Here is a 56,714-nt window from a genome sequence, read left to right as displayed (position 1 = left end):
AGCGGGATCGGGATGTTTGTGGTGGGGTGGGCGATTCAGTTTGTCGGTCATCATTACGAAGGGCGCAAACCGGCGTTTGTCGATGATGTGACGGGGTTGATTGTCGGGCCGTTGTTTGTGGTGGTTGAGTTGGCGTTTTTGCTGGGGTTGCGGCGGGATCTTAAAGAGCAGATCGAGGCGCGGGTTGGAGGAGTGCGGATCAATCCGAATCGCGCTGCGGCATAAGACGCCTTCGCGGGCAAGTCGGATCGCCGCACCGCTCGCTCCTACAGGGGTCGATGTACGCCATAGATTCCCTGTAGGAGCGAAGCTTGCTCGCGAAGCTTTTGATCTTAGATGTTGGCGAGTTTCTGCCAGACCTTTGGTTTGAAGAACAATGTCTCGCCCTTCGCCAGGCCAATCAGGCTGTCGTGATCCTTCACCACTTCAGCTTCGATCAACTCGCTCTGGCCTTCGACCTTCAACGTCACCCGAGTCGTCGCGCCTAACGGACGGATATCCCGCACTTCCGCCGCGTGATGGTCTTCCAGCTCATGCCGCGACAGCGACACTTCGTGCGGGCGGAACAGCACGTGGTTGTCTTCACCCAAATGCAGACGGTTCGAATCACCGAGAAAGTGATAAACGAAATCGCTGGCCGGGTTTTCGTAGACATCACCCGGAGAACCGATCTGCTCGATCACACCCTTGTTCATCACCACAATACGGTCGGCAACTTCCATGGCCTCTTCCTGGTCGTGGGTCACGAATACCGAGGTCAGGTTGATGTCTTCGTGCAACCGCGCCAACCAGCGACGCAGCTCCTTGCGGACCTTGGCGTCGAGTGCACCGAAAGGTTCGTCGAGCAGCAGGACTTTCGGCTCAACCGCCAGGGCACGGGCCAACGCGATGCGCTGACGCTGGCCGCCGGAGAGTTGCTCCGGGTAGCGATCCGACAACCAATCCAGTTGCACCATGTTCAGCAGTTCATGAACCTTCACCGCGATCTGGCTTTCGCTAGGGCGCTGGTTTTTCGGTTTCATGCGCAGGCCGAACGCGACGTTGTCGAACACGGTCATGTGGCGGAACAGCGCGTAGTGCTGGAACACGAAACCGACGTTGCGATCACGCACGTCATGGCCGGAAACGTCCTCACCGTGGAACACGATATTGCCCTTGTCCGGGGTTTCCAGGCCGGCGATGATCCGCAGCAGCGTGGTTTTACCGCAACCCGACGGACCGAGCAGCGCCACGAGCTCGCCGCTTTGAATGTCCAGGCTGATGTTGTCCAGCGCCTTGAACGCATTGAAATTCTTGCTGACGTTACGCACTTCGATCGACATGAATTATTCCTCCGCGGCGCTGGCGCGCAGGCGGTTAATACGGTTTTCGCTCCACTGCTTAAGCAGCAGGATGAAGAGCGCCATGATCAGCAACAGGCTCGCTACCGCGAACGCGGCCACGTGGTTGTATTCGTTGTAGAGGATCTCGACGTGCAGCGGCAAGGTGTTGGTCACCCCGCGAATGTGCCCGGAAACCACCGACACCGCACCGAATTCACCCATCGCCCGCGCAGTACACAACACCACGCCGTAGATCAGGCCCCATTTGATATTGGGAACGGTGACGTGCCAGAACATCTGCCAGCCATTGGCCCCGAGCAAGCGCGCGGCCTCTTCTTCCTGGGTGCCTTGTTCCTGCATCAGCGGGATCAGTTCGCGCGCCACGAACGGCACGGTGACGAAGATCGTCGCCAGCACGATGCCCGGCAAGGCGAAGACGATCTGGATGTCGTGATCCTGCAACCACGGCCCGAACAGGCCCTGCGCGCCAAACATCAGCACGTAGACCAGACCGGCGATCACCGGCGATACCGAAAACGGCAGGTCGATCAGCGTCACCAAAATGCTTTTACCGCGGAACGAGTACTTGCTCACGCACCACGCGGCGCTGACGCCGAACACGAGGTTCAGCGGGACCGAAATCAACACGGCGATGACCGTGAGTTTCAGCGCCGACAACGCGTCGGGTTCAAGGATCGCGGTGAAGAACGAACCCAGGCCATTCTTCAAACCCTGGGACACCACGATCACTAGCGGCAGCAACAGGAAAAGGGCAAACACCAGCCAGCCAAGACCGATCAGGATTCGCCGTGAATTGGCACTGCCACGGCGGGCAGCGTTCGAGGAAGCAGCAGCAATAGATGATTGGGACATTTCTGCGCCTCCTTATGGGGTTTCAATACGGCGTTGCAGCAAGTTGATCAGCAGCAACAGGACGAAGGAAACCACCAGCATCAGTACGCCGATGGACGTGGCGCCGGTGTAATCGTACTGGTCAAGCTTGACCATGATCAGCAGCGGCAGAATCTCGGTTTTCATCGGCATGTTGCCGGCGATGAAAATCACCGAACCGTACTCGCCGACCCCGCGGGCAAAGGCCAGCGCGAAACCGGTCAACCATGCAGGCAGCAGCGCGGGCACCAGAATATGACGGAAAACCTGCAAGGGTTTGGCCCCCAGGCACGCCGCCGCTTCTTCGACTTCACGGGGGATATCGGCCAGTACTGGCTGTACCGTACGTACTACGAATGGAAGCGTTACGAACGTCAGCGCAAGCGTGATACCGAGGGGGGTATACGCGATCTTGAAACCCAGGTCCGCAGCAAACTGACCCACCCAACCATTCGGCGCGTACAGCGCAGTCAGCGCGATACCGGCCACGGCAGTAGGCAAAGCGAAGGGCAAATCGATCATTGCGTCGATGATCTTGCGACCAGGGAAGCTATAGCGCACCAGCACCCAGGCCAGCAGCGTGCCGATGATGCCGTTGATGATCGCGGCATAGAGCGCGGTGCCGAAGCTCAGCTTCAACGCCGCCAGCACCCGTGGCGCCGAGATAATCGCCCAGAACTGATCCCAGGTGAGTTGAGCGGCATGTACGAACATCGCCGCCAGTGGAATGAGCACAATCAGGCTGAGGTACACCAAGGTGTAGCCCAGCGTCAGCCCGAAGCCGGGTATGACGGGGGAGATACGACGCGACATAAAAGTCCTTGGTTGAGAACGCGCAAAGCCCCGAATGTAAATCCGGGGCTCGTTGATGGCTATTTAAAACTATTGCGCCTGGTAGATCTGGTCGAACACGCCTCCATCGTTGAAGAATTTCGGCTGCGCGGATTTCCAGCCGCCGAAGTCCTTGTCGATGGTCACCAGGTCCAGTGTCGGGAACTGTTTGGCGTACTTGGCGGCCACATCCTTGTCACGTGGACGATAGAAGTTTTTCGCCGCAATTTCCTGGCCCGCCGGGCTGTACAGGTGCTTGAGGTAAGCTTCGGCAATCTGCTCGTTGCCCTTCTTCTCGGCGTTTTTGTCGACCACAGCCACCGGTGGCTCTGCGAGAATCGACAGCGAAGGCACGACGATTTCGAACTTGTCAGCGCCGCCATCTTCTTTCAGCGCCAGGAAGGCTTCGTTTTCCCAGGCCAGCAACACGTCGCCCTGACCGTTGTTGACGAAGGTGATGGTCGAACCGCGAGCGCCGGTGTCCAGAACCGGAACGTGTTTGAACAGGGTCTGCACGTATTCCTTGGCCTTGGCTTCATCACCGCCGTTGGCTTTCAAGCCGTAGGCCCAGGCCGCGAGGAAGTTCCACCGCGCACCGCCGGAAGTTTTAGGGTTCGGCGTGATCACCGACACGTCATTCTTGACCAGATCGCCCCAGTCCTTGATGCCTTTAGGGTTGCCCTTGCGCACCAGGAACACGATGGTCGAGGTGTAAGGCGTGCTCGCCTCGGGAAGACGCTTCTGCCAGTCGGCTGGCAGGGACTTGCCGAGTTTGGCGATTTCGTCGATGTCACCGGCCAGGGCCAGGGTCACCACGTCGGCCCGCAGCCCGTCGATCACGGCCCGGCCTTGTTTGCCCGAACCACCGTGGGATTGCTGGATTTTCACGTTGTCGCCAGCGTGGTCTTTTTTCCAGAAGTTAACGAACTCGGCGTTGTAATCCTGATACAGCTCGCGAGTCGGGTCATACGACACGTTGAGCAGCTCGTAATCCTTGGCAACCGCGGAACCCGCAAAAAGGGCACTGGCCAGGGCGGCCAAAGCGAAATGACGAATCGACGACATGGTGAAAGCTCCTGGAATTCTTGGTGTGTTGGCTTTTTTTATGGAGTGCTGGAATCGGGTTGCCGGTTTTTTAGCTCGGTTTGTTGCTCGGGTTCTGCAAACGGAATTTCTCTTTGCGTTCGATCTGGACCACTTGGGCGTTGTGCACGGTGATTTCCACGGCGCCGAATCGCAGGTCGCGCAATGCGCTCTGGATCTCACGCAAAATGGTTGCTTCGTCTTGACCGTCCACGCTACGTAGGGATGCGCTCATAGTGCTGCTCCTTCAACTGAGAGGTTGCCTGGCAGTGGCGGCACTGCTTGCGGCGTGAGAGCAATAGTAGAGACGTGCGGATATTCTTAAAAAGACTATTTAAGAATGTTTATATAACCAAAATAAATTATCTGTCGGGACATAGGTTTGCGCCGGATTTACGTTTTTGAAAGTGGCCCACAACCCTGTGGCGAGGGAGCTTGCTCCCGTTAGAGGGCTAAGCACTCGCTGTTGGGACTGCTGCGCAATCCAGCGGGAGCAAGCTCCCTCGCCACAAAAACCTGAGGCTGGCTTAGCGGATTTCCGGCGTGTACGCCCACCCCAGCAGCTCGGCCGGAACCGGTCGCCCAAACCAGTAGCCCTGCCCCAGATCGCAGTCCTGTTCGAGCAGGAAACGCGCCTGCTCGACCTGCTCGATCCCTTCGGCATGCACTTGCATCCCCATGCTTTGCGCCAGCGCGATAATCACTCGCACGATCGCCGCGTCATCTTCGTCCCACGGTAAACCGGCGACAAAACCCTGATCGATCTTGAGCTTCTGCACCGGCAGACGCTTGAGTCGCAGCAGCGACGAATAACCGGTGCCGAAATCATCGATGGCCAGCCGAACACCCAACTCGCGCAGGTGATGCATCTGCTCCAGCGCCACTTCAGGGTCTTCCATCACCGCGCTTTCGGTGACTTCCAGCTCCAGATACGCTGGATCCAGCCCGGTTTCGTGCAGCACCTGAGCCACCTGTTGATACAGCTCACGACGGGCAAACAACCGCGAGGAGACATTCACCGCGACAAATGACAACGCCACACCGGCGGCTTGCCATTGACACATCTGCTGGCAGGCCTGACGCATGACCCAGGCATCGATCTCGGCAATCAGCCCGGTGCGTTCGGCAATGGGGATGAACTCTGCCGGCGACACCAACCCGCGCTGCGGATGCTGCCAACGCACCAGCGCCTCGACGCCGATCAGGCGGCTGGTCTTGATGTCATGCACGGGTTGGTAATGAACCCGCAACTCCTGCTTTTCCAGCGCGCGGCGCAGCTCGAAACCGATCTCTACCCGTTGCTGGGCATGTGCAGTCAATTCTTCGGTGTACAGGGCGTAGCTGTCGCGGCCGGCGCTCTTCGCCTTGAACAGTGCCGAATCGGCGTTGCGCAACAATTGCTCGGCGCTCAAGGCATCGCTGGGAAACAGGCTGATGCCGATACTGGCGTTGATAAAAAGCCGATGCCCTTCGATATGCAGAGGCTCGCGCAGGCCATCGATGATCCGCTGAGCCAGCGCTCCGGCGTGCACCAGCTGCGGACAGCTTTCGGCGAGTACCGCAAATTCGTCACCGCCCAGACGGGCCAACGTGATGCCCGGGCCGAACATGGCTTTCAAACGCTCGGCCACCGCTTTGAGCAATTGATCACCGATCGTGTGCCCGAGGCTGTCGTTGATTATCTTGAAGTGATCCAGATCGATCAGCAGCAACGCACAGCCGCGCTTGTGGAGTTGCGCCGACGCCAGGGCCTGCTCGGCGCGGTCGGTGAATAGCAGCCGGTTTGGCAACGTGGTCAGCGGATCGTGGTGGGCCAGGTGCTTGAGTTGATGCTCCGAGTTCTTGATCGCACTGATGTCGGAAAACACTGCAACGTATTGGCTGACCTGCCTCTGATCGTCGCGAATGATCCGGATGGTCTGCCACTGCGGGTAGATCTCGCCGCTTTTGCGCCGGTTCCAGATTTCCCCACTCCACTCACCGGTACTGTCCAGCGTGGCGAACATCGCCTGATAGAACGCCGGTGGATGATGGCCGGACTTGAACAGGCTCGGCCGCTGCCCCAGCACTTCCTCGCACTGGTAGCCGGTAATTTCCATGAACGCCCGGTTTACATGGACGATCAGCCCTTCACTGTCAGTGACCAGCACGCCTTCACGGGTGCAATCGAACACCGCGGCCGCCTGGCGCAAACGCTCCCGGTCTTCGCTACGCTCGCGCAGCTTGGCGCCGATCCCCAGACACCGGAACAATCGCGCTCGGGCAACGAAGATCAGCCCGGCACTAAACGCGACCCACACGTAACCGTTGATCAGTTGCCACCGCAGTAACTCAGTGGAGTCATCGAAGAAACTGTTCAATAAGTAGCCGCTAAACTGGAGCCACACTGCGGAAAGCACCAGGTAGAGCAGCGCTGCACGCAAGGCATCGCGAGAGGTGGCAGACATTCGGCCGTCCATGTCCCTACAAAATGGTTGGGATTATAAGTTAAAGAAACATCCGGGCACTCTTATCTGAAAGGGCGACTGGTTTTATCTGTGGGCTTAGTGATAATGCAACGGCTGTTTTTTTCTTTATCGAGGGCCCTATAGCCTATGTGGTACGAAGGTTTTCTCGGCTTGTCGCCCTGGTCACTGGTGGCAGTCACCCTGCTGATGACCCACGTGACGATCGTCGGCGTCACGGTCTATCTGCACCGTTATTCAGCCCATCGCTCGCTTGAGCTCAATGCTGGCCTGAAACATTTCTTCCGCTTCTGGCTGTGGCTGACCACGGCGCAGAACACCCGCGAGTGGACCGCTATCCACCGCAAGCATCACGCCAAATGCGAAACCGTCGATGACCCGCACAGTCCGGTCATCAAGGGCCTGTCCACCGTTCTGCGCAAAGGTGCCGAGTTGTACCGCGCCGAAGCGGAAAACCCGGAAACCCTGCGCATCTACGGCAAGAACTGCCCCGAAGACTGGATCGAACGCAACCTCTACAGCCGCTACCCGCTGCTGGGCGTGGCGATCATGGCGGTCATCGACCTGCTGCTGTTCGGCACCATCGGCATCACCATCTGGGCCATCCAGATGATGTGGATCCCGGTATGGGCCGCCGGCGTGGTCAATGGCCTGGGCCATGCCATCGGTTACCGCAACTTCGAATGCCGCGACGCGGCGACCAATCTGGTGCCTTGGGGCATCCTGATCGGCGGCGAAGAACTGCACAACAACCATCACACCTACCCTAACTCGGCAAAATTGTCGGTGAAGAAGTGGGAGTTCGACCTCGGTTGGGCCTGGATCCAGGTCTTCAGTTTCTTCCGACTGGCCAAGGTCCAGCGAGTTGCGCCGATCGCCCACCGCGTCGAAGGCAAAGGCAGCCTGGACATGGACACCGCCATGGCAATCCTCAACAACCGCTTCCAGATCATGGCCCAGTACCGCAAATTGGTAATCGCGCCGCTGGTCAAGCAAGAGCTGGAAAAGGTCGATCACTCGGTCCGTCACCAGTTTCACCGGGCCAAGCGACTGCTTTCGCGGGAAACCAGCCTGCTGGACGAAAAACACCACCTGCGCATCCAGACCATGCTCGAGCACAGCCAGGCGCTGAAGGTAATTTACGAGAAACGCCTGGCCTTGCAGCAGATCTGGGTCAAGACCAGCTCAAATGGTCACGACATGCTGGCCGCCATCAAGGATTGGGTTCACGAAGCCGAAGCCAGCGGAATTCAATCCCTGCGCGACTTCGCCGACCAGCTGAAAACCTACTCCCTGCGCCCTGCCGCTGTCTGACCTGTAGTCACAGACTTGCCTCTGGAAAGGGGCTTGCCTGTGGCGAGGGAGCTTGCTCCCGCTCGGTTGCGAAGCAACCGCAATACCGGCGACGCGTTTTAACTGAAAAAACGCGTCGCCGATACCGCCCGGCGGGAGCAAGCTCCCACTCCCCCAAGGCCGGGAACCAATCTCCAAATCCTCTATCTCAAAGACACTTCGCCACCCGGCGGGCTTTGCTGTAGCCGCTTTCGAATCTCGAGCGGCGCACGCCCTTTGAGATTTGTCCCGATGGTCCCCAAAAACCCACAAGACTCATCCCTTCCTCAGTGGCCGGACGCCGCTCAAACCCTGATGGCGCTCATGCATGCCCAGGGCGAAGTGGCGCGCCTGAGCGAACGCGAGCAGCTGTTCAGCTCCCTGCTGGTGAGCGTGAACGCGGTGCTTTGGGCATTCAATTGGGAAACCCGTCAGGTGCTCTACGTCAGCCCGGCCTATGAGCGGATTTTTGGCCGTTCCGCAGGCCTGTTGCTGTCCGACTACAACGAATGGCGCGACAGCATTTACCCCGATGACCTGGATTACGCCGAGCGCAGCCTGGCCGAAGTACTGGTCAAAGGCGCCGTTGAAGACCGCGAGTACCGCATCATCGCCGCCGACGGCCAGGTGCGCTGGCTCAGCGACAAATGCTTCATCAACCGTCAGGCCGAGCCGGGCCAACCGGTGATCATCGTCGGCATTGCCGAAGACATCACCGAAAAGAAACGGATGGAAGCCGAGCTGCAGCGCCTGGCGACCACCGACGTGCTGACGCAAAGCAGCAATCGCCGACACTTCTTCGAATGCGCCCAGCGCGAGTTTGTACAAGCGCGAAAACAAGGCGCGCCGATGGCGTTCCTGTTGCTGGACATCGATGACTTCAAAGTAGTCAACGACACCTACGGTCATCAAGCCGGCGACAACGTACTGCAACGAATCGCCGAGAGCGGTCGTGCCGCCTTACGCCGGGGGGATTTTTTCGGACGGATCGGTGGCGAGGAATTCGCAGCGGTGTTCCCGGGCTGCGCACCCGACATGGCCATGCAAGTCGCCGAACGCCTGCAGCGGCAGATTCAGCAATTGAGCTTCAACCATGACGACCAGACATTCGGCATCACCGTCAGCCAGGGCTTGACCAGCCTGACCGCGGAGGACGATTCCCTCGACAGCGTGTTCGCCCGCGCGGATGCCGCCATGTATGAAGCCAAGCGCCAGGGCAAAAACCGTATTATTTCCGGCTGACCGAAATGCCAAATTCCACACAAAACCCCTGTGGGAGTGAGCCTGCTCGCGATAGCGGTGCATCAGTCACCTCTACGCTGGCTGACACACCGCTATCGCGAGCAGGCTCACTCCCACATGTTTTGTGTAGTGCTTACCTTTTGCGCAAACGCATCAATTCCGGCAAGTCGATCTGGAGCAGCCGCGCAGTCCGGCACTTGGCCAATGCCTCAATGCCCTCATGCTCGGTCAGGCGTGCCAATTGCGCGGCCATGTTCATCACCAGCGCTTCCCGGGAGTAAACCCCACCACCGAGCTGATAGACCGCTGCAATCAGCTCTCGCAACTCCAGCGGCAGGCGCCAACGCGCGCGCAGCGCAGAACCGTAGGCCGCGCCAAAGTCGGCCAAGGCCTCTCCCACCTCCGCCCATTCATCCAGCTCGCCACCGGCCTCTTTCCATTCCTGCAAACACCGCAACAAGGCGAGGTCGCCGAGGCAATGCAGCATGCCCGCGCAATAACAGCGCTCCTGATCCAGGTCCAGCAAGCGCGCCAGTGTGCGGGCGTATTCAGCGGTGTGCAGCGACAACTCCCAGAAACGCTCGGCGTAGTCCGCCAGGAACGGATCACTGAGCCGGGCACTGCGCTTGAGCGCCAGTCCCAGAATCAGGTTCATGCTTTGTCCGGTGCCCAAGCGATGCAACGCCTGGGACAGGGTTTGTACGGCGTCACCCAGGTGATGAGCCGCACTGTTGGCGGCGGCGATCAGCACGGCGGTGACCTGCGGATCGGTGCGGATTTCATCTCCCAGCCGGGTCAGATCAAGGCCACTGGGATTGAGGCTGCGTTTGATCGCCACCTGCACGTCGGTCATCAACGGCGCACCTTCCGCCAGTTCACGGCGACGTTCCAGGTACACCGACAAGGTCATGCCGGGCGCCAGCGTTGGCACCTCACAGACAACCTCCTCTCCGGCATTCACCAGCAATTCCTGCAGGCGATGGGTCAGGCCTTCCATGTTCAGGGGTTTGGTCAAGTACTCCGCGGGCGCCAGGGGCAAGGCTTCGCGCACGCTGGCGCTGTCGTTGCGGCTGCTCAAAAGAATGAAGGGCAGCGGCGGATTGCGCTTGCGTTGACGCACATTGCGCAAAACATTCAGGCCATCGACGCCGGGCAGCTCCCAGTCGACGATCACCAGGTCGTAAGGATTTGCCGCCAGCAACTCCAGCGCCTGCTGGCCATCAGCACACAAATCCAGTCGTGCGTCACAGCGCACATTCAACAACACCTGCTTGAGCAGGTCGCGAGACCAGGGGTCGGCCTCGGCAATCAAGACTCTCGGTACAGCGGGTAAATCAACGGCAGTCATGCAGCACGCTCCCTCGCAATGCTTGAACCTTAGTCAACGCTTGCCATTCGATACAGCGCAAATGCCCTCAATGTGTTTCAAGAGGCGAAAAAAAACCCGCCGAAGCGGGTTTTTTGTCGATCAGATCACACTTGGCAATCAGAGCTCCGAGAAGCACTCTTCGATGATTGCCAGACCTTGGTCCAGTTGCTCGTCCGGCGAAGTCAGCGGTACCAGGACGCGCAGAACGTTGCCGTAAGTGCCGCAAGACAGCAGGATCAGGCCCTTGTCTCGAGCCTTGGCCACAACGGCGGCTACCGCTGGAGCGTTCGGCTTGTGGCTGTCGCCATCAACGAACAGCTCGACCGCGATCATCGCGCCCAGGGCACGGACTTCGCCGATCACCGGGTACTTGGCCTGGATGGCTTTGAGGCCAGTGACCAGACGCTCGCCGACAGCCTTGCAGCGATCCAGCAGGTGCTCTTCTTCGAACACTTCCATCACAGCCAGGGCCGCGGCGCAAGCGATCGGGCTACCGGCGTAGGTGCCGCCGAGGCCGCCTGGAGCGATGGCGTCCATGTATTCGGCCTTGCCGCACACACCGGCTAACGGGAAGCCGCCGGCGATGGATTTGGCGAAAGTGGTCAGGTCGGCAGCAACGCCCATCTGTTCCATGGCGAAGAAAGTACCGGTACGGCCAGCGCCAGTCTGCACTTCGTCAGCGATCAACAGAATGCCGTGCTGGTCGCACAGGGCGCGCAGACGCTTCATGAACTCTTTAGGCGCGACGTAGAAACCACCTTCGCCCTGAACCGGCTCGATGATGATGGCAGCGATGTCACGTGGCTCGGCGTCGTTCTTGAAGATGCGTTCGATGCTGGCGATCGAGTCGTCGACGCTTACACCGTGCAGTTCGTTCGGGTACAGCGCGCGGAACACGCCGCCTGGCATCAGACCCATACCGGCCGAGTAAGGCACGACTTTACCGGTCAGGCCCAGGGTCATCATGGTGCGACCGTGGTAAGCGCCGGTGAACGCGATCACGCCAGCACGGCCAGTGGCAGCACGGGCGATCTTCACGGCGTTTTCTACAGCTTCGGAACCGGTAGTGACCAGCAGGGTTTTCTTCTCGAAATCACCTGGCACCTTGGCGTTGATTTTTTCGCACACTTCAACGTACGGCTCGTAAGCCAGTACCTGGAAGCAGGTGTGGGTCAGCTTGTTCAACTGCTCGGTCACGGCGGCGATGATTTTCGGGTGCACGTGACCGGTGTTCAGCACAGCGATACCGCCGGCGAAGTCGATGAACTCGCGACCTTCAACGTCGGTCACGGTGGCGTTCTTCGCGGACTCGGCGAAGATCGGGTGAATCTGGCCAACACCGCGTGGTACAGCGGCTTCGCGGCGTTTCATCAGGGATGCGTTAGTCTTGCTCATAAAGTCCTCATTCACCGCTCATCGGGCGGCGTGGTTCAAGGAAAATGCGGCGGGGAGGCAACTACGGCAGCATGCGATGATCGACTGCCACAGCGTTCCCGGCCACAGAGAAAATTCCGTTTGTTGCACGCAAAGGGTCAGCGCTCTCGTGCCCTTTGCGTTTGAAGCAATGCCCAGCCGACTTAGATGCCCAGGCAGAGGTATTTGATTTCCAGGTAATCTTCGATGCCGTACTTGGAGCCTTCACGGCCCAGGCCCGACGCCTTGATGCCGCCGAACGGCGCGACTTCGTTGGAGATCAACCCGGTGTTGACGCCGACCATGCCGTATTCCAGGGCTTCTGCCACACGGAACACACGACCCAGGTCGCGAGCATAGAAGTACGACGCCAGACCGAACTCGGTGTCGTTGGACATCGCGATCACTTCGGCTTCGTCTTTGAAGCGGAACAGCGGCGCCAATGGACCAAAGGTTTCTTCCTTGGCCACGGCAGCGTTTTTCGGCACGTTGGTCAGAATGGTCGGTTCGAAGAAGTTACCTTCCATGACCTTGCCACCCGCCAGAACGGTTGCGCCTTTGCTGATCGCGTCAGCAATGTGCTCTTGAACCTTGGCCACGGCTTTTTCGTCGATCAGCGGGCCAGTGGTAGTGCCTTCTTCCAGACCGTTGCCGATCTTGAGTTTGGCCACAGCCACTTTCAGCTTCTCGGCGAACGCGTCGTAGACCGAATCCTGAATGTACAAACGGTTGGCGCAGACGCAGGTCTGGCCGTTGTTGCGGTACTTGGAAATGATCGCGCCTTCGACGGCCTTATCCAGATCCGCGTCGTCGAACACGATGAACGGCGCGTTGCCGCCCAGTTCCAGGGACACTTTCTTGATGTCCTTGGCGCATTCAGCCATCAGCTGACGACCGATTTCGGTCGAGCCAGTGAAGGACAATTTACGCACGATCGGGTTGCTGGTCAGCTCGCTGCCGATGTCGCCGGCGCTGCCGGTCACAACGCTGAACACACCGGCAGGAATGCCGGCACGCTGGGCCAGTTCAGCCAAAGCGAATGCCGAGAATGGGGTTTGCGAAGCAGGCTTGAGCACCATGGTGCAACCGGCGGCCAGGGCCGGGCCGGCTTTACGGGTGATCATCGCGGCCGGGAAGTTCCACGGGGTGATTGCAGCAGTCACGCCGATCGGCTGCTTGATCACGATCAGGCGCTTGTCTGGCTGGTGGCCAGGAATCACGTCACCGTAGATGCGCTTGGCTTCTTCGGCGAACCACTCGATAAAGGAAGCGGCGTAAACGATTTCGCCCTTGGCTTCGGCCAATGGCTTGCCCTGTTCCATTGTCATCAGGCGAGCCAGGTCGTCCTGGTTTTCGATAATCAGTTCGAACCAGCGACGCAGCTTGTTCGCGCGGTCCTTGGCGGTCAGTGCACGCCAGGCCGGCAGCGCTTTGTCAGCGGCTTCGATTGCACGACGGGTTTCGGCAGCGCCCATTTTCGGCACAGTGCCCAGAATTTCGCCCGTTGCCGGGTTGTTGACCTTGATCGTCAGACCATTGTCCGCATCAACCCAAGCGCCATCGATAAAGGCTTGCTGGCGGAACAACTGGGTGTCTTTAAGCTGCATGTCGGCTTTCCTTAACAGCACCGCGACCAGCGCGGAGCGAATTATGATTATAGAAAGGCGCCTTATAGGCTGCCGTCAGGGAAATCATTCACCGGGCTGAAGCACATAAATAGCGCACTGATTGAAACTCGTGCGGTTCAGCACCCAGACAAGAGCGTTTGAAATCTCAAACGAATCCTAGGATCAAAGGGGGTAAAGGACAATAGGCTGTTCGAAAAAAAGAACGAAAACGCCGCATTTGCCTAATTTTTCTGATCAACGTAGCAAACGGTTGTTACGCTTGCGAAAACCGCAGTCGATTCAGCAGCATGGACGCCCGCAGTGCATATGAGTATCATGGCGCCCGCTTGCACCAGTAGCTCAGCTGGATAGAGTACTGCCCTCCGAAGGCAGGGGTCGTGGGTTCGAATCCCGCCTGGTGCACCATATAGCAATCTAGACCTGTCTCAGACAGTCTACGAAACACCCCAAGAAGCCCGCCCTGTGCGGGCTTTCTTGTTTCTGGCTATCCATCCCTGTCTACCCCTATAACTTCACGCCGTGTATGCCCACGTGTATGCTTTGAGATTCATTGAACTGGAGGCATACACGCAGTGAAGCGTACTGAAATCAAACGCCGCCCACTGGCCGACACTACTCTTGCAGGCTTGGAGCCAGAGAGTGCGACGTACCGGGAGCAAGACGGCAACGGCTTGTACTTTCGGGTCAAGGCAAATGGGCAGAAGTCGTGGGAGTTGCGCTACAAAAAACCAGACGGGAAATGGTCCTGGCTGGGCTTAGGTGGTTACCCCGAAATCAGTGGTTCGCTAGCCAGGCAGAAGGCGGCGCAACTGCGGGATGACGCATCGACTGGTAAAAATCCTTTAGTCAGTAAGCAGGCTCGTAAGATTGCTGACCGGGTGGCCGCCAACAACACTTTCGAAGCATTAGGCCGCGAATGGTTTGAGGCTAGGCGCTCAAGCTGGGAAGCAGGCACGTCCCGTCGAGTCCTTGGAGCCCTGGAGCTTCACGTATTCCCCGTTTTCGGCAAACGCATCTACACAGAAATACTGCCCCTTGAATGGATGGAGTTTCTGCGCGGCATGGAACAGAAAGGGATCATTGAGCAAATGGGCAGAGTTCGGGCCTTCTGCAAAGAGATCTACGATTTGGCACGCGTGACGGGCCGAGCGATCCACAACCCCCTTGAAGGCCTCAATAAATTTCTACAGACACGCAGTGCTGAAAATTATGCACACGTATCAATAGAAGAGTTGCCTGCATTACTTCGTGCTATCAACTCTTACCCTCACGCGAAGGATGTCCGTCTAGGTCTCCGTTTGCTCGCCTTATTAGCGGCACGCCCGAGTGAAATTCGAGAGGCACGTTGGTCAGAGATCGACCTCAACAAAAAGCTATGGACGATTCCAGCAGAGCGAATGAAGCGTCGTCGCGAGCATGTAGTGCCCCTATCTCGGCAAGCCATTGAAGCGATAACGGAGCTGCGCACGCTGACAGGGGCATACCCCCTTCTATTCCCTGGAAGAAAAGATCGAACCATCCCCCGCAGCAATACCGTCTTTCTGATGGCGCTGCGCAGACTGGGATACGCGGGCCGGCAAACTGGCCATGGTTTCCGCCATATCGCGAGCACGATCCTTAATGAACAGGGCTTTGACGAGAACCACATTGAGGCCCAGCTTTCTCATGTAAAAGATGGGATTGCAGGGGTGTACAACAAGGCGGTGTACCTGCCTCAGCGCAAAGTCATGATGCAGTGGTATGCAGATCACCTCGATGAGCTAGCCACTGGCAACGTGGTGCAAGGTCAATTTGGAAAGGTGATATGAGGGTTCTTATCCATCCCTCCTCCAAAAGCGGTGTAACGCGTGTTACTCGTGTAACACAACTTACCAACCGACTGAATTCGTTGGCTTTTTTTCCTGTAACACGTTCGTGCGACATTCAATACTCTCCGTGTAACGCCGCCTTACTGTGTAACGCCAGAACAAGCCCTCACCTGCTGCAGGCCGACGTTCGGCGCTCGCGGCTAAAGCGCGACTCTCGCTGGTTACGCCTGCAAAACACAGGGCGTGGGATCGAGCATTACACGATGCTAGAGGTACTTAGCGATGACTGACCACCAAATCGCTTCCCGTACGGCGCTGACGTCTGGCTTGATCGCGTATCTCTCCGCTCAACCGCTCTACGAGCTCTGCCGTGAACAGCTCACTGACGTGTGTTACTTGATCGATCAGTGTTGTCTGCGCATCCAGAATGGCGGCATAAATAGCGATCTCAGCAGCATGTGCATCAAGACCACCGTGCATGAGGAGACCATTTACCAGTATGCGTCCACCGACCACAGAGCGCGCCTCGCGCATTGGGTTCGTCAGTACAGCAACTGCTACTCGGCTTCGGATCGCGAGGCGCATGCTGCCTACATCATGGCCTGCGCAGTCAAAGCATTGGGAGTTCTTAACGAGTGGATGCACGCCGCCGATAAAGCAGTCTGGTTGCATATCGCGGTGCCTCCGACCGATTGGCCATGGGAACTTTACTGCCAATTCGTGGAGTCGCAGGTCGATACGGATGAGCGTACCCAGGCACTCGATGAGTATGTCTTTCATCTGGAGCCGATCACCGCCCTACCCTGCTTAATTGATGATGAACTGACGCCCGTCGCTGATCTGGCGATGAGGCGCGCCATCCGCAGCAAAGGCGGCATCATCAGTGCGATGGAGCGTAGCAAGGACACCAGTGCCCGAGACGCCGCAATCGTTAAGCAAGGGGAGCACTATTTGGCAAAAGGCATGTCGGAACGAAATGTCAAAACGGCGGTGCACGCTTGGCTGAAACGTGAGGTCGCTAAACCTCCCAAACAGCGCCCCGAGTGGGTCGCCCTCGAAACCGAAAAGGCACTGACGCGTAAAAGCGTAGAGGCGATTCTCAATCGCAACTTCGTGGTGTAAACCTGAAATTTCAATTGGAAGTTAACTGCTCACCGCCGCTCAATCTCTAGACCATTGCTCTCGTCAGACCAAACCAATCGAGAGCAATGCCAATGACCAAGAACTTCGCCCACCTGTCCGCTCCAACCTTCTCCAATCTTGCCAGCCCCTTCGACTCCACTTCCGCCGTACCTGACTTAGCCACTCCTTTTGATCCCGCCACCACCCTCATTCGCATGCCGCGTCTTGAGATCGCTACGGGACTCAAGCGCTCGACGATCTACAAGCTAATGCAGTGCCCTGAAAGCGGTTTCCCACTGCCCGTCAAACTGAGCAACAGCACCGCACGTGGCGCACCGGTTGCCTGGGTTTTTTCTGAAGTGCAGAGCTGGGTCAAAAGCCGTATTGAAGCCCGTGACCAGGTGGCGGCATGAAGCGCAATTACTGCCCATTCAAGGGGCCGTTTCTCGACTCCTACAGCATCGGATTCCGTCTCTATCAACCCGGCGCGATCAACTGGCGTCATCGCACCATCGCGGGCGTGAGCTGGAACGGCGAAGACCAGGAAGCGTTCTTTTTCAACCCTGACGGTCTCGTTCTCCCACTCAAAGCCAATCCGTGGGAACTGCCCGAACTGATCCGCAAAAACGCGGTGCGCAGAGAATTTTCGAGCGTGCATGGCGCCGGCCATTTCGCCATGAGCGAAAGTCGCCTCGCCTCACTGAAAACGCGCGGCATGAATGGCTGGGTCACCTACTGGCTGGTGGATCAATCGGCGGGGTACGCGAACGATCCGGCGGTCTGGCAACGCATCACGGATGAGGATCTCGCCGTAGAAAAGACCGCTACCGAGAACCTTCACCAAAGCATGCGATTGACTTCGGATCTGACCGAGTATGTGGATGAATGCCTTGCACAGAGCCGCGATTTGCTGGCTGTCGAACACCGCCGACGCTGCGCCGAGGACAGCAAGATTCTGGCTTGGCTCAAAGGCGAAACACCGCCGCCGCTGCTTGCCTTCGCACAGGAGGCAGCATGAGTCGAAAGATCGCCGACTACGCTGTGATGCGGCCATTTTCAGTGCTGCGTCGTATTGGCTTTTCGCCCCGCCTCATGCAGCGCCTTGAGCGCTATCGCAGCCAGCAGGACAAACAGGGCCGTGTCGTTAGCGTACTCAACTGGGCCGACGGCACCTGGTGCGCCCTCTCCCTCCACTGCGAAAAGACCGGAACCGTGATCGTCGACGAAGGCCAGCAAACGCAAGCCTACGAAGACGCACGATCCATGCTCAACGGTGGCTTCCTGCCCCTCCTGTCCCTGCGCTGGGAAGCCCATGCCTGAAACGAAAACGCCTCCGGGAGCGATCCGGAGGCGTTGAGGTAAATCTACATGCACGAACAATTTATGCCGCACCTGAAAAATCCGCAAGTCATCAACGCAGTTGCACTTTCGAAAAACGGGCGTTACTCTCTGGCCATCGCTGCAAATTCAGCGAACGGGTTTGGTCGCCCGAGAAGCAAAAGGCGCAACAGCGCCCCCATTCAGATTGCAGGCGCTTTTTTTGCGTCCGCATTTCCGTTTTATGGCGGCTGTGCGTGGGAGGCCTTCGGGCCTGCTGGGTTCCTTTTGCCCCGGTCGACCAACCCGCGCACAGCTGCCACCCAAATTCGCTTGGTCGCGGACGGTGGTAGCTCCTCAGCAAAAGGAGCTTCATCAATGCACGCCCTCAATCCGTTCAAAAATCGCGCCGCGGCACATCGTGCAATGGCTCTCGCCGCTTTACACGCCAACTCCAGTCTCGCCACTCGTCTTGCCCGCTTCAACAACCACATGGCCAAAGCCCGCGCACTCGAAACCGCAGGCGGTGCCCAATGAACAACGCCCTGAGCTGTGCCCTGCCTGAAGACCTGCTCTGCGTTAATCCGAAAGCGGAAGCCGGTGTACCTATCGACGCCATCACCTGCGCCATTGATCGTGCAGACTCGGTGCTGACGCTGCTGGAGGATCACTTCGAAAGCGAATCCTCGCGCCTTGCCAATCACATCATTGCCGCCGTTCTTTGGGACGTACGCGGCACCCTCGGCCTGATCAAAACCCTCGCCTTGCACGGTGACACCACCTCCATTCCGACTGCGCAGAAAGGCGGTGCGCTATGACCACCTCCACCACCCGTGGTCACGCCACATTTACTCGCGTGAACGCCACCGATTTGAAGTTGTTCCGGGTCAATGCCGGAATACCGGTCGAGGATGCACTGGAGATGGTTTCCCTGCTGCAGCATCACGCCAACCAGCTCAACTTCGACGCCGCCATGAGCGATAACGGCGAGCGTTTCAGTTGGCCTGCTCTGTACCTTGGCGAGATGGCCAAAGCATTGATTGATGACATCAACGACGCGCTGTTTTTGGCGAGGGCTGACGCATGAGCCAACGCCCGAGCAACTCAGCGAAACGTCCCAGCTTCGCCGACGTGAAAACCGCCGCACTGAAAGACATTGATCGTGTCCTGTCGCACTGGCTGCCCAGCGGCAAGCGAATCGACGGCGGCAAGGAATACACCGCACCGAATCCGACCCGCAGCGACAAGCGCGCCGGTTCGCTCAAAATCAGTTTGAGCAAGGGCACGTGGGCCGACTTCGCCACCGGTGACAAGGGCGGTGACCTGATCGATCTGGTGCGCTATCTGGACGGCGGCACCGACGTCGAGGCCTGTAACAAACTGGCAGATCTGCTCAACGTATCGCCCGGCGCCGCCCAGGCCAAGCCAGCGCCCGCCAAGACAAAAGCACCTGAGTGGATTGCCATTCAGCCGATCCCGGCCGAGGCCATGAACAAGTGCCCGGCCAAGCATCGGCAACACGGCGCGCCGTCCAAGGTGTGGATCTACCGCGACGCGCAGGGCCAGCCGCTTATGGCGCTTTACCGCTTCGACCTCGCGCCGGATGAAGACGGCAAACCGAAGAAAGTCTTTGCTCCCCTGACATGGTGTCAGCGCGCCGATGGCCAGACCACGCAATGGCGCTGGCAGGGTCTGCCCGATCCGCGTCCACTGCTGCGCCTTGACGAACTGACCCAGCGCGCTGACGCACCGGTTATTCTCTGCGAAGGCGAGAAAGCTGCCGACGCCGCCGCCGAACTGTTGCCCGGCTACGTGGCCACCTGCTGGCCGAACGGCTCCAACTCCTGGCACAAAGCCGACCTGACACCGCTCAAGGGTCGCGACGTGCTGTTGTGGCCGGACAACGATGTCAGCGGCGAAGCCTGCATGGAAGCCGTTGCCGATAAGCTGCGTGAAATCGGCGCCGCGTCGGTTCGGGTCATCGCGCTGGAGGTGTTCAAACGCAAGCCCACGCTGAAGAACGACCGCGCCGCCTTCGCCAAAGGTGGTCAATGGGATGACGGCGACGATGCGGCCGATGCGCTCGCCAAAGGCTGGATAGCCGCCCATATTGCCGAGCTGGAAAGCAGCGGTGAACTGTTCGGGTTGGCTGTCGTAAAGCCGGTACCCGATCACACCGAGACCAAGCCGGAACCGAAGGCAAAAGCAACAGCCAAGCGTCCCGTAAAATCGAAAAATGACCTGATGCCCGGAGGCTTTCGCTTCACCTCCGAAGGCGTGTTTTATGCCAGCGACGACGGCGAGGCGCGCCCCGTGTGTTCGCCTCTGGAAATACTGGCCCGCACTCGCGACGACAAAGGCCAGAACTGGGGCCTGCTGGTGGAGTTCGACGATCCCGACGGCGCCAAGAAACGTTGGAACATCCCGGCGCGCACCATGACCGGCGACTTCGGCAAAGACGTGCTTGGCCCGTTGGTGGACATGGGTCTGCGTCTCGCCGGTAGTCGCTCCGGACGCAATGCACGCAATGACCTACAAAGTTACCTCGGCGGCTTCGACAGCGCGAAACGGGCACGACTGGTCACCCGCTTGGGCTGGCACGACAGCGCCTTTCTGCTGCCCGAGCAACAGGTCGGCGCACACAGCGAACACCTGCACTTTTACGAGGCGGGTTCTCAGCTTCCGCCGATCAGCGAAGCAGGCTCGCTTGAGCAGTGGCAGGAGCAGATCGGCGCACTGTGCGTCGGCAATCATCGATTGGCGTTCGTCGTCGGCGTGGCCTTTGCTGGCCCGCTGCTGCACATGCTCGGCCATGAGTCGGGCGGCTTCCACTTGTACGGCGACAGTTCAGGCGGCAAGACCACGCACCTGCAAGTTGCTGCCTCGATCTACGGCGGGCCGCGTCTGGTGCGTTCGTGGCGCTCCACCGACAACGCGCTGGAATCCATCGCCGCCGCGCATTCCGATGGGCTTCTGGTGCTGGATGAAATCGGCATGTGCGATCCGCGCATCATCGGCGAGACGGTGTACATGCTCGGCAACGGCACTGGCAAGGCACGCGCCAATGATCGAGGGCAAGCAGGCCGACAGGTACAGGAGTGGCGTCTGCTGTTTCTCTCCACCGGAGAGAAGACGCTGGCTCAGCACATGGCCGAAGCCAACAAGGAACTGAAAGCGGGCATGGAGGTTCGCATGCTCGCCGTTCCGGCCGATGCGAGCAAAGGCCTCGGCATGTTCGATGCGTTGAACGGCTTTGAGGATGCGGCGTCACTCGCCGACGCGCTCAAGGCGCGGGTAGCGAAGTATTACGGCACTCCACTCACCGCTTTCCTCACTGCGCTGTGCGAACCGGGCAAACGTCACGGTTGGTCCGCCATCCTGCGTCGCACGCTGGAAGGGTTTATCGCTCAGTCGCTACCGACCTCGGCCAGCGGACAGGCACACCGGGCAGCCGCTCGTTTCGGCCTCGCGGCCGCAGCGGGTGAGCTGGCCACCGCGATGGGTATCACCGGCTGGCCGGATGGAACCGCCACCACCGCCGCTCGCGTATGCCTCAACGCCTGGATGAACGAGCGTGGCGGCGCCGGGAACTTCGAAGGTGATGCGATCTTGGCGCGTCTGCGCCAGGTCATCGAGCGCTTCGGTGAAAGCCGTTTCACCCGCTGGGAATCGGCGGCGGCAAAGATCGACGAACACGGCCCGCGCACCATCGACCGCCTCGGCTTTCGCAAGACGCTGGAGCACGGCTTGGGCGATTCCCTGCACACCACCAACACCTATTACGTGCTGCCCGAAGCATGGCGCTCGGAGATCTTCCGGGGCATGAACATCAACGCAGTGAACAAGGAGCTGCTACAGCGCGGCGTGTTGGAGCCGGGAGGTGATGGCAAGGCATCGAGTTCGATCCGGTTGCCCGGCCTAGGCACGCAACGCTGCTACGTCGTGAAGACGATTCCGGGAATGGATGAGAGCGAGGCTCGGGCTGCCTGAGGGCATCTCTGCTGATCGAGGTAGCGCCGGCTTATTCCCGGCCTCGCCAGCCACTCAACCCACCCCAATCGAATTGAACAGAGACAAAACACATGAACGAGATTCAAGACCTGAAAGACCGTCGCGACCAACTGCTGAGCGAGGCAGAACGACTGCACGCCGAACTGCTGCCCCTTGAGGCCGTGCTGGAAAGTGAAGAACCCATCGAACCTGATCGGAAACGCGAACTACGGGACAAGTACAACGAGCTGAAAAGGAATTTCGATTCGCGCAACAACAATGCCGACCTTCTAAATCGGAAGATCAGTCGCCGTGAGAACCTCGCAAATTGCGATTCCCTGATGGCGGGTTACATCGAGGCGATGGATAACTGGACCGCTGATGAGCAGGAGCTAAACGAAAAGCGCCAGAGCCTCAGCACCCGCCTGGCACAGATCCAACAACAGGCGGTTGAGGACATGGCCAAAGCCCGTCAGGCCGAAACGGACGCCGCCACTGCGTACGCGCAGGCCGTCGCTTGGGGCGACACCGAAGGCGAGGAGACCGCCAACGCCGACGCCCAAAAGGCCGCGAAGAACCTTACAGCGGCCGCCGAACATAACCGTCGGCAAACACTGATGATGACTGCTCTGGAACAGGAGCTGGTCACCATAGATAAATACATCGCCGAAGCACAAGAAAAGCATAAAGGGATAGAACGCACCGCCCTCTGGCTCTCGCAGACGGTGCTGGAGGAGCAATGGAACGAGGCCGCTAAAGCGTTGTTCGAGGTGGGCGGAAAGCTGTGGGCCAATTACAACCTGCTGGGGCTTGATCAGGTAAACCTTATGAAACTGGCCGTTCCAGAGGAAGGCGAAAACTTCGGGAAGTGGACGTGGCACGAACTTTCCGACCGCTCGCGCCAATACACCGCGCGGGACTTAGTCCAGCTCAACAGTCTGCCAATACCGCAACAGCCCGAAGATCTGAGCAATCCAGAACAACACAAGGATGAACGCAATGAACAAGCCACTACAGAACAGCGCGAGCTGGTCTGACACGCTCAGAACTCGGAAAGCCCATCTGAATGCCTTGCTGAAAACCATCGACGCGCGTCCGGGTAAAACCAGTCAGATACAAACGCTGACCATCAACGCGATTAAAGCGGAAATGGTGCATGTTGAGAGCCAACTGAATCGCCGGATATAGTGCTGAACTTGTAACCAGCATTACTATCTTAATAATCATGCAAGCCCCCACAGAACAAGGGAATCAAAAATGTCCAAACTCGTTGAATACCGTCAGCTGGAAAAACATCTCGCCGAGCAACTCCAAGCATTGGAAGCAATGAAAGGTGATGACGGGCTGAAGAAAGAAATCGAGTTCGAAACCAAGTTGCGCAAGCTGCTCGAGCATTTCGGTTTCAGCCTAAAGCACATCATCAATCTGCTGGAGCCGCAAACCACTGCCCGACACCAATCTGCGTCACCGGTCGCCAGCACACGCAAACCACGCGAACTCAAGGTGTACAAAAACCCGAATACCGGTGAAGTCATCGAAACCAAGGGCGGGAATCACAAAGCTTTGAAAGAGTGGAAAGCAAAGCATGGCGCCGACGTCGTCGAGGGATGGCTTAAGAAGTAAAAACTGCTTCACCTGAAAAAGGGCCCAGAAGGGCCCTTTTTAGTGGCAGCGCTTGACTCAAAGTAAATAATTTCGTCGTCAGCCACAGCCGCGTGGCGCATCTCCCCATATTCGTAGCTTCCTACAGTATGAATGGAAGCCTACATTCGGCCAAAAAACGGTCAGTCAGCCTCGGCATAGCAGGCGTTCCTAGGCGTCGTGAATCAGACCTTTTTCAAAATTCGGATTATCCTTCTGGAAGTGTTTGACCAAATGGTATTTTCCGATGTTTTCAGGGTTCGATAAAATATCAGGGAAGTCGTTGTCAACGACAATGATCTGGCACGCAATATTTTTCTCTTCTGCAAGTTCTACCACGCTCAATAGCTGGGAATATATTTTCTCGTAGATGGCAGGATCTGACACGGAGTCATTGTCATCCGAACTCCTTTTTCGACCAATGTTCTGTCCTGGGGTATCGATCATCAAAAACGGAGGAATATTGCAGCTAGCCTCAAGGGCATAGCTCAGTCGCGTAATATACATGCCAATTGACATGACGGTTCTGACTCCGCCAGAAAGATGGTCGTAGTAAGACATATTTCTAAAGTTAGGCACAAATTGATTACTATAAGAAATTCCTTGCACATTCTGGACGCCACTGTTTTCCATATATCTGGAAAAAGTGCTTCTCAGTTTCGCGATAATTTCCTGTACACCAGTTAGTCCTGCCTCTATATCTTTGATTAACAAATCAAGGTTTGATATGACAGATTGCTTACTGTTAATTTTCTCTTGCGTTTCGCCGTACTTCCTATAGATGGACAGGTTTTTTTTCAATGAAGCCAAATCAACATGGGCCTGAACCTTGGCTTTTTCTGCCGTCTCAATCATCGATATCAGCGGAGATAAGCTTGATAGGTTGTTGGTATCAAAAAGCTGAGTGTGCTGCTGAATCTGAATTTCCAGCGCCGATGCCTCACTCTGCAGTACCCCTGCCCTTTCCAGTGCGTTCTTTATAGTATCGTCAAGACCGGAAAGTTTATTGTTAACGGATCGCTCAACCGCATCGATTTCTTCCTCGGGTATAGCTTGAGTCGCGATGGGCAAGTCTGTACTGCACATAGGACAGGCGATAGTCTTTTCGAGAGGGGTACTGGAGAGAAATGGCCGCGCTAATTTTGAAAGCTGTATGTTATCCAGCTCAATACGATAGGTGCTTTTCAGCTTGGAGAAATCTGTTATGCGCTTTTTAATCGAACTGATATTTCTGTTTTTCTCATCCAACTCGCTTCGCAGCTGCCCGATGGTTTTTCGGAGCTCTATAGAGGCCTTAGAATTGAAGGTAAAATCTATTTTTACTTTTTGTACGGCCTCATCCAGATCTTGAATAAGTTGTTTTGCATCGTCGATTTTATCTCCAAAAGCAAACTCATCAAGAGGCACGCCAACTTCTTTCAGAAATTTAGACAGAGTCTCCTGCGTGCTCTTCAGCTGCCTAAGAATATCGTTCTCCAATTTTCTCTGAGTCTGTAAAGACGCCATCCGTTCGTCATGAATATTATAAACGAACTTTTGGACCGCCACATTCTTGATAAACACCACCTGGTTTTTATAATCAAGAAGCGCATCAGACCCTACTTCCGTTTGTTTTAGAAACATCAACTTCATGAGATCTCTAAAGCTGAGTCTATCTTCATCGGCATTAACCCTAACCAAAGACTCCTTGATTTTGACGCGAGCTATACCGAGCTGTTCAAGTATGAAGTCTGATAGCCATCCATCGGGCATATCTCCAGTAGAGTCAGCGGCCATGAACTGAGGAAAAACGTCGGCTCGATCTTCGTAACCACAAGAGAAGACTTTTACTGCAGTTCTATGCTCGCGAAGAGAGCGTTCAATCGTAAAAATCTTTCCATTGAATGAGACCTCAAGAAAAAGCGTTCTTACCTTCGCCTTTACTTCCTCGTAAAGTATTTTTTTATTCGAACCGCCCAAGCAGTAGTTTATCATGTGAAGGATAGTAGACTTACCAGAGTCCATTGAGCCTCGAATGATATTCAATCCCGCTTTAAAGTGCGATTCGTATGTGCCATTGATACCCATCAGTATCAAGCGATGCACGATTAAAGAGGGTTTGCTATCCATTATTCACCCAGTATGATTTTGTTAACAACTAATTCAGTTTTTTGCGCCAAGCCTTTGACCGCGACTATCTGACTCTCAAGGTGTATTTGTGCTGATATCTCTGGTGCAGGGGGAGAGATTAAACATCTAACAAAAAAAGTCCCATTTTCCTTAACAAGCTCAATGATTCCTTTACCACACAGCTGCATTACCTTAGCGAGAAAGTTTTGCTTGTCGAACGTTTGAGACTTGCTAATTTCAGAGTTATAGAGTGCTTCAGAAATATTTATTGCAGATTGCGGCCCACTCAGAAACTGACAAGCCCTTCTAAATAATTGAGGATTTTTTACTATATAATCAATTTGCTGCGCTTTGTATATGGATAACTGAAGCTTTCCATTTCGATTTGCTGAAAGTATGTGAGCGATAAGCCAAGCACGATAGAGAGCGGAGTAGTGTTCCTCTCGAAGGTCAAAAAATGTGTAATCTATGCTCATTTAAGCATAGCCTTGATGTCATCCATGGTTGTGCCATTCGACCATGTTACAGTGGTGCAAGGCTTGTTAGCCTCTTGGTGCAACAAGCCTTTTTTATGGAGAAAGTTAATATAATTCGCGCCAACCTCAAGCGCATGCCTATCTTCGCTCAGCAGTTTTTGGTGCACCTCTGCAAAAATCATGTTGGGAGTTGAACCAACACTTTCATGATAATTGAATGTTTGCCTATAGAGCGAGATAACTTTGACTCTCAATGCTAGTAGCATTTTTTTGTCCTCCTCGTCGGCTGCCTTGGTTATGATCTCTGCATTGAAAAATGATTCCTTCGCATCCTCCATACCTTTTTCTCCTATATCGCAGAGAATCATTTTTATTACAAATATCTCTTTATCATAATCAGGCGATGCCTCTTCATAAGTTAGCAATGAAAGCTTTTGCATTTTAGTATTTTTGGCGATTTTTTTTAGGAACTTTTGAACCGCCTTGTAAGCACTATCTGCCTTAGAAACTGGCTTGCAGATCGTATTGTGATCATGGGGAATATTCAGAAATTTGCTGATAAAAGGAAGACCGCTTGACTCCGGGACATACTGGTCATGTTGCCCGATAATATAGACAGATTCTGGAAGCGTGCTTTTTTTGTCGACCCATCGATTATTCAGATCGCTATTGTAATAATTTAACGGAACCAACTCCTTGCTGTTGATATTGAGCAAGGCGAACAACATTGAATCCAACGAGCCTTTATGAGGAACAGCAATAGATCCATATCCTATTATATCCGGCCCATCACCGCGCACATGACTCAGTATAACCTCCTTGCAAATCAATCCACCCATACTGTGACCGATGAGCACAACGCCCTCATAGTCATCCAAATTCAGCTGTATGAAGCTTCTGAGCTCATCGGCCAAATTCTTAAGCGGTCGGTTGTATCTGACCTTAGGACGAAACCCGAATAGCGATATGGCCTTCTGTATTAAATCCGCATGAAATATATCTGTAATTTTCGAAAAATATTCGAACTCAACCATATCAAAGACTTCTGATAGATCGTCTTCCGTCAACAATAAGTCTTTGAATTTTTCGCCGCCGACATTTTTCCACGTGCTACTACCGCCCGTGAAACCATGCACAAAAACTACCGCCACGGGTTTCTTCGTTTCGCTCATACCAGCCTCAAATCCCTAGGAAGCTAAACACAACTTCTTGACGTTAAATTATTGAAATGTAGCACCTGTGACGGCAATGAGCCATCTGACGTGTTTTGTAGCAGACCTTGAGGTGTATGCATACGTCATCGTGGCGGACACCAAGAAAGGATTTTTTCCTACGCCAATGCGGCTGGATGGACCATGCTGGGGATACAAATGGCGTTCATACGCTAATTCACTCAGAGGGACTCATGGAATCAGCGCACGTCTCAGCCATCATTTCAGCTGCCGCCGGTATCAGCGGGGTCCTACTCGGTAACATTTTCGTCCTAATCAAAGAATGGTGGACTAAGCGGAAAACGGCCAAGCAGGACACCACTTACCTTGGGATTATTGTCGTCTCTCATTTGGATCGGTTTGCCACTGGCTGCCTTGATGTTGCAGTAGACGACGGGACCCAATACGGCAAGCCCGCTGGTGAGCGCGGTGAATACGTGCCTGTTATTACCCCACCTGATTTTCGGCCTCTAGACCTTGACGTTGAATGGAAGCTGTTACCGATGGATCTGATGTATTCGATTCTTCGACTGCCAGATCAACAAGATCAATTGCAAGGAAACCTTACTGGAATCCATCAGTTCAATTACGACCCGCCGGACCATGTCGAATATTTTCAAGCAAGGCGCCGGGGGTATGCTGTGCTAGGGCTGCAGGCATCTGATCTAGCCAAAAAACTTCGCTCATATGTTGGGCTTCCTGCTGAGGAGCTTGATCTCGGTGAGTGGAGCCGGGATAACAGCATGAAAGACGTAATATCGGATATCGACGCAAGGCTCAGCGAACGTCTCTTGCGAAATGCGGCTCGGCAGCAGCAATAAACGCTGACCAATAACAAACAGAAAGCAGCCACATGTCCGTAGCGTGGTGATTACAGTCAGCTATCACTCAAGGAGCAAGACCGATGGCCATTGAAGACATCAAGCAACTGCGTACCGTGAACGGCGTGACCCAAGCCCAGGGCTTGTTGGATCAGGGGTGGGTGATTTTGGCGGTGTGCGTGATTCAGGACGGCACCAGCCAATACGCCGAATACCATTTGGGCAAGCCGGCCGAGCAGCCGGAGCAAGTCGGCATACTGCTAAAAGGTGGCGGTTTTCAGCAAACGGTGAAGTGAGCCTGCCGCGTTACGAATAACGCTGCTTGTGTAAAAAAGCCCCCACGTCTGAGACACCGTGCAGGGGGCTTTTTTGTGGACGCTGTTTTCCACCCACTGGACGCCCCCTGTAGTCTGTTTTTACGCAAGGGGGCCGCTCACTTGCACAGGACTACGCCGGACATGCACATCAATGACCATCCGGAATTAACCAGGCTGCTCGGTACCGGGTTGGTCCCCGCAATCGTGCTGGATGAAATGATGCAGCGTTGGAATGGGCGCTGGCTAATGCACGGTGACGCCTCACGCTGTCGTCAGTGCCAGGTTCCCCAATGGCCGAGCAGCGCCGAGTAGCCCGTTGAACATCGAGCCCACTGCCCCACGAACCCGTATCAGTACCCTTGGCGCGACCAGGCCGAACTGCTGCGCGAATTGCCCATGGGGCCGTTGTGATCTGGCAGCTAACGTGTGCGGATTTGCGGCTTTAACGATGACCACTAGCACCTTAGCCATGCGAACGCCGATTGACGTAAATCGTTACACCGTTCCACGTTGTTACACAGCACACCCCATACGCTTTCAGCCGGTGTAACAACTATTTTATTGTTTAAAATCAATTCGTTATGCCACTTTGTTACACCTGCAACACGAGTTACACGCCATTTAACAGGTATTTGCCCCACCCCCCCTTATGCAATGCGTACCCTCAGCGAGGAAACTCCGGCAGGAGCCAGGGGCCCCTGAGACAATGAGACAGACACGGGGTCGGAAACCCGCGGGACTGTGTTAGCGAAAAGGTACCCATCTTAGTGAACAGGTGAACCGGGTGAACTCACAGTTCACCAGTGCAATTGGGTAATTGCACAGACTTACCCACCCATTTGCATTCGACCTGACCAGTCATTTGCATCGGATTTGACCAGTACGAGCCGTCGACATGACCGGCAGAGAACGACCCACAGCGGACGGTCACGGCGTTAGGGCATAATCGTGGTCTGACCAAATCTAGACCTCACGTGTTAAATCAATTAAGAATGGTCGCTTAGCGACCTTTCTCATATTTCAAAGAGCGCTTTAACTATTGCTCCCGATATTGATCAGATAGAATTTTGTACATCGCAGCACTATTTGTTGCTGTTGGCTTGCCTGATATAGCTTCGCTTGCAGCTTTGCTTCCAAGTTGCTGTAATTTTTCAGCCTTACTAGCCATCGCCAGAACCAAGTTTGAACAGGCTTTTTCTAGTGTCTCGGTTGAGATAGTTGATCCAGGTGTTGTACGCGCTGTTTGCAAGTGCTGCATACATGTCATTAAATTATCTTCGTTCGCGCCTTCCTTGGTAATGCTTAGGGCAAGCTCTTTCACGGCATTCACGACAGCAGTAACGCTTGCCGGGTCGAGAGCCGGGTTATTCTGCTGTTGAATTGATTTCTCTGTTCCAGACGCCTTAGCTGCTGATCCGCGTGCGTTCTTTAGCTGCTCTTCCAGCGTGGCAATGTTTTTTTCGGTGTTCTTTCCTTCTTCTGAAGCCTTATCCATGGCCTTGTATTTTTCTTTAAGCGCTTCGATTTCATCAGATTGCCTGGTAAGCGATGCTGCATCAGCCGTTGCGGTCGTGGTTATATTAACCTCTGGGGTCTTAAGAACCCCAGTTAGCTGTTCTATTGTCATGAGAATGACTGTGTTTCGCTGATTGCGCGCAAGCAATGACTGATATGAAAATGCGGATAGTCCTCTGTTGGCATAGCCTTGGCAGATTGCATATAGCTGATCGCGAAGTATTTGAATGGTATGTGTGCGGAGTCCAATGTTTGAGCCGTTCTCAGAGTATGCAGCGGCAAGATTCACGCCCGCTTCCGTTTCCCCACTAATGCTTCCTGCAATTAGCGTGAGAGCGTCTGGGCTAGCTTCGGGGCAGACTACTTCGAACTCTTTCCACTCTTGTCCAAGCTGTTCTTGCTTAGTTGTGAAGGAAACGATCCGCTTGTCAGCTTCGAGCACCTTCACAGAGCAGCCGCCCAACATGAGCGCTACGGTCATCACTGCCGGTCCTGCAAATGCATATTTGTTCATAGAGGCTCCGCAAGCTAACGGACGGAGGCTCCAGACCAATCGTGGCCTTCTCTCGTCCTTGAGTTATGTGGTGGAAATTGGATCTCTATCAGCAAAGATCAGGCGTGGAGAAAAAGCAAATCGCTTGTTGGGTCTGCTTGCGTGCTCCTGTCCGTTGTCGATTGAGGGTGGCGCGAGAGTCTAGAAGCACAAGCAAGTGCGCTAGGAATGGATTGAAGTCATCCATGAAGCACTAGATGAGCAGTATCGCGAAAGCCCGCGCATGGAATTGTCCAAGACCACAATTCAGCTATCAGAACGAGTTGCGATGCAAAGCTAGCATTACCCGATTGGATGCCTGGGAGCCTGGTCTCGGTTTTCTAGAGGCTTCACGACATCTAGGAGAGAAGGTCTGCTTTTGGCCGTTCTCTGCCGATCAGCAACACAAAAGGGCATCTTTACCATCGCGGTAACGATGCCACTTTTTCGTCAGGATCCTTTCAATTTCAACGTTGAAATTTCAGTAAGGTGGGATGTCTGTCGCTAGCAAGATGTCGCGGGTTTCCGACCCCGTACTGGTTAGAATTCCTCAGGGGCCCCGGCAGAATCTGTTCCCCCGATCCTTCAGTCTGAGCTCCTGCCCCGTTACAAAACTGAAGGACCCGGGAGCGACCTTATGAGTAGAGTTGTGATTGGACTCTCGATCAGAAAAACCGAAGCTTTCTGTTGGATAATGGAGAAACGAGAACGATGGATATCAATTCTTACCTTTCAGAAATTCAGCATGCTGCTAGCTCGGTTATAGGTCTCGTTTGGGCGGAGCATCAACAGGTTGAAGTGCTTCAGGCTCAAATCGTGCAGCTCAACGCTGAAGTTCGTGACGGCTATCGGAGAGCCTCCGCTTGTAGTGATTCTGAAGACCCTGATGACGTTATGGCGGGTGCAGGGATTCAATGGGCCACCTACTTTGGCCCAGATAAACAGCGTCACGGGGTTTTGGATCACCTCACCCAAGCAAACGAACGGCTCTCGGCTCGAGCATTTTCACGATCTTCAATGGCGGCCAACCTTTTGCAATACGCTAAACAAGGAATATCAATCACTCAATCGAGCGTGGATGCTTGTCCTGACGGTCATGCAATCGGCACCCAAGTGTTAAAGCAGGTGATCTGGCAAGGTAGGAATCAATCCCTACACTGGGAGGAAGGTAAGCCTCATCCACCGGTTAGAAATTGTTTCGATCTGCTTACTGCAGAAGTTGGTCCACAATTTGCCCTCTACAAGACTCAGAATCTTGCGTTTGAGGTCGTGGCCCTTCTAGGGTGGGTGAGTTATGAGGCGTTCGAAGCGGATCTCCGCTCACTGGCCTAACGATGGTCAACATCACCAGTTAAGAGACCCGATGAATGGTGAATGTGCGAGACAATCAAGGTTAGCAAAGGGCAACGTGTATGCCCACGTGTATGCCTAACCGAAACACCACCACTCAAACCCTTATAAACCGGGCTTCACACCCGCCAGTTCAAACGACGCCTGGGCACCATATAGTAGAAACGAGAAAGCCTCAGATCTTAGGGTCTGGGGCTTTTTTGTGGGTGCTGTCTCGTCCTGAAGAAGGTTTACACCTTCCGACTTCTTATCCGGAAGGTGCAGTTTCGTCGGCGTCGGGCTAACCCCAACACGACGCGCGAATGTCTATAAATGTCTAAAAACGTCTAACAATGTCTAGAAATCAGCCTTTAGACATTTGCCACAGCTTGCCCTTGACCTTGATAACACCCTGAATCTTAAGCGCCTGCAGCAGATTTTTGATCTTGTTGGCTTTCTGCTGTCGGTCTAGAACCTCGGGTAGTTTGTCTATGAGTAACTTATCGATGTCGATACGTTTGGCTGAGCCCGATTTTTGGATCAACTCGCAAATCAGACGTTTGTAATGCGTATCGTCGATGCCCCGGTTACGGATGTACTGCGCCAGATCATCACTGTGCTGGGCCACTTGGGCGGAGATATGAAAATTGGGCTTGCGCCCCTCAATCAGCCCCTGCGCCTTGAGATGGAGAGACTGCGCATCGGTCAGCGGTTTGCGCTTCTGCACCCGATCCAGCAGGAGGATGTCTTCCAGTGACAAATTGGGCATTTCCGCCAATTTGCGTGCATAGCTCATATCCAGCACGCGTCCGGTGATGGTGACCTGCACGCGATTCCGCTCAAGCTGATACTCAGGCAGGGGAAAGAAGCGGTTTTTCTGGATCAGGAACATCTTGCGGATGCCACTGCCGATGGTGTCGATCATGTTCAGGTTGACCATGGCATCGGTGAGGAAGCGATTGCGGTAGCGCGTTTCCGGTGCGTCGGCCTGAATCACTTGTTCCACCGAGCCGGGAATGAAGTCGCCGGGGTTGCTGAAGCATAGCCGCCCATCTTCGAATTCAACCACCGAGACCTTGCCACCCAGCTCGTAGTCCTGGTGGGCAATGGCATTGTTGAGTGCTTCGCGGATGATGAAGGGGTCATACTGGTCGACCTCCTCTGGGAACAACGAGCTCTCTGACATATAGCGGTATTTCAGGTTGCGGATTTTGCGGTAAACCTCATCGGCGCTGACCAGCAATGGACAGGAGAAGTGCTGGTAATCACGCTCAAAACCGTCGCGGTCTTTGAGAATTCAGCTGAGGGTGGGCGAGGCTGGGTTGAGCCAATGCGCCGCCTCCGGTTTGCCCAGCAACAAAATGGCAGTTCGGGTGATATGCCCCTGGATGGTTACCTTAGCCTTGTTGAGAAAGGTTTCGTCGCACCAGCCCGCCAGTTCGTCGGTCAACTTAGGATGCTTAGTGGAATACTCGCGCCTGGCCAGCGCAATTGCCTCTTCGCTCAAGTCCGCCAGGCTGGCTCCGGGACAGAGACCCGCGCTCCAATCCTGAAGCCGATTCTGGCGGCGGATGCGTTCAATCTCTTCGAGCGACAGCGGCCCAAGGGACTCACCGTCGCGGCCGTAGAAATGTCCTTCCCAGGCCATCGGCAGACCTTGTGGTGCAGCGGGAATTTCGAACAGCAACACCCGGCCCGCAAGATGCTGAACGGTATGAATCTCGATAAAGGTCAGGCGCTGACTGATCTTGTCAGCCACTTCCTTCTTCAAAGACTGCAACTGCTTGGGCGTCTCTCGAAAGCGTGTTCCCACCACTTGTTGGCGGTCATTGACGCCGAAGACCAGCCAGGCTGCGGACAGCCCCTTGAGGTTAGCCTCGTTGCTCAGCGCGGAGAAATAGCGGCCGAGCTTGTCGAAATCGTAGTTGCTCTTGGCTTCCTTGAACTCCACTACTTCACTCTCGCCATTGCCGGCCAGCAAGCGCTGCAGTTGCTACTGGGCATCCATTAGGCCACCTCCATATCCACTGCAGATACTCCGTATCGAAGACGCTGGCCAACCGGGCGGCTTGGCAGCTCAAGGGTTGAGGAAACGCGGCATCTTAACCAAATGGGGCCGAGACTGAGCTGAAATCTGGCCATGGAACAGCCGTCGATCACTTTGTCCCGTCTCTTTCGGATAAGGATACTTCGCGGGCTCACGCCTAGGGTTGAGCGGACGCTCCCGTCGAAGGCGGGATTACTGCCATGACTAGGCTGGAGGAGCCTCAAATGGTAAAAAGAAAAATCCAGATAATAAAAACCCCTGAGCAGTATCAGCGCCGGAACGCATCAACCGACAGGGGCCGTGTTGACGGCGATTGTAAGGGGTGAGGGCATCTCGGCAACTGCTGGTCGGTCCGATGCAACCGTCAAGGAAAACTTGACGGTTCAAATTGAGCGCACGCGTGCTTTTCATTCAGTCGTCCAATCAAACTCATCGTACTCATCATCGTCTTCTTCGTCCTCGATCAACTCATCATCAAGAACGTCTTCCTCCAGCGCTTCTTCTGCCTGCTTCGCCAGAAGAAACTCTTTACGACTCTCCGTCACTGCTCGCCGCAATTCCTCGCCCTTCACAGGGCAGTTGAGCATTTGGGCGATGCGATCGATTTTTTTCGCCACGGCTTCCTCCAACGCATCGGCTATGGCTCGATAGTGCGCGCTTTCGGGTGTTGATGCCAAATCGCTGGGCGCTTTGCCTCTCAGTTTTTCTGCAGATTCTTGAGTCGGACGGTGAGATTCTCCTTGGGAAAGCGTTTGTGCAACGTCGCCATCAGGTCGTCGGCCGCTTTGGTTTGACCGGCATTTTGCAGGCGGATCACTTCCCGTAATTGGTCGTCGAGGAACTTCGGCGGGGCCGCGAAGCGTTTACTTACCTTCGCTTCTTCAGCCATGTCAGCGCTGATCGATTCGCTCTGCGCGGGCGCGGCAAAATCGGCCATTGGCGCCACAGGCGCAGGCGCTGGTGCGGACATTGCGCCAGCCGGCGCAGCCATTGAGCGGGCAACCGATGCCGGTGCTTCAGCAGCTTCTTTCTTGGCCGCAAAAGATGAGGCTTTGGGCGCCGGGGTGGAATCGTAGGTTGGCACTTGCTCGGGCGTACGTTGCACCAGCGTCAACATCAGCGCGACGCCAACAAGGCTGGCAAACGCGACTTGCCAACGGGGTTTCTGGCAAGCCTGGACCCAGCGTTGCCACAGGTTCGGTTTGTGTGCAGGCGTTTCCCGGTGTGCGGCGGCCAGAATGAACGCGTCGAGATGGGCCGGTGGTTCACCGGTCGCGTGTTCACGAAAATGCTTCACCACATCGTCTTCCGGTGTTTTGCGGGCGTCAGTCATGTCAGTACCTCCTCGGTCAGCAGCCGACGCAGTTTCTGCTGGGCGTAGCGCAAGCGACTCTTGACGGTTTCCAGGGGTGTTTCGGTGAGGGTGGCGATCTGCGGCAGGTCGAGATCGCCGTGGGCGCGCAGCAGGAAGACTTCGCGCTGGTCGGTGGGCAGGTTCTGCAACGCGGCTTCGAGACGCTGGCCGTCGCGGCTCAGGCTCAGCAGTTGCTCCGGATCGGTCGCCTCATCAATCACGGCGTGGGTCTGTTCGTCATAGCTGTCGTGCAAAGGATTGTGGATGCCATGTTTGCGCCAGTGGTCGATCAATCGATTGCGGGCAATCTGAAACAGCCACGTACGAAAATTCGCCCGGCCTTGTGGCTGACTGGTGCTGCGAATCAGGCTCAGCCAGGTTTCCTGGTAAATCTCTTCGGCCAGTTCGGGCTTGCCGCTCAAACCGAAGAGGAATCGGTAGAGGCCCTGGCGATGACGGGCGTACAAAATCTCGAACGCTGGCCCGTCGCCTGCGCGATACCGGGCCAGCAGCGATTCATCGCTCGGTTCAGGCGCTGACATGTCAGTTGTACTCTCCTTTATTCAGCTCACGGTTGGAGGCGGTGGTGGTCCGCAGGCTCTGCGCCAACTCCACCAATTGCACAAACTCTGCCCGCAGACCGAATCGGTCGTCACCCCGTGCACCGCGCGCCAAAGCCTCGGTGTCTTTAAGGTCGAAATCACCGGTATAGCGCCCGTCCTTGAGCTGTTGGGAAAACGCTGCCACGGCCGCTGCAAATCGCAGGTCGTCACTGGCTTTGCCAACCGAACTACCCGCAATCGGCCGTTCGATCAAACGACTGTTCCCACCTTCAGGCAGCTGATAACGCACACGCAACATCGCCAATTCCCCGTTTGTACCGGAAGCAGCCGACTCGGACTTGCCATAGCGCAGCGGCTCCAACCAGCCCTTCTCGCCCTTGGGGACAATTTCGTACAACGCCGTCACCGTGTGTCCTGCACCGATTTCTCCAGCATCGACTTTGTCATTGCTGAAATCCTCACGCTTCAACGCCCGATTCTCATACCCCAGCAGACGATATTCGCTGACCTGCGCCGGGTTGAACTCCACTTGCAGCTTCACGTTCTTCGCCACCACCGCGAGGGTCGAGCCGAGTTGATCCACCAGCACCTTGCGCGCCTCGCGCAGGTTGTCGATGTAGGCGTAGTTGCCATCGCCGGCGTCGGCCAGTTGTTCCATCAGATGTTCATTGTAGTTATCCACACCAAACCCCAGTGTGGTCAGGGAAACACCGGTCTTGCGTTTATCCACAGCCATTTGCTTGAGGCTGTCGAAGTCACTGATGCCGACATTGAAGTCACCGTCTGTGGCCAGCAGGATGCGATTGATGCCTTTGGGAATGAAGGCCTGTTGCGCCATTTGATAGGCCAGCTCGATGCCCGAGGCGCCGGCCGTCGAGCCACCGGCGGTCAATTGATCGATCGCTGTACGAATTTTCGCTTTTTCCCGTCCGGAAGTCGGCTCAAGAACCACGCGCGACTCGCCGGCATAGACCACCAGCGACACCCGGTCCTGCTCGCGCAGTTGATCGACCAGCAATTTCAGCGTGCTTTTGACCAACGGCAGACCTTCGCGACGGTCCATCGAGCCGGACACGTCCACCAGAAACACCAGGTTGGCCGGTGCCAGTTCCGCTACCGCACGGTCCGAGGCCTTGATGCCGATGCGCAACAAACGGGTATGCGGGTTCCACGGCGACGGCGCCAGCTCAGTAGTCACGCCGAAGGGCGAGCCGTCCGTGGGCAACGCGTAATCGTAGGGAAAGTAATTGACCATTTCCTCCAGCCGCACCGCGCCTTCGGGCGGCAGACGTCCCTGATTCAGCAAGCGGCGAACGTTGGCGTAAGCACCGGTATCGACGTCGGCGCTGAAGGTCGAGACCGGCGCCTCGGCCACGCTGTGAATCGGGTTATCCGCCAGCGCTTGATATTGCTCGCGCTGCTCATCCCGATAACCCGGCGCAGCCATCTCAGGCGCAAAACCCGCTATGGGTGCCGGACGCACGCTGCGTTTGGCCATCGAGGCATCTGCCGCAACGGACTCATTGCGCACCAGCGCCTCAGTCTTCATTTCGCCTTGAGCCGGTGGCGACACCACAGCGGAATCAGGTTTAGAGGAAACGCCGCAACCGGCAACGGCCAGCAGCAGCCCGACGGCGAAACCCTGGGCGGCCGGGCGGAGGAAATGCAGAGGGAGGGACATGGGGGCTGACCTCAGGAGGAAATTGATCCATTCATCCTCTGAGACGAGCCCCCATTCAGGTTCGGGTTAAATCGGCCGAAAATAAATTTCAGCGGTGATAACGCCGCACCACGCTGCTGTTTTTCAGCACATGGCCTTTGATTTTCTCCAGCAACTGCGCGCGTGTCAGGCCGGCGGGCAAGGCGTCCGGAGCGAGGTCCAGTGCGTAGAGCTGAATAAGGTAGTGATGCGCACTGTCGCCAACCGGCGGGCAAGGACCGACGTAACCGGTGGTGCCTTTGCTGTTGGTGCCGCCGAGACCTTCAAGGGCGGATTTTGCGCCGACACCGGGCGCAATCTGGTGCGTGGTGGCTTTGATGCCGTAATGCACCCAGTGATCGACACCCTGACCTTTCTGGCCGTCGGGATCGTGCATGACGATGGCATAGCTCAAGGTGCCTGCCGGGCCAGTGCTCCAGTTCAGCGCCGGCGACGCGTTGTGTCCGCCGCAACCTGGGGCATCGCTGGCGGCGGCCGAGGTGAACAGCCGGTCATCCGTGACACCCGGGATATTCAGGGTGAAACGCTCCTGGGCCTGCGCAGGAAATTGCACGCAAAAGGCGACTGCAACGGCCGCCAGCCAAGGGTTCAGAGAGGTCAATCGGGTCATTCCGGAGCACCTTGTGCGGATGGGGACTTTTTCGGCTTGCGAACTATAGCGGTACCGTTCGTGCGGTGGCAGTGGGAATTGGCTGAACCTCGGGTTACGCGCCAAACTCTTAAGTGAATCGCCTGCCTGGAGAGTGATCATGGCCCTGCACCGCGTCGCCCGTTTCGCCGATGTGCCCGAAAACCGAGGCCTGGAAGTACGGATCGCGGACACCAAAATTGTTTTGCTTCGGGTCGGCGATCAATTGCGCGCCTATCAAGGCGAATGCCCCCACGCCGGGGCGCCGCTGGCCGAGGGTGCGGTGTGTCATGGGCGCCTGATCTGCCCGTGGCACAAGGCTGCGTATCGGATCGAGGACGGCGGATTGTGCGAACCGCCAGCGCTGGACAGTCTCAAGCGCTATCCCCTGGAAATGCGCGATGACGAGGTCTGGGTCGACGATCAGCCGCTATCGGATCCCCACACCCCACCGGCCGATGATGAGCGCATGTTTGTGATCATCGGTGCCGGTGCTGCCGGTACGGCCGGGGCCGCGGCATTGCGCGAGAAAGGCTTTGGCGGCCGCGTCGTGTTGATCGACCGTGAAGCGGATGCCGGCTACGACCGGACGGTACTGAGCAAATTCGTGATTGCCGGGGAGATGCCGCCAGAAGAAGTCCCGCCGCTCCGAGACGAAAGCTTTTACCGCGAGCAGCGGATCGAGCGAATCAACGGTGAAGTGGCGAGTCTGGATTCAGCCAACAGAACACTGCGATTGGCAGACGGTGAGTCGCTGACGTATGACGCGGCGTTGCTGGCTACCGGCGGCACACCCAACCCCCTCACGCTGCCCGGCGCCGACTTGCCGCAAGTCTTCCTGCTGCGCTCCAAGGACCAAGCGACGCGGATTCTGAGCGCTGCGAAACCAGGCCAAAGGGCGGTGATCATCGGCGACAGCTTCATTGCCCTGGAGTCCGCATCGGCCCTGCGCGAATACGGTCTGCAGGTCACCGTTCTGGCCCGCCACGCGGTGCCGTTCGCCAAACAGTTCGGCGACGCGGTCGGCAATTCGATTCGTGCGCTGCACGAGGCCAACGGCGTGGTGTTCCATACCGATAGCGAAGCCGCGCAGATCGAAGGCACTAACAAGGTCGAAGCGGTGAAACTGGAAAACGGTCAACGTTTGCCAGCAGACCTGGTGCTGGTCGGCATCGGTGTCAGCCCGGCAACGGAACCGTTTGCCGATTTGCCCAAAGAAAAAGATAGTTCATTACGGGCCGACGGCGGCATGCGCGTGGCCGAAGGGCTCTGGGCGGCGGGAGATATCGCGACCTTCCCGCTCAACGGCCAACCGCAACGGATCGAGCACTGGCGCCTGGCCCAGCAACAGGCGCGGATCGCGGCGGCGAACATGCTCGGTGGCGACGAACACTACCTCGACGTACCGTATTTCTGGACGTGGCACTTCGGAAAAAACTACGACTACCTCGGCCATGCCGAAACCTGGGACGAAGTGGAGTTCAAGGGCAACCCCGACCATCCTCCGTTTATTGGGCTGTTCAGCAGAAACGGCGTGGTCGCGGCGGCTGTTGCCTGCGACAAAGAGCGGGCGATGGCGATGCTCGCTGAGCGGATGAAACAACCGTTGCCGGTGGATGAGGCGTGGCGGCTGATTCGGGACGTGGAATAGGTTTTAAACGCCGGACAGCAATACGCCCGGCGTCTGCGTGTCGCAGAAGCCGGGCGTTTCGTTGAAGCCAGCGATTTTACTGAATCGGTGCAACGCCGCCGAGCTTGCTCATCACGAAGCCGACAAATTGCTCAACGGTCATTTTCTGGCCATTGAATTCCACCTGATTGTTGGCGTAGTGCAATTGGGTGACGATGTCGTTGCCTTCCAGTTTGGCCAATTGCGTGCCGACCGCCATGCTGCTGAACATGTCCGCGGTGGCCGTCGCCTGATCGGCAACAAGCTTGACGTCGGTCTGACCGTCGATTTCCGATTGCACGGTGAGCAGGTCAACGAGCATTGGCTTGGACACTTTCAGGTTGAAATCCAGCAGCGCGATCAGCTGTTGGGTCAGCTGGTCTGGCGGCAGGGCCATGGACTGCGGCTTGGTCAGGTCGAGCACCAGGTTGGCGCGGCTTTCACCATTGTTGGATTTGAACGACAGATTCTCCAAAGCCACCTGCGGGCCAGCGGCGAGCAGTTTTTCCAGATTGGTTTTGACCTGCGCCTCTTCGGCCGGGGTCAAGACCAGTTCTGGAGCCGGTTCACCGGCGGCAGCAGCCTCAGCGGCAGCCTTTTCGTACGGCTGCAGCTTGGTCTGGTAGATCTGCATCAGCGCCATGGTCGCCGGCATATCGAGGTTCTTCAGGCTCATGGCCATCTGCGCAGAGCCGACAGTCTTGCCATTCAACGACACTTCACCAACCTTGTAATCGGCACGTCCCGAACCACTGGTGCCCGATTCTTCGGTCAGGTTCTTCATTTCAAACTTCTTGAGGCCCAACACCGACTGCTTGGCACCGAAGGTAGTTTTGCTATTGGTCAGCTCCAGGGTGTTGTCGCCGATGTAATAGCCGTAGCTGCTTTTGGTCAGGTTGCTGGCCACGGTCAGGCCGTTCAGCTCGACCTTCACCGGCGTCTGGTCTTCAGCCACCGTGGTCAACGTCATGCTGTCCATGTAGCCGTTGGCCTTGACCTTTTGGGCCTGGGCGCTGGCGGCAACGTCGAGGTTCAGACCGGAAAATTTCAGGTTGGACTTGGCATCCAGCGCGACGTCCAGCGGTAGCAATTCAAGCGTGCCGTTGGTGGATTCGTCGTAACCGATATTGACCAGGCCCTTGAGCGGCGACTTGTCCTTGGCAGCGGCGAACCATTTTTCGGTGGCTGGGGTTCTTTCCAGTTCGTAATGACTGGTGGCCATGACCGGCAGCCATTTCAGCGACACCAGACGGGAGAACGGCAGCGGACCGTGTTCGATGTGGTCGACGAACAGCAACTCGACCGGCGCTTCGCCAAACATTTCACCTTCGCCCTTGAGGCGGTAGTGCGCGGTGCTGCTGAACACATGACGCTCCAGCGACACCAGTTCCAGCGACGCCTTGCCGTTGGAACCGACCAGCGCGGCGTTCAGCTCTTTGTTGGCGTCGGCGATCGAGGTGTTCAGCACGCCTTCGATTTTGGTGCCGGTGTACCAGGCACCACCGGCGCTGATTGCACCGATGGCAACGACGATTCCAAGAAGCACGCCTGCTGATTTATTCATGAATTACCCGATCAATGTCCGTTGTTGAAAATGTGGTCGTCTTCCCTGAACCCATGACGGGTTGCGGTCGCGACTGCGCTGAAAGTGCGATGCAGATTAGCATCAGGCGCACGGGGCGGCCCAATGATTAAAGGTTAAAGAGTGTCTATGGACCGCGCATGAGGGTTGAGAGTTTCGGCGGGCATAAAATCGCCATCGCGAGCAGGCTCACTCCCACATGGATTATGTGTCGATCACAAATCCCCCTGTAGGAGCGAGCCTGCTCGCGATGGCGTCAGTACAGACAACATCAATTCAGGAGTATTGGACCTCCATCTCATCCAGCTGATGATCAAAGCTTTTCAGCCGTGCCGTCCACGTATACACCAGCACTTCAAAATCGCGATTGATCACCGCCCCGCCCGTCACTTCCGCGCGCGGATCACAGAAGTCCAGCTGATAGCGTTCGCGGGCCATGGAGTTGGCAACATCGGAGAGTTCGCGGGCATTGTTGAGCCAGTGCCTGTCGTCTTCAGAGACTTGCTTGTCCAGTTCAAGGCACTGTTTTTTCAGGGTCTCAAGGCTTTTTTCCAGCGGCGTGCCGGTGAGTTCGCCCATGACTTCCTGAAACGTACGCCCCGGCTGCCAGTAGCTGCCCCAGAAATACCGGTCAAACACCGTTTCGACCCGACGCAACGCCACCTTGGTGTCCCAGATCAGCACCAGGGTCTTGCCTTGTTCGAGTTGTCTTTTTTTGATCCGCTGGCCCTGGACTGAAGCCCAGGCCACCACAACGATTGCCATCACCGCAATCAGCGCGCTGGCGCTGTCGAGGAACACCAGCGCCTTGTCGATCTGGTGGGCCAGCATGATGCCGTAGAAATAGGTGGCCGACAGCAGAACCAACGCTGCAATAGCGCACCAGAAGCCGGGAGCATAAGGGTTTTTCATTATTAGATCCCCATGACCAACGCGAGCCTTGAACGATGAAATCGACATGCGACCTCATCAAGTCAAAGCATAGCAACGGCCTCAGGGTTTGCCGGGGTTCGTGCCTTGCGTTCGTCCGCTTTCCCAGCCGCCGCCCAAGGCGAGGAACAAATCGATCTGGCTCATGGCAACTTGGGTGTTGGCGGCGGCCAGTTGCGCCCGCACATCGGTGTAAGTGCGGGTGGCTTGCAGGTCCGCCAGGAACGATGCGCGGCCGGCCTGGAAGAAGCGGTGGGTCTGATCGGCGGCCAGTTGCGCCGATTGTTCGGCGTCGGCCAACGCATCGCGGCGTTGCAGCAGCGCGGAGTACTGCGCCAAGCTGGTTTGGCTCTCGCGAATGGCGTTGAGCACCACGCCATCGAAATGCGCCAGCGTGCCTTGGGTCGCTGCTTCGGCTTCGCGGATTCGTGCCCGGGAGCCGTTGGACGGCACGGTCCAGGTCAGCAACGGGCCGAAGCCCCAGCGATTGGTCGCCGGTTTGCCGAGATTTTCGAGGATCCCGACGGTACCGACCGTCGCGCCGATGCTGATGTCGGGGTACAACTCGCCCGTGGCGATGCCGATGCCAGCGGTCGCGGCCGCCAGTCGGCGCTCGGCCTGGCGCACATCGGGTCGGCGCTTGAGCAAGGTTGCGCCGTCGCCGACCGGCAACAATTGGGTGATTTTCGGCAATTCGGCGCAGGTGGCAGTCCCGACAGGCAACTGCTCGACCGGTTTGGCCAACAGCATCGACAAGCGGAACAAGCCGGCCTGACGCGCCGCTTCATAACGCGGCATGTCGGCGCGCAAGGATTTGAATTGGGTTTGCGAGCGAGTGACCTGAGTTTCATCGCCGCGCCCGGCGTCACGCAGACGCTGGATCAGGGTGGTGCCTTGGGCTTGCAGATCGAGGGAATGCTGGGCAATATCCCGCTCCTCGTTGGCCGCGCACACCTGGGTGTAGGCCCGGACCACATCGGCCACCAAGGTGATGCGTGCGGTATCGGCGGCGGCCTGAGTCGCATCGGCATTGGCCTTGGCCGCTTCGATACCGCGCTGCAAGGTGCCGAACAAATCGAACTGATACGAGGTAGTAATGCCAATGTCGCCGACGTTGGCCACGGGCACTTTCTCTGGTAGCAAGAAGGCTTCGCCGGACTCCTGCAAACGCTGGGCGCCGATCTTCACACCACCGCTCCAGCCGCCCGCCGCCTGCGCTTCGTCGACCTGAGCGCGGGCACGGGAAAGGCTCGCAGCGGCTACGCGCAAGTCGGTATTGGACGCCATGGCTTGCTGCACCAGTTGATCCAGACGCGGGTCTTTATATAAGCGCCACCAATCGCTGGGCACCGGAGCCGAAACGACATTTTTACCGTTCACAGCCAGGTCGCCCTGCAAGTCTTCACGGTGGATAGCGGCCTCGTCCGGCAGATGATAATCCGGCCCGACCACCTGACACGCCGACAGCAACAAGCCTAATCCGGCGACGGCCAAACCCGAGGCCCTGCTCATTTCGCGGGCTCCTGCGGTTGGTCATCCATGATCGACACCGTGGCAGTTCGCCCGGCGATCATGCGGAAGTCCGCCGGCACGTCATCGAAGGCAATCCGCACCGGAATACGCTGGGCCAGCCGCACCCAGCTGAACGCCGGATTGACGTTGGGCAGCAGGTTGCTGCCGCTGCTGCGGTCGCGGTCCTCGATGCCGGCGACGATGCTTTCCACATGGCCGCGCAATCGAGCGAGGTCGCCGACCACCCGGATGTCGACCGACTGGCCGACATGAATGCCGTCGAGTTTGGTTTCTTCGAAATAACCGTCGATGTGGAACGAATTGCTGTCCACCACTGACAACACCGGGCGCCCGGCGGTGACGAATTCCTGCGCACGCGGCGCGCGGTCGTTGACGTAACCGTCCACCGGGCTGCGAATGGTCGAGCGGTCGAGGTTGAGCTGGGCGCTGTCCACCGCCACCTGAGCTTCCATCAACGCCACTTCGGCGCAGGCAACCCGCGACTGGCTTTCTTCCAGCTGCTCACCCGGCACCAGATTGCCGAGGCCACGGTTACGCTTGGCTTCGCGTTGCGCCTGGGCCAGGGTTTCCTGACGGTCGGCGACCGCTGCCTTGGCCTGACGCAAGGCCAGTTTGAAACGGTCTTGGTCGATGCTGAACAGCACTTGGCCGCGTTTGACCAATTGGTTGTCGCGTACTTCCACTTTCTGGATCAGCCCGGACACGTCCGGGGCGATCTGCACGATGTCGGCACGGATGTGCCCGTCCCGGGTCCAGGGCGCGAACATGTAATACATCACCATGCGCCAGACCACGACGACGGCGAAGGTCACGATCAGCAGGGTCAGGACCACGCGGCCGAGGGTCAAAAAAGGCTTTTTCATGTCATCAGGTATCGACTGAGTGAGTCCACGGCGCCGAGCAGCAAGGCGTAGAGAGCCACGTTAAACAATGCCCGGTGCCAGACCAGACGGTAAAAGTGCAGGCGCGTCAGCAACCCGTGCACCAGCAGGAACAGCACGTACGTAATGCCCATCAGCACCAGCAGCGTGGGCAGGAACACCCCGCTGATATCCAGATCACCGATCATAAAGGCGCTCCATCGATGCCATGGGGCAGCGGTTCTACGAGTTCACCCGAGGCGACGAATTCCACCCCCGGCAGCAACGACAGACGCAGACCGCTCAAGGCATGCAACAGGTGCAGACGCGCGCCTTCATCACACTCGGTGGTCAGGGCGCGGCGGGTGCGGTCGAGGGTCATCAGCAGCGGACTCGGTGCCGGCAATCGCTCGCTGGCCTTGAGGCAGGCTTTGAAATACTCACCGACCTCGGCCACCACTTGATGCAGCAGCACTTGCGGTGCGCCGAACACTCGCGGCGTGTAAGCGAGCAGGTCGAGCAAGTTCAGCGCTACGCGCACTTCCCGCAGTGCGATGCCGGTGTCTTGCCCGGTCATGGCCAGACGCGGCAGGTGCTGCATCAGGCGATCGAGCATCTGCACGCCCAAGTGCCGGTGTTCGGCCAGCGTGGCCGGCTCGGTCAGGCTGACAATGTCGCGCCAGCTGAAACGGGTCAGGCGCTTGGCCGCCAGTTCCGCACCGAATGGCCGGGCGATCAGCGTCCAGACAAAAGCGAACAGCAAGCCGACGGGGCCGGCCAGGTTGGAGTTGGCAAAGCTGAGGAAATCCGCGTCGTAAGCGCCCTGAATACTGATGAAAGACGAGGTGTTGACCAGGGTCAGCAGCATGCCCAGATAAAACTGCGGCTTGACCGTCAGGGTGCCGATGCAAATGAACGGCACGGCAAACGCCAGTACCAGCATCGGGAAGTCATGCAGGTTGGGCAGGACCAGGAACAGATAAAGACTGGCAAACAACACCGACATCGCGGTCCAGAAAAAGAACCGGAATATCTGCGGTGCCGGGTCGTCCATCGAGGCGAAGAAGCTGCACGCCACTGCCGCCAGAATCACGGCGGCACCACCGTCGGTCCAGCCGAGCAGAATCCACAGCACCGACGCGACAATGATCGCGGTCACCGTGGACGCCGCCGAATAGAGCATCAGCCCACGGTCAAGAAACGGCGACAGGCGACCCAGACGCCAATGCCGGTACACCGCGCGCCAGCTGTGCTGGCTTTCGCACTGAATGGCGTATTGCAGGCTGCGGCAGTCTTGCCACACATCGATCCACTCGCCGAGGCGATACAACGCGTTGGAAAACAGCAGCTGTTTGCGGTCATCCAGCGCTTCGGCGGACGGTTGCAACACCTCAAGTTGATCTTTCAGCGCCTGCCAGCGGTCGAGGTCGGCATCTTTGTAGCCAAGCCATTCGGTGGTCGCAGCCAACAACGGCGCGAACTTATCCACAAGCTCGGGCGTTCTTCGTTCAAGGGCATAGAGCGCGTCGTCGAGGGCGTCGATTACCGGCAGCAGGTGAATCATCCGCCCGCGCAGCTCCTTGGTGTTGCGCACCGTCTGCGGCCGCGCGCCCTCGTGGGGCAATTGACCAATCATCAGCTCCAAGCTGTTGAAGGTCGCCACCATCGCCGAACGCAAGGCACTGACTTCGTCCGGCTGCACGTTGCGGCTGAGGAAGCGCAGGCTGTAGGTCGAGGCATCGGCGAACCATTTGTTCACCGAATCGTTGAACACCGGCGCCAGCCGCCGGGGCCAGAACATGGCACCGACCACGGCCGCCACCGCGATGCCGAGGAAAATTTCTTCGGTTCGCGCCTCAGCGATATCCCACACCGCCAGCGGGTTATCCACCACCGGCAAGGCGATCAGCGGCAAGGTGTAACCGGCGAGCATCAGCGCGTAACTGTTGGCCGTGCGCAGGTGCAGGGACAGAAACAGCAACGTCCCGGTCCACAGCGCGATCACCACCACCAGCACATACGGGCTCTGGACAAACATCGGCACGAAAAACACCGCCGCCGCCGCACCGAGAAAAGTGCCGACCGCGCGGTACAACGCCTTGGAACTGGTGGGGCCGACAAACGGGCTGGAAACGATGTACACCGTGGCCATCGCCCAATACGGACGCGGCATTTGCATGAGCATGGCGATGTACAGCGCAATCATCGACGCCGCGAACGTGCGCACCCCGTAAAACCAGTCCCGCGCCGGAGGAACGCCGGTGAAAAATCCGCTCAAGGGTTGGCCACCGACGGCGGGGTGGCCGCTTCAAATGCTCTCAACACCCGCAACGTCGCTTCCAGATCGCTGCGATCGATGCCTTCGAGCACTTCATTGCGCAACCGCACCAGCTCGATCTCGACAGCCTGCACCAACTCCCGGCCGGTTTCCGTCAGGCTCAGGCATTTGGCGCGCCGGTCATGGGCGTCTTCGGTGCGACAGACATAACCGGCATGACACAGCTGATCGAGCAGACGAACCAGCGACGGACTCTCCATCCCCGCCGCCTGCGCCACCGTCACCTGCCGCACACCCTCGCCCAGACGCCCGATCATCAACAACGGGACGGCGCAGGCTTCGGAGATTCCATAATTGACCAGCGTGGTCTGGCAGATCTTCCGCCAATGCCTGGCGGCCACCACCATGGAGCTGCTGATGTTCATCTGCAGAGCGTCGAGGTTTTTCGGCACGAGGGGAAACACACACTGTTAGTTTGCTAACTATCAATATGGCATTGGAGGGGAAAGTTGGTCAAGTTTTGAAACAATTCTGTGGCCAGAGGGATGCTTGCTCCTTAGCCATCACCCAACAATCTTCGCGCTTCTCCCTCAATAAAATCTAAAACCTCCTCCGACACGCTGTATTGAAACTGCTTGCGTCGGTGTTTTGAAACCTTGCCGTCGTTGTCCAGGCACATCATCACCAGCTTCGACAGATCGCTACCCCGCACATCGAAACGCTGATTGACCGCTTTGACCACACGGTCGTAGCGGTCCAGAAACTCGGTCTCCTCCCGCAGTTCGATTTCTAACGCGCGACGTGCCATCTGCAACGTGAATTCGACGCAACGGGTGGCGTCCCAGAAGCGATAAATGGACGGGTGGCCGATGAATTCGAAGGCCATTTGATCGGCGTCCAGCCAGGTGACGTTCCAGAAGTCGCGAGCTGTCTTTGAGAAGTCCTTCAGCGCTTCCAGGTAGTTCGCCTCCTCGTGTTTCATGGCTACGGAGACGGGCAATAGCAACCCATTTTCCAAGGCGCCGGAATGGCAAAGGGTCTGATGAATCAGAAAACGTGAAAGTCGACCATTACCGTCCATGAACGGATGAAGGAAGACGAATCCGAAAGCGGTTACGGCAGCCGCTACCAGTGGGTCGACTTGCCTTGAAGACTGATTGGCAAAGGTCATCAACTCTTCCATCAGCTCACGGCACAGATCCGGTGCGGGTGGGACATAGCTGACGCCAGCAGCGCCTCGCAAACCGTTATGCAGATGATTCTGTTCATGGCGAAACAGGACAGCTTTGTCGAAAGGATTGGAGACGGTGCTGTTCTGCAATTCGACCAGATAGTCTTCACTCAACTCCCGCCCTTCATGGGCCTGACGTAGCAGTTGAACGAAGCGGCGAGACTTTTCTTCGCTGGGTTCTTCTTTCTCGATGGCGAAGGAATCGCGGGTTTCGTGCAGGTAAGCCCAGTTGATGGCTCGGTCCATCATTTCTGGGGGCAATGTCGCCATAAAAGCTTTAGCTCGGCCGAGAATGTCGAGACTGAGCAAGGCTTCGAGTTCAGATGTACGCTCTACGGTGGCGCAGTAGCGCATAGAACCCAAGCCGTTAAAGTCGACGCGCCAGCGGCTATTGCGCAACGCTGGGCCAGTTACATAGCGTTTGGGATCGAATAGTGCGACAACACTGCCCCGAACCGGGATCGAATACTCAAGCTGTTGCCCGGTGAAGCTCTCCCACAATAAGCAGGCTTTGCGGATAAACACACCATTCGGGGATTTGGCCAGCTCATTCAGCAGTTGCTCAGCAGAAACAGCTTCAAGCGCTTGGGCAAGAATGCAAAGGTTGACGCCTTCGTGCTTGAGGGCAAAGAGAATATGCTCAAGCATCGAACCCTGAGCAGGAGCCACTGATTGGGGAACAGCCAAGCAATCACCGATCAATGTAATACGAGTGACTGGCTTGATCATCGCAGCGCGTTGGGGTGCGAAAGCCTTAAGCTTCAATGCATCATGCAGGTAGGCGTATCCAACAAATGGCATAGCGAGCGTCCACAGAAAAAATTCACTGTGGCGATTAAAGCCCAGATTTTTTTACCACTCACCAGTTTTTTTTACATTTCGCCATTTCCTCTAAGATTTTTTTACACCCCCCGCCCCTTCCTCATCAGCACATCCAGTTGATCCACCACCTCCGCCCAATCTGCATCATCCAGAATCTCCTCCCGCAATAACTGCGCTTGGCCCTCGCTCCAGAAAAACGCATCGGCCAAATGTAATTCGGGCTTGAGCGGTGAATGGGTGGCGATGAATTTATCGATGCTTTCGGCGTCGTCCGGCAGGCCGAGTTGTTTGAACAGGGAAGGGAGGCTGTGGGTTGGGGATTCCATGTCGGGCTCCTTTTTTATGGCAAATGATGGGTGACTGCTGCGCAGTCAATCGCGGGCAAGCCTCGCTCCTACAATGGACAGCGTGACCCTGTAGGAACGAGGCTTGCCCGCGAAGGCGATGTAACTGATACCGCAAAACTCACTGGCTCAACTCTCGCACCTCGGCATGCGGCACCATTTTCAGAAACTCCGGCATGTTCATGTGCAGGAGATTGGTGTGGTTGCCGGCTTCCAGGTAGATGTCTTTTTGCCGGGTCAGCAATGGGTCGATGACCACGTCGATCCCATAGGATTCGCCCAGGGCTGGGACAGCTCCGCGTTCGCAATCATCGAACAGGTGCGGCAGGTTGCTTTCCCGGGAGACTTGCCATTCGCCACTGCTGCGTACTTTGCTCAGGTCCAGATGACGGCTGGCGGGCAGCACAGCCATCAGGAAATGCCCGTGTTGGTCGTCGAGGATCACCGACTTGGCCACCCGTTCGGCAGGAATGTTCGCAAGCCGTGCGGTTTCAAGGCTGCTGGCCGAGTGCGGGTGGGAAATGATGTCATATTCGCAGTGCGCCTTATCCAGGCTGCTCTGCAGGGTTCTTGCCATACGCATGATGCACCTCGGTGTCCGCAACTACTTTCGCGGACGATGGTTAAAGCTTTTCTCTTCACTGAAAGTCTAGGCCCGCTGGCGCATTCCCGGGTGAAATCCGCCCGCCGGGCCAACGCCAACAACTGGTCAAAATTCGTACAATCCACAGCTCAGCTAGACTGTATAAAGAACCATCAATGACTCTCCCGGAGGGTCACGTGAACACTCGTTGCTGGGCAATTGCGCTGCTGTTGGCCTTGAGCGGATCGGTCTTCGCGGCGGACACCGTCGTCCTGCTGGCGCCCAATCCCATGGGGATCTGGCTGATCACGTTCGGCATCGCCTTTCTGATCGCCGAGGCGGCGCTGCCCAATTACGGTGTGATCGGGCTGGGCGGCATTGTGATGTTCGTGATCGGCGCGGTGATCATGACCAACACCGAGGTGCCTGTGCCGTTGATGGTCGGACTCGGACTGATCAGTGCGCTGCTGTTGATCTTCTTGCTGGTCCACGCCCTGAAAACCCGACCGCGCGAAAACGTCAGCGGCGATGCCGGACTGGTGGGCAGCGTGACCCCGGTGATGTCGCTGGCCGGCAATGCCTACAACGGTTGGGTGCACCTGCAAGGAGAAAAGTGGCAAGTCCTCAGCACCACGCCGCTGCAACCCGGGCAAAAGGTCCGGGTGGTCGCGCGCAAGGGATTACTGCTGGAAGTGGCCGCGGCTGATGCGGCGTCGAAGGGAGAATAGACATGGGCGTGCAACTGGGTTTTGCCGCGCTGCTGTTACTGCTGATCGCACTGGCGGGGTCGACCTTCCGCATCCTGCGCGAATACGAGCGCGGTGTGGTGTTCCAGCTCGGGCGATTCTGGCAGGTCAAGGGCCCGGGCCTGATCCTGCTGATTCCGGTGGTCCAGCAAATGGTCCGCGTCGACCTGCGCACCGTAGTGCTCGACGTACCGCCGCAAGACGTGATCACCCGCGACAACGTCTCGGTCAAGGTCAACGCCGTGCTGTATTTCCGCGTGCTCGATCCACAGAAAGCCATCATCCAGGTCGAAGACTTCCTCATGGCCACCAGCCAACTGGCCCAGACCACGTTGCGGGCGGTACTCGGTAAACATGAACTCGATGAACTGCTGGCCGAACGGGAACGGCTGAACATCGACATCCAGCAAGTGCTCGACGCCCAGACCGATGCCTGGGGCATCAAGGTGGCGAACGTCGAGATCAAGCACGTGGACCTCAACGAGTCGATGGTCCGCGCCATCGCCAAACAGGCCGAAGCCGAACGGGAACGCCGGGCCAAGGTGATTCACGCCGAAGGTGAATTGCAGGCTTCGGAAAAACTCATGCAGGCTGCCGAGATGTTGGGGCGTCAGCCGGGGGCGATGCAGCTGCGGTACATGCAGACGTTGAGTTCGATTGCCGGTGACAAGACCTCGACGATCGTCTTTCCGCTGCCGATCGAATTGCTCAAGGGGATGGCGGATTTGTCGTCCAAATCCTGACCTTCCGCGAAAACACCAACGTCTGGTAGCTCCGTCGGAGATTTCCTTCAAGTTGTAGTGGTGTTGGTGAACTTGTTCCGTCCCGGGCCCAGGTCTAGTCTGGCTTTGTCACTGAATAAACGGTGACACGGACGTGCAAGTCCGACGAAACTGTTTAGGTCGCAATTGCCATATCTCTCATTGAGCATTTAAGGGTTCACTGCTTTATGGCGGCTGCGCGCAGGAGATCCTCGGATCTGCTGGGTGTCCTAAACAGTCCCGGTCTTGCACACCTGCGCACGGCCGCCACCCCATTCGCGTGCAAGCGAACGGTGACGGCTCCAACTTAACTGTTTAGGGTGTTTTATATGATCAAAGTAACTCCGAATCCTCCAGAGAACTCTGGAGCCGATTCCGAAGATTCTCTCGAGGCCGAAAAACTCAAAGAAGCCGCTGACCGCGCCTTCGCCCACTACTTCCCCCCGGCTGACGGAAAACCAGCCAGGCGCCGCAAAGGCGCGCTCTTCTCGGTCTCCCCCGACATCGACACCGAAGCCCTGCTGGCCAACGCCTCCGAAGACTTGCTGTCCATCAGCGCCATTGCGGCCGATCTCGCGGACGATGTGGACGGGACACGGCGCTCGGTAGCCCTGGCACTCAGCCGCATGGCCGATGGTGTGCAGTTGCTCGTAGAGCGGGCGCTGGATCATTGGGAGGCGTTGCAAATGGCGAAGGCTCAAACCAAGGTTTAGCCGGATAGATTTGTGGTGACTTGACCGCCGTCATCGCGAGCAGGCTCACTCCCACATTGGATCTCAGTCGTACGCACATATTGCGTTCACTAAAGATGAACTGTGGGAGATTCAGCAGGCTCAGGTCAAGGTTTAGCCGGGTAGATGTGTGGTGAATTGACCGCTGCTATCGCGAGCAGGCTCACTCCCACATTGGATCTCAGTCCTACACATAATTTGTGTTCCCTGAAGATCAACTGTGGGAGTGAGCCTGCTCGCGATGGCGTCAGTACTGTCAATGCATGACTTGGCAACTAGCGCCTTCAAGGCACCTGCGCCCAACGCTCTACCCGCTCACGCAACAACGCCTCAGCGGATACACCGACTCCCATCCCCCACCCAACGCCTTATACAAACCCACCATCGCCAGCGAAACCCCGGTCGAGCTCTCCACAAACTGCTCCTGAGTCGCCAATAACGCGCCTTGAACAGTCAGCACATTTACGAAGTCCACCACCCCTTCCACATATTGCTGCTGCGCGGTGCGCAGGGCGATCTGGTTTTGGCGGACGGCTTCGGCGAGGCTGTCGCGGCGCAGTTGGCTGGCGTTGTAGGCGGTCAGTTGATCGTCGATTTCGTGCCATGCGCGTAGTACGGTTTGTTGGTAGGCGATGGCGGCTTCCTGTTGTTGGGCCTCGCGTAAATTCAGGACCCCGCGCAGGCGGCCGCCATCAAATAGCGGCAGGCTGAATTGCGGGCCGATGCCGAACGAGCGCGAGCCCCAGGAGCCGAAATCGCTCAGCTGCATGGCTTGTGAACCGATGTTGCCCGACAGGGTAATCCGCGGATAGAAGTCACCCTTGGCCACGCCGATGCTCGCGGTGGCAGCGTGCAGGCGAGCTTCGGCCTGACGGATATCCGGGCGGCGTTCGGCCAGTTGCGACGGCAGACCAATTGCAACCTGACGGGGAGTTTGCGGTACGGGTACGTCGGTGGATAAATCGGCGTACAGCGCTTGGGGTGGTTCGCCCATTAACAGGCTCAGGGCGTTGATCAGTTGTGACTGGCGCTGTTGTAGCGCGGGCAGGCGCGATTCGATGGCGGCGACTTGGGCGGCCGCTTCGGCGACGTCCAGGTCAGTGGCAACGCCGTCGGCCAGACGCAGTTGCGAGAGTTTCAGACTGTGCCGGGCGACATCGAGGTTTTGTTCGGTGACAGCCCGTGTGCTTTGTACGCCGCGCAGTTGGATGTAGTCCTGAGCCGTTTCGGCGAGCACCGACAGCAGCACGCCACGGCGATCGTTTTCTGCGACTTCCAGGGTCGCGTCGGCGGCTTCGGTTTCGCGGCGCACACGGCCCCAGAAATCCAGTTCCCAGGACGCGGAGAAGCCTGCGTCCCAGAGGTTGAACGCCGAGTCGCCGTTGTTGCCCGATGGATCGTTCAGGCCTTCGCCGCTGTTGCGTTTGCGCCCGTAACTGCCGTTGGCGGCGGTGTTTGGATAGCGGTCGGCGGTGATCACCTGGCGTGCGGCTCGACTTTGCTGCAAGCGGCTGCTGGCGAGTTTCAGGTCGAGGTTGTCGGTCAGGGCGCGCTGGGTCAGGGCCGAGAGTTTCGGGTCGTTGAAGACGTCCCACCAGCGCTCGTTCATGTCGGTGGGTACGGCTTCACTGGCGGCAGCTTTGGACGGTTTTGACCACTCGGTGATTTGTTGTGGTTGCGGTTTCTGGAAGTCCGGGCCGACGGTGCAGGCTGAAAGGCTCATGACGAGTAAGGCGCACAAGGTGAGTTTAGGCCGCCGGCCTCTTCGCGAGCAGGCTCGCTCCCACATTGGATTTGTGCAATTCACACAATCTCCGCCCAAACAGAGATCACCTGTGGGAGCGGGCTTGCTCGCGAAGGCGTCAGTCCAGTCAACAAAGGTCTTCATTGCTGAACCACCTCACGCAAGGCGGCGCTTGCAGTATCAATCCTCGCCTCCACCGACATCCCCACCCGCAACCGCTCAGCCAATGCCTGACCCGGTTCCAGGACAATCTTTACCGGAATCCGCTGCACCACCTTGGTGAAGTTGCCGGTGGCATTGTCCGGTTTGATCGACGCAAACGTCACTCCCGTAGCCGGCGCGATACTCTCGACGCGCCCCGTTAAAACCTCACCACCGAGACTGTCGACACGCACTTGCACGTCCTGCCCCGGCTTCACGTCGGTCAATTGGGTTTCCTGGAAATTGGCCACCACATAAGCCTGCGCCAGCGGCACCACCGCCAGAATCTTGCTGCCCGGTGTCACGTAAGCACCAACCCGCACCGCCCGCTCGCCCACCATGCCGTCCTGAGGGGCAACGATGCGCGTGTAAGACAGCTCGTAACTGGCCATTTCCAGCGCCGCTTGTGCCCGCTTTAGTCCGCCGTCAGCCGCATCGCGCTGAGCCGTGAGGATCTCCACCTGCTTACGCTCCGCCGCCAGCACCGCCGTGACGTTGGCCAACCGCGCGGCGGCCTGATCGATGCGCGTGCGCGCCTGCTGAGCATTCTGCACCGTGCCGGCACCGACCCCGGCGAGGTGGTTGTAGCGGTTCAATTCATGTTCGGCGAAGGCCAATTCTGCCTTGGCCGACACCACCGTGGCCTGGGCCTGGGCGATCACCGAAGCTTGGCGTTCAAGGGTCGCCCGAGCGTTTTGCAGTTGCGCCCTGGCTACCAACGTCTCGGCGTCGGCGGCTTGGGCGGCGGCACGCAGGTCCCGGTCATCGATCAATGCCAGTAACTGTCCGGCCTTGACCTGCTGGTTGTCTTCCACCAGCACTTCCTTGATGAACCCGGCCACCCGAGGCACCACCAGGGTGAAGTCCGCCGAAACAAAGGCATCGTTGGTGTTCTGCTGCGTGCGCTTGCCGAAAAGCCCTGGCGCCAGCAGGTAAATCAGCACGCCGACAGCCACCACTGCGGCGACGCCGACAGCCACTTTTTGCTTTGTTTGAGTCGTCATAAAAACCTTCTATTTCAGTGGTGCGTTCAGGTCGGTGCGCGCGGTGGATAAATCCGCGTCGGCAGGCAGAAAATCAGCAGAATCAGCGCCAGCGCGACGCCGGTCATGCACAGATAAAGATCCGATGAGGTCAGCACCACGGCCTGCTCATGCAGACGATGGGCAAGGCCAGCGCTGTCGCTGTCGGCCAGAGGGGAGTTGCCGAGGTTGTCCACCAGCATGGTCGAATGGAAATGCAGCCTCGACGTGCTCAACGCCTCGATCACTCCGGTAGCGATCACCGCTGACAGGCCTTTCACGGTGTTGAACCAGGCCGAAGCGTACGGGCCTTCCATCGGGGTGATGCTGCCCGTGGAGAGCATCAGCAGCGGGAGCACCGCCATGGGCTGACCGAAAATTTGCAGCCATTGCAGCGAGTAGAAATCGTCTCGAATCCACACCGACGTCAGCTGCGAACCACCGAGGCACGACAGCGCCAACATGCTCAGACCGATCCCCAGCACCCAGCGGCAATCGACCCAACGCAGGTTGCACAACGCCGCCACCAGCGGCAGCGCGATCAACTGTGGCAAGGCCGCCAACAACATGATCGGCGCAGTCTGAACCGGTCGATAACCCTGGACCTGCGCCAGGTAGCTGGACGGAATAATGATCACCGCCAGCAACACCACCAATACCCCCGCCAGGGTCAGCAAGGCGAAGGACAGGTTGCGGATACCGAGCATCTGCATCTTGAAAAACGGGATCGGCTGCGACCACTCGTTGATCAGGAACAGCACCAGCATCAACAGCCCACCGCCGAGCAATCCGCAGATCAGGTCCGACTCGAACCAGTCCAGCCGATTGCCCTGCAGAATGCCGATCACCAGCATGCAGATCGCCGGAAAACCCAGCAGCAAACCGCGCCAGTTGAACTGCTTGAAGCGCTCCAGACGCAGCGGATCCTGCGGCAGACCGTAAGCCACGGCCGCCATGGCAATCAGGCACGGTGCGATGATTTGCCAGAAGGTCCATTGCCAGCCGACGTACTCGGTCCACAAACCGGCCAACGGTGTACCCAGCCCTGGGCCGAAGGTGGCCGTCAGCGCATAGCCCGCCAGACCATAAAGCTTCACGTTGGCCGGTAAAAAGCGCAGCGCGACTGTCATCAGCATCGGCGGAAGTGCGCCACCGGCCAGGCCTTGCAAGGTACGCATCAGCAGCAGGCTTTCGTAATTCGGGGCGAACGGGCACAACACGCCCAACAGGGTGAAGGCGCTGATGGCGCAGAGGGTGAAGCGCCGCAGCGAGAACGTCACCGAGCACCACGGCGCGAAGGCCATGGCCGCTACCGAGGTCGCCGTGTAGCAGGCGACCAGCCAGGTGCCTTCGTCGTAGCCGATGGCCAATGCGCCGCGAATGTCAGCCAGGGCGACCTTGGTTACCATCTCGTTGAGGCCCGACACCAGCACCGCCAGCAACACGCCCACCAGACCAATGATGATCCGCGGACCGAAGACGGGCGGCGTAACGGCGGCTGGACTGGCCGCGGCGAGAGGTGCCGTGACCGTGAGGGAAGTCATTTGCTGCAAGCTCCGGAGTTTGAATACCGGAGCAGTTTAAGAAGCGTGGGACCTTAC

General features: G+C 57.3%; 55 protein-coding genes and 1 tRNA gene (1 of these 56 cut by a window edge). 23 read left to right on the top strand and 33 right to left on the bottom strand.

Going from position 1 to position 56,714, the window contains the following annotated elements; all coding sequences use genetic code 11:
- Positions 1–225, top strand: partial view of an Mpo1 family 2-hydroxy fatty acid dioxygenase gene (locus ACYZTY_RS29655; protein WP_131060527.1) — the 3' end only. Its footprint begins 294 nt before the window's first position; 225 of the gene's 519 nt are visible here — the last part of the coding sequence; its start codon lies beyond the left edge, outside the window; its stop codon occupies positions 223–225.
- Positions 226–332: 107 nt separating this feature from the next.
- Here the strand turns inward: ACYZTY_RS29655 and ACYZTY_RS29650 are convergent, their stop codons facing one another.
- The 6 genes from ACYZTY_RS29650 to dibA all read right to left on the bottom strand — a co-directional run bounded on the left by ACYZTY_RS29650 (position 333) and on the right by dibA (position 6,574).
- Positions 333–1,322 (bottom strand): sulfate/molybdate ABC transporter ATP-binding protein, encoded by a 990-nt coding sequence (locus ACYZTY_RS29650; protein WP_131060526.1) that lies wholly within the window; start codon positions 1,320–1,322, stop codon positions 333–335.
- Positions 1,323–1,325: 3 nt separating this feature from the next.
- On the bottom strand, positions 1,326–2,195 hold the full coding sequence (gene cysW / locus ACYZTY_RS29645) for a sulfate ABC transporter permease subunit CysW (protein ID WP_131060525.1): 870 nt from the start codon (positions 2,193–2,195) through the stop codon (positions 1,326–1,328).
- 12 nt (positions 2,196–2,207) lie between these two features.
- Positions 2,208–3,026, bottom strand: coding sequence for a sulfate ABC transporter permease subunit CysT (cysT, locus tag ACYZTY_RS29640; protein ID WP_131060524.1), 819 nt, complete (start codon positions 3,024–3,026; stop codon positions 2,208–2,210).
- A gap of 69 nt (positions 3,027–3,095) precedes the next feature.
- Entirely contained in the window at positions 3,096–4,109 is a 1,014-nt protein-coding gene (locus ACYZTY_RS29635; protein WP_461956577.1) for a sulfate ABC transporter substrate-binding protein, read from the bottom strand.
- 70 nt (positions 4,110–4,179) lie between these two features.
- Entirely contained in the window at positions 4,180–4,362 is a 183-nt protein-coding gene (gene oscA, locus ACYZTY_RS29630; protein ID WP_007945260.1) for a sulfur starvation response protein OscA, read from the bottom strand.
- 292 nt (positions 4,363–4,654) lie between these two features.
- On the bottom strand, positions 4,655–6,574 hold the full coding sequence (gene dibA / locus ACYZTY_RS29625) for a phosphodiesterase DibA (RefSeq protein ID WP_461956576.1): 1,920 nt from the start codon (positions 6,572–6,574) through the stop codon (positions 4,655–4,657).
- 147 nt (positions 6,575–6,721) lie between these two features.
- On the opposite strand from dibA, the gene desA reads away from it, so the two are divergent.
- Together desA and ACYZTY_RS29615 are read left to right on the top strand one after the other, a co-directional pair.
- Positions 6,722–7,906 (top strand): delta-9 fatty acid desaturase DesA, encoded by a 1,185-nt coding sequence (gene desA / locus ACYZTY_RS29620; RefSeq protein WP_131060521.1) that lies wholly within the window; start codon positions 6,722–6,724, stop codon positions 7,904–7,906.
- 270 nt (positions 7,907–8,176) lie between these two features.
- Positions 8,177–9,166, top strand: coding sequence for a GGDEF domain-containing protein (locus ACYZTY_RS29615; protein ID WP_461956575.1), 990 nt, complete (start codon positions 8,177–8,179; stop codon positions 9,164–9,166).
- A gap of 133 nt (positions 9,167–9,299) precedes the next feature.
- On the opposite strand, the gene ACYZTY_RS29610 is transcribed toward ACYZTY_RS29615, so the two are convergent.
- From ACYZTY_RS29610 to gabD, 3 genes are all read right to left on the bottom strand, one after another.
- Positions 9,300–10,514 carry an HDOD domain-containing protein gene (locus tag ACYZTY_RS29610; protein ID WP_461956574.1) on the bottom strand — a complete coding sequence of 405 codons (1,215 nt, stop codon included), beginning with the start codon at positions 10,512–10,514 and terminating at the stop codon, positions 9,300–9,302.
- 138 nt (positions 10,515–10,652) lie between these two features.
- A complete protein-coding gene (gene gabT, locus ACYZTY_RS29605; RefSeq protein ID WP_461956573.1) occupies positions 10,653–11,930 on the bottom strand; it encodes a 4-aminobutyrate--2-oxoglutarate transaminase in 1,278 nt (425 codons plus the stop codon).
- 182 nt (positions 11,931–12,112) lie between these two features.
- Entirely contained in the window at positions 12,113–13,555 is a 1,443-nt protein-coding gene (gabD, locus tag ACYZTY_RS29600) for an NADP-dependent succinate-semialdehyde dehydrogenase (protein WP_131060516.1), read from the bottom strand.
- A gap of 349 nt (positions 13,556–13,904) precedes the next feature.
- Between gabD and ACYZTY_RS29595 the strand changes: the two genes are divergently transcribed.
- The 13 genes from ACYZTY_RS29595 to ACYZTY_RS29535 all read left to right on the top strand — a co-directional run bounded on the left by ACYZTY_RS29595 (position 13,905) and on the right by ACYZTY_RS29535 (position 23,436).
- Positions 13,905–13,981 (top strand) — tRNA-Arg (locus tag ACYZTY_RS29595).
- A 167-nt stretch (positions 13,982–14,148) separates the two neighbouring features.
- Positions 14,149–15,384 (top strand): tyrosine-type recombinase/integrase, encoded by a 1,236-nt coding sequence (locus tag ACYZTY_RS29590; RefSeq protein ID WP_461956572.1) that lies wholly within the window; start codon positions 14,149–14,151, stop codon positions 15,382–15,384.
- Between the two features lie 282 nt (positions 15,385–15,666).
- Positions 15,667–16,506, top strand: a complete 840-nt coding sequence (locus tag ACYZTY_RS29585; RefSeq protein ID WP_461956571.1) for a hypothetical protein — start codon at positions 15,667–15,669, stop codon at positions 16,504–16,506.
- 92 nt (positions 16,507–16,598) lie between these two features.
- The gene (locus tag ACYZTY_RS29580; RefSeq protein ID WP_339498096.1) at positions 16,599–16,919 is read left to right on the top strand and encodes a helix-turn-helix transcriptional regulator; all 321 of its coding nucleotides are present in this window, start codon (positions 16,599–16,601) and stop codon (positions 16,917–16,919) included.
- Positions 16,916–17,524, top strand: coding sequence for a hypothetical protein (locus tag ACYZTY_RS29575; RefSeq protein ID WP_461956570.1), 609 nt, complete (start codon positions 16,916–16,918; stop codon positions 17,522–17,524). Before ACYZTY_RS29580 ends, ACYZTY_RS29575 begins: the two co-directional genes overlap by 4 nt.
- Positions 17,521–17,826 carry a hypothetical protein gene (locus ACYZTY_RS29570; RefSeq protein ID WP_461956569.1) on the top strand — a complete coding sequence of 102 codons (306 nt, stop codon included), beginning with the start codon at positions 17,521–17,523 and terminating at the stop codon, positions 17,824–17,826. The genes ACYZTY_RS29575 and ACYZTY_RS29570 overlap by 4 nt, the downstream gene beginning before the upstream one ends.
- A gap of 48 nt (positions 17,827–17,874) precedes the next feature.
- Entirely contained in the window at positions 17,875–18,360 is a 486-nt protein-coding gene (locus tag ACYZTY_RS29565) for a hypothetical protein (RefSeq protein WP_461959427.1), read from the top strand.
- On the top strand, positions 18,357–18,641 hold the full coding sequence (locus tag ACYZTY_RS29560) for a hypothetical protein (protein WP_461956568.1): 285 nt from the start codon (positions 18,357–18,359) through the stop codon (positions 18,639–18,641). Before ACYZTY_RS29565 ends, ACYZTY_RS29560 begins: the two co-directional genes overlap by 4 nt.
- Positions 18,638–18,910, top strand: a complete 273-nt coding sequence (locus ACYZTY_RS29555; RefSeq protein WP_461956567.1) for a DUF3077 domain-containing protein — start codon at positions 18,638–18,640, stop codon at positions 18,908–18,910. The genes ACYZTY_RS29560 and ACYZTY_RS29555 overlap by 4 nt, the downstream gene beginning before the upstream one ends.
- Positions 18,907–21,813, top strand: coding sequence for a DUF927 domain-containing protein (locus ACYZTY_RS29550; RefSeq protein ID WP_461956566.1), 2,907 nt, complete (start codon positions 18,907–18,909; stop codon positions 21,811–21,813). The genes ACYZTY_RS29555 and ACYZTY_RS29550 overlap by 4 nt, the downstream gene beginning before the upstream one ends.
- A 92-nt stretch (positions 21,814–21,905) precedes the next feature.
- A complete protein-coding gene (locus tag ACYZTY_RS29545; RefSeq protein WP_461956565.1) occupies positions 21,906–22,850 on the top strand; it encodes a chromosome segregation protein SMC in 945 nt (314 codons plus the stop codon).
- On the top strand, positions 22,813–23,001 hold the full coding sequence (locus ACYZTY_RS29540; RefSeq protein ID WP_461956564.1) for a hypothetical protein: 189 nt from the start codon (positions 22,813–22,815) through the stop codon (positions 22,999–23,001). The genes ACYZTY_RS29545 and ACYZTY_RS29540 overlap by 38 nt, the downstream gene beginning before the upstream one ends.
- A 69-nt stretch (positions 23,002–23,070) precedes the next feature.
- Positions 23,071–23,436, top strand: coding sequence for a histone-like nucleoid-structuring protein, MvaT/MvaU family (locus tag ACYZTY_RS29535; RefSeq protein ID WP_461956563.1), 366 nt, complete (start codon positions 23,071–23,073; stop codon positions 23,434–23,436).
- Positions 23,437–23,625: 189 nt separating this feature from the next.
- Here ACYZTY_RS29535 and ACYZTY_RS29530 read toward each other — a convergent pair whose 3' ends face one another.
- Genes ACYZTY_RS29530 through ACYZTY_RS29520 form a run of 3 tightly spaced genes read right to left on the bottom strand, consistent with a single transcriptional unit; the run spans position 23,626 to position 27,211 of the window.
- Positions 23,626–25,563, bottom strand: a complete 1,938-nt coding sequence (locus tag ACYZTY_RS29530; RefSeq protein ID WP_461956562.1) for an AAA family ATPase — start codon at positions 25,561–25,563, stop codon at positions 23,626–23,628.
- Positions 25,563–26,039 carry a hypothetical protein gene (locus tag ACYZTY_RS29525; RefSeq protein WP_461956561.1) on the bottom strand — a complete coding sequence of 159 codons (477 nt, stop codon included), beginning with the start codon at positions 26,037–26,039 and terminating at the stop codon, positions 25,563–25,565. The genes ACYZTY_RS29530 and ACYZTY_RS29525 overlap by 1 nt, the downstream gene beginning before the upstream one ends.
- Positions 26,036–27,211, bottom strand: a complete 1,176-nt coding sequence (locus ACYZTY_RS29520; protein WP_461956560.1) for an ABC-three component system protein — start codon at positions 27,209–27,211, stop codon at positions 26,036–26,038. The genes ACYZTY_RS29525 and ACYZTY_RS29520 overlap by 4 nt, the downstream gene beginning before the upstream one ends.
- A gap of 233 nt (positions 27,212–27,444) precedes the next feature.
- On the opposite strand from ACYZTY_RS29520, the gene ACYZTY_RS29515 reads away from it, so the two are divergent.
- On the top strand, positions 27,445–28,071 hold the full coding sequence (locus tag ACYZTY_RS29515) for a hypothetical protein (RefSeq protein WP_461956559.1): 627 nt from the start codon (positions 27,445–27,447) through the stop codon (positions 28,069–28,071).
- Positions 28,072–28,154: 83 nt separating this feature from the next.
- Complete coding sequence (locus ACYZTY_RS29510; RefSeq protein WP_461956558.1) at positions 28,155–28,367, top strand: hypothetical protein; 213 nt, start codon at positions 28,155–28,157, stop codon at positions 28,365–28,367.
- 1,057 nt (positions 28,368–29,424) lie between these two features.
- Here ACYZTY_RS29510 and ACYZTY_RS29505 read toward each other — a convergent pair.
- Complete coding sequence (locus tag ACYZTY_RS29505) at positions 29,425–30,417, bottom strand: hypothetical protein (RefSeq protein WP_461956557.1); 993 nt, start codon at positions 30,415–30,417, stop codon at positions 29,425–29,427.
- 729 nt (positions 30,418–31,146) lie between these two features.
- Here ACYZTY_RS29505 and ACYZTY_RS29500 point away from each other — a divergent pair.
- Positions 31,147–31,767, top strand: a complete 621-nt coding sequence (locus tag ACYZTY_RS29500; protein ID WP_461956556.1) for a hypothetical protein — start codon at positions 31,147–31,149, stop codon at positions 31,765–31,767.
- Between the two features lie 361 nt (positions 31,768–32,128).
- Here ACYZTY_RS29500 and ACYZTY_RS29495 read toward each other — a convergent pair whose 3' ends face one another.
- From ACYZTY_RS29495 to ACYZTY_RS29465, 7 genes are all read right to left on the bottom strand, one after another.
- Complete coding sequence (locus ACYZTY_RS29495) at positions 32,129–33,007, bottom strand: ATP-binding protein (protein WP_461956555.1); 879 nt, start codon at positions 33,005–33,007, stop codon at positions 32,129–32,131.
- Positions 33,008–33,061: 54 nt separating this feature from the next.
- Positions 33,062–33,715 carry an ATP-binding protein gene (locus tag ACYZTY_RS29490; RefSeq protein WP_461956554.1) on the bottom strand — a complete coding sequence of 218 codons (654 nt, stop codon included), beginning with the start codon at positions 33,713–33,715 and terminating at the stop codon, positions 33,062–33,064.
- 503 nt (positions 33,716–34,218) lie between these two features.
- Entirely contained in the window at positions 34,219–34,488 is a 270-nt protein-coding gene (locus ACYZTY_RS29485; RefSeq protein ID WP_461956553.1) for a hypothetical protein, read from the bottom strand.
- 20 nt (positions 34,489–34,508) lie between these two features.
- Entirely contained in the window at positions 34,509–35,144 is a 636-nt protein-coding gene (locus ACYZTY_RS29480; RefSeq protein WP_461956552.1) for a hypothetical protein, read from the bottom strand.
- Positions 35,141–35,707, bottom strand: a complete 567-nt coding sequence (locus tag ACYZTY_RS29475) for an RNA polymerase sigma factor (RefSeq protein ID WP_461956551.1) — start codon at positions 35,705–35,707, stop codon at positions 35,141–35,143. The genes ACYZTY_RS29480 and ACYZTY_RS29475 overlap by 4 nt, the downstream gene beginning before the upstream one ends.
- A 1-nt stretch (position 35,708) precedes the next feature.
- Positions 35,709–37,409, bottom strand: a complete 1,701-nt coding sequence (locus tag ACYZTY_RS29470; protein WP_461956550.1) for a vWA domain-containing protein — start codon at positions 37,407–37,409, stop codon at positions 35,709–35,711.
- 88 nt (positions 37,410–37,497) lie between these two features.
- Entirely contained in the window at positions 37,498–38,058 is a 561-nt protein-coding gene (locus ACYZTY_RS29465; RefSeq protein ID WP_461956549.1) for a YbhB/YbcL family Raf kinase inhibitor-like protein, read from the bottom strand.
- A gap of 139 nt (positions 38,059–38,197) precedes the next feature.
- On the opposite strand from ACYZTY_RS29465, the gene ACYZTY_RS29460 reads away from it, so the two are divergent.
- Positions 38,198–39,727: an FAD-dependent oxidoreductase gene (locus tag ACYZTY_RS29460; protein WP_461956548.1), complete on the top strand. Its 1,530-nt coding sequence runs from the start codon at positions 38,198–38,200 to the stop codon at positions 39,725–39,727.
- Positions 39,728–39,803: 76 nt separating this feature from the next.
- Here ACYZTY_RS29460 and ACYZTY_RS29455 read toward each other — a convergent pair whose 3' ends face one another.
- The 10 genes from ACYZTY_RS29455 to ACYZTY_RS29410 form a co-directional block, all read right to left on the bottom strand.
- Positions 39,804–41,309 (bottom strand): YdgA family protein, encoded by a 1,506-nt coding sequence (locus ACYZTY_RS29455; protein ID WP_461956547.1) that lies wholly within the window; start codon positions 41,307–41,309, stop codon positions 39,804–39,806.
- A 294-nt stretch (positions 41,310–41,603) separates the two neighbouring features.
- Entirely contained in the window at positions 41,604–42,239 is a 636-nt protein-coding gene (locus ACYZTY_RS29450) for an NADH:ubiquinone oxidoreductase subunit N (RefSeq protein WP_461956546.1), read from the bottom strand.
- 81 nt (positions 42,240–42,320) lie between these two features.
- On the bottom strand, positions 42,321–43,769 hold the full coding sequence (locus ACYZTY_RS29445; protein WP_461956545.1) for an efflux transporter outer membrane subunit: 1,449 nt from the start codon (positions 43,767–43,769) through the stop codon (positions 42,321–42,323).
- On the bottom strand, positions 43,766–44,653 hold the full coding sequence (locus ACYZTY_RS29440) for an efflux RND transporter periplasmic adaptor subunit (RefSeq protein ID WP_461956544.1): 888 nt from the start codon (positions 44,651–44,653) through the stop codon (positions 43,766–43,768). Before ACYZTY_RS29440 ends, ACYZTY_RS29445 begins: the two co-directional genes overlap by 4 nt.
- Complete coding sequence (locus ACYZTY_RS29435; RefSeq protein ID WP_008148151.1) at positions 44,650–44,859, bottom strand: DUF1656 domain-containing protein; 210 nt, start codon at positions 44,857–44,859, stop codon at positions 44,650–44,652. Before ACYZTY_RS29435 ends, ACYZTY_RS29440 begins: the two co-directional genes overlap by 4 nt.
- The gene (locus tag ACYZTY_RS29430; protein ID WP_461956543.1) at positions 44,856–46,928 is read right to left on the bottom strand and encodes an FUSC family protein; all 2,073 of its coding nucleotides are present in this window, start codon (positions 46,926–46,928) and stop codon (positions 44,856–44,858) included. The genes ACYZTY_RS29435 and ACYZTY_RS29430 overlap by 4 nt, the downstream gene beginning before the upstream one ends.
- Positions 46,925–47,353: a MarR family winged helix-turn-helix transcriptional regulator gene (locus tag ACYZTY_RS29425; RefSeq protein WP_461959412.1), complete on the bottom strand. Its 429-nt coding sequence runs from the start codon at positions 47,351–47,353 to the stop codon at positions 46,925–46,927. The genes ACYZTY_RS29430 and ACYZTY_RS29425 overlap by 4 nt, the downstream gene beginning before the upstream one ends.
- A 131-nt stretch (positions 47,354–47,484) precedes the next feature.
- Entirely contained in the window at positions 47,485–48,960 is a 1,476-nt protein-coding gene (locus ACYZTY_RS29420) for a Fic family protein (RefSeq protein ID WP_461956542.1), read from the bottom strand.
- A gap of 101 nt (positions 48,961–49,061) precedes the next feature.
- Positions 49,062–49,307 carry a DUF2789 domain-containing protein gene (locus ACYZTY_RS29415; protein WP_131060483.1) on the bottom strand — a complete coding sequence of 82 codons (246 nt, stop codon included), beginning with the start codon at positions 49,305–49,307 and terminating at the stop codon, positions 49,062–49,064.
- A gap of 139 nt (positions 49,308–49,446) precedes the next feature.
- Complete coding sequence (locus tag ACYZTY_RS29410) at positions 49,447–49,908, bottom strand: aminoacyl-tRNA deacylase (RefSeq protein WP_461956541.1); 462 nt, start codon at positions 49,906–49,908, stop codon at positions 49,447–49,449.
- A 197-nt stretch (positions 49,909–50,105) separates the two neighbouring features.
- Here ACYZTY_RS29410 and ACYZTY_RS29405 point away from each other — a divergent pair, with 197 nt between their 5' ends.
- The 3 genes from ACYZTY_RS29405 to ACYZTY_RS29395 all read left to right on the top strand — a co-directional run bounded on the left by ACYZTY_RS29405 (position 50,106) and on the right by ACYZTY_RS29395 (position 52,128).
- Positions 50,106–50,636, top strand: coding sequence for an NfeD family protein (locus ACYZTY_RS29405; protein WP_461956540.1), 531 nt, complete (start codon positions 50,106–50,108; stop codon positions 50,634–50,636).
- 2 nt (positions 50,637–50,638) lie between these two features.
- Positions 50,639–51,397 carry a slipin family protein gene (locus ACYZTY_RS29400; RefSeq protein ID WP_461956539.1) on the top strand — a complete coding sequence of 253 codons (759 nt, stop codon included), beginning with the start codon at positions 50,639–50,641 and terminating at the stop codon, positions 51,395–51,397.
- A 347-nt stretch (positions 51,398–51,744) separates the two neighbouring features.
- The gene (locus ACYZTY_RS29395) at positions 51,745–52,128 is read left to right on the top strand and encodes a DUF6124 family protein (protein ID WP_461956538.1); all 384 of its coding nucleotides are present in this window, start codon (positions 51,745–51,747) and stop codon (positions 52,126–52,128) included.
- 325 nt (positions 52,129–52,453) lie between these two features.
- Here the strand turns inward: ACYZTY_RS29395 and ACYZTY_RS29390 are convergent, their stop codons facing one another.
- The 3 genes from ACYZTY_RS29390 to ACYZTY_RS29380 are packed head-to-tail and all read right to left on the bottom strand — an operon-like array spanning position 52,454 to position 56,657.
- On the bottom strand, positions 52,454–54,034 hold the full coding sequence (locus tag ACYZTY_RS29390; protein ID WP_461956537.1) for an efflux transporter outer membrane subunit: 1,581 nt from the start codon (positions 54,032–54,034) through the stop codon (positions 52,454–52,456).
- Positions 54,031–55,095 (bottom strand): HlyD family secretion protein, encoded by a 1,065-nt coding sequence (locus ACYZTY_RS29385; protein WP_461956536.1) that lies wholly within the window; start codon positions 55,093–55,095, stop codon positions 54,031–54,033. The genes ACYZTY_RS29390 and ACYZTY_RS29385 overlap by 4 nt, the downstream gene beginning before the upstream one ends.
- A gap of 26 nt (positions 55,096–55,121) precedes the next feature.
- Entirely contained in the window at positions 55,122–56,657 is a 1,536-nt protein-coding gene (locus tag ACYZTY_RS29380; RefSeq protein WP_461956535.1) for an MFS transporter, read from the bottom strand.
- Positions 56,658–56,714: the final 57 nt, after the last annotated feature.

It is taken from the genome of Pseudomonas sp. LB1P83 (assembly GCF_054897885.1).
Note: the sequence above shows the minus strand (reverse complement) of the source record. Positions and strands in the feature narration are given on the sequence as shown.

Coding starts and splice junctions, on each gene's coding strand:
- ACYZTY_RS29525 (WP_461956561.1), bottom strand. CDS start 26,039: ATGAGCATAGATTACACATTTTTTGACCTTCGAGAGGAACACTACTCC.
- ACYZTY_RS29380 (WP_461956535.1), bottom strand. CDS start 56,657: ATGACTTCCCTCACGGTCACGGCACCTCTCGCCGCGGCCAGTCCAGCC.
- ACYZTY_RS29440 (WP_461956544.1), bottom strand. CDS start 44,653: ATGAAAAAGCCTTTTTTGACCCTCGGCCGCGTGGTCCTGACCCTGCTG.
- ACYZTY_RS29470 (WP_461956550.1), bottom strand. CDS start 37,409: ATGTCCCTCCCTCTGCATTTCCTCCGCCCGGCCGCCCAGGGTTTCGCC.
- ACYZTY_RS29395 (WP_461956538.1), top strand. CDS start 51,745: ATGATCAAAGTAACTCCGAATCCTCCAGAGAACTCTGGAGCCGATTCC.
- ACYZTY_RS29565 (WP_461959427.1), top strand. CDS start 17,875: ATGCACGAACAATTTATGCCGCACCTGAAAAATCCGCAAGTCATCAAC.
- ACYZTY_RS29615 (WP_461956575.1), top strand. CDS start 8,177: ATGGTCCCCAAAAACCCACAAGACTCATCCCTTCCTCAGTGGCCGGAC.
- ACYZTY_RS29480 (WP_461956552.1), bottom strand. CDS start 35,144: ATGACTGACGCCCGCAAAACACCGGAAGACGATGTGGTGAAGCATTTT.
- cysT (WP_131060524.1), bottom strand. CDS start 3,026: ATGTCGCGTCGTATCTCCCCCGTCATACCCGGCTTCGGGCTGACGCTG.
- ACYZTY_RS29390 (WP_461956537.1), bottom strand. CDS start 54,034: ATGAAGACCTTTGTTGACTGGACTGACGCCTTCGCGAGCAAGCCCGCT.
- ACYZTY_RS29415 (WP_131060483.1), bottom strand. CDS start 49,307: ATGGAATCCCCAACCCACAGCCTCCCTTCCCTGTTCAAACAACTCGGC.
- dibA (WP_461956576.1), bottom strand. CDS start 6,574: ATGTCTGCCACCTCTCGCGATGCCTTGCGTGCAGCGCTGCTCTACCTG.
- ACYZTY_RS29530 (WP_461956562.1), bottom strand. CDS start 25,563: ATGGATAGCAAACCCTCTTTAATCGTGCATCGCTTGATACTGATGGGT.
- ACYZTY_RS29540 (WP_461956564.1), top strand. CDS start 22,813: ATGAACAAGCCACTACAGAACAGCGCGAGCTGGTCTGACACGCTCAGA.
- desA (WP_131060521.1), top strand. CDS start 6,722: ATGTGGTACGAAGGTTTTCTCGGCTTGTCGCCCTGGTCACTGGTGGCA.
- ACYZTY_RS29475 (WP_461956551.1), bottom strand. CDS start 35,707: ATGTCAGCGCCTGAACCGAGCGATGAATCGCTGCTGGCCCGGTATCGC.
- ACYZTY_RS29585 (WP_461956571.1), top strand. CDS start 15,667: ATGACTGACCACCAAATCGCTTCCCGTACGGCGCTGACGTCTGGCTTG.
- ACYZTY_RS29560 (WP_461956568.1), top strand. CDS start 18,357: ATGAACAACGCCCTGAGCTGTGCCCTGCCTGAAGACCTGCTCTGCGTT.
- ACYZTY_RS29510 (WP_461956558.1), top strand. CDS start 28,155: ATGGCCATTGAAGACATCAAGCAACTGCGTACCGTGAACGGCGTGACC.
- ACYZTY_RS29650 (WP_131060526.1), bottom strand. CDS start 1,322: ATGTCGATCGAAGTGCGTAACGTCAGCAAGAATTTCAATGCGTTCAAG.
- ACYZTY_RS29610 (WP_461956574.1), bottom strand. CDS start 10,514: ATGACTGCCGTTGATTTACCCGCTGTACCGAGAGTCTTGATTGCCGAG.
- oscA (WP_007945260.1), bottom strand. CDS start 4,362: ATGAGCGCATCCCTACGTAGCGTGGACGGTCAAGACGAAGCAACCATT.
- ACYZTY_RS29425 (WP_461959412.1), bottom strand. CDS start 47,353: ATGAACATCAGCAGCTCCATGGTGGTGGCCGCCAGGCATTGGCGGAAG.
- ACYZTY_RS29435 (WP_008148151.1), bottom strand. CDS start 44,859: ATGATCGGTGATCTGGATATCAGCGGGGTGTTCCTGCCCACGCTGCTG.
- ACYZTY_RS29520 (WP_461956560.1), bottom strand. CDS start 27,211: ATGAGCGAAACGAAGAAACCCGTGGCGGTAGTTTTTGTGCATGGTTTC.
- ACYZTY_RS29455 (WP_461956547.1), bottom strand. CDS start 41,309: ATGAATAAATCAGCAGGCGTGCTTCTTGGAATCGTCGTTGCCATCGGT.
- cysW (WP_131060525.1), bottom strand. CDS start 2,195: ATGTCCCAATCATCTATTGCTGCTGCTTCCTCGAACGCTGCCCGCCGT.
- ACYZTY_RS29575 (WP_461956570.1), top strand. CDS start 16,916: ATGAAGCGCAATTACTGCCCATTCAAGGGGCCGTTTCTCGACTCCTAC.
- ACYZTY_RS29445 (WP_461956545.1), bottom strand. CDS start 43,769: ATGAGCAGGGCCTCGGGTTTGGCCGTCGCCGGATTAGGCTTGTTGCTG.
- ACYZTY_RS29410 (WP_461956541.1), bottom strand. CDS start 49,908: ATGCGTATGGCAAGAACCCTGCAGAGCAGCCTGGATAAGGCGCACTGC.
- ACYZTY_RS29550 (WP_461956566.1), top strand. CDS start 18,907: ATGAGCCAACGCCCGAGCAACTCAGCGAAACGTCCCAGCTTCGCCGAC.
- ACYZTY_RS29570 (WP_461956569.1), top strand. CDS start 17,521: ATGAGTCGAAAGATCGCCGACTACGCTGTGATGCGGCCATTTTCAGTG.
- ACYZTY_RS29545 (WP_461956565.1), top strand. CDS start 21,906: ATGAACGAGATTCAAGACCTGAAAGACCGTCGCGACCAACTGCTGAGC.
- ACYZTY_RS29460 (WP_461956548.1), top strand. CDS start 38,198: ATGGCCCTGCACCGCGTCGCCCGTTTCGCCGATGTGCCCGAAAACCGA.
- ACYZTY_RS29580 (WP_339498096.1), top strand. CDS start 16,599: ATGACCAAGAACTTCGCCCACCTGTCCGCTCCAACCTTCTCCAATCTT.
- ACYZTY_RS29635 (WP_461956577.1), bottom strand. CDS start 4,109: ATGTCGTCGATTCGTCATTTCGCTTTGGCCGCCCTGGCCAGTGCCCTT.
- ACYZTY_RS29555 (WP_461956567.1), top strand. CDS start 18,638: ATGACCACCTCCACCACCCGTGGTCACGCCACATTTACTCGCGTGAAC.
- ACYZTY_RS29400 (WP_461956539.1), top strand. CDS start 50,639: ATGGGCGTGCAACTGGGTTTTGCCGCGCTGCTGTTACTGCTGATCGCA.
- ACYZTY_RS29535 (WP_461956563.1), top strand. CDS start 23,071: ATGTCCAAACTCGTTGAATACCGTCAGCTGGAAAAACATCTCGCCGAG.
- ACYZTY_RS29450 (WP_461956546.1), bottom strand. CDS start 42,239: ATGAAAAACCCTTATGCTCCCGGCTTCTGGTGCGCTATTGCAGCGTTG.
- ACYZTY_RS29500 (WP_461956556.1), top strand. CDS start 31,147: ATGGATATCAATTCTTACCTTTCAGAAATTCAGCATGCTGCTAGCTCG.
- ACYZTY_RS29420 (WP_461956542.1), bottom strand. CDS start 48,960: ATGCCATTTGTTGGATACGCCTACCTGCATGATGCATTGAAGCTTAAG.
- ACYZTY_RS29515 (WP_461956559.1), top strand. CDS start 27,445: ATGGAATCAGCGCACGTCTCAGCCATCATTTCAGCTGCCGCCGGTATC.
- gabD (WP_131060516.1), bottom strand. CDS start 13,555: ATGCAGCTTAAAGACACCCAGTTGTTCCGCCAGCAAGCCTTTATCGAT.
- ACYZTY_RS29385 (WP_461956536.1), bottom strand. CDS start 55,095: ATGACGACTCAAACAAAGCAAAAAGTGGCTGTCGGCGTCGCCGCAGTG.
- ACYZTY_RS29465 (WP_461956549.1), bottom strand. CDS start 38,058: ATGACCCGATTGACCTCTCTGAACCCTTGGCTGGCGGCCGTTGCAGTC.
- gabT (WP_461956573.1), bottom strand. CDS start 11,930: ATGAGCAAGACTAACGCATCCCTGATGAAACGCCGCGAAGCCGCTGTA.
- ACYZTY_RS29505 (WP_461956557.1), bottom strand. CDS start 30,417: ATGAACAAATATGCATTTGCAGGACCGGCAGTGATGACCGTAGCGCTC.